This is a genomic window from Micrococcus sp. KRD077, from assembly GCF_017168505.1.
GTDB classification, from domain to species: domain Bacteria; phylum Actinomycetota; class Actinomycetes; order Actinomycetales; family Micrococcaceae; genus Micrococcus; species Micrococcus luteus.
Genome location: NZ_JABFAZ010000037.1, coordinates 15828 through 72250 on the forward strand (window position 1 = coordinate 15828; position 56423 = coordinate 72250).

The 56423-nt window shown below is 74.3% G+C and carries 51 protein-coding genes, 1 tRNA gene, 1 pseudogene and 2 riboswitches (1 of these 55 only partly in view); of the genes and pseudogenes, 20 read left to right on the top strand and 33 right to left on the bottom strand.

The annotated features are described in order from the left end of the window. Positions 1-165: 165 nt before the first annotated feature. The 13 genes from J1M39_RS09335 to J1M39_RS09395 form a co-directional block, all read right to left on the bottom strand. Positions 166-645, bottom strand: a complete 480-nt coding sequence (locus J1M39_RS09335) for a flavodoxin domain-containing protein (RefSeq protein WP_010080203.1) — start codon at positions 643-645, stop codon at positions 166-168. A gap of 40 nt (positions 646-685) precedes the next feature. Continuing rightward, positions 686-2785 (bottom strand): NHL domain-containing thioredoxin family protein, encoded by a 2100-nt coding sequence (locus tag J1M39_RS09340; RefSeq protein WP_206496711.1) that lies wholly within the window; start codon positions 2783-2785, stop codon positions 686-688. A gap of 94 nt (positions 2786-2879) precedes the next feature. Further along, positions 2880-3734 carry a hypothetical protein gene (locus tag J1M39_RS09345; RefSeq protein ID WP_002858351.1) on the bottom strand — a complete coding sequence of 285 codons (855 nt, stop codon included), beginning with the start codon at positions 3732-3734 and terminating at the stop codon, positions 2880-2882. Continuing rightward, positions 3724-5982 (bottom strand): cytochrome c oxidase assembly protein, encoded by a 2259-nt coding sequence (locus J1M39_RS09350; protein ID WP_002858349.1) that lies wholly within the window; start codon positions 5980-5982, stop codon positions 3724-3726. Before J1M39_RS09350 ends, J1M39_RS09345 begins: the two co-directional genes overlap by 11 nt. Before the next feature lie 72 nt (positions 5983-6054). Next, a complete protein-coding gene (locus J1M39_RS09355; RefSeq protein ID WP_060774882.1) occupies positions 6055-7467 on the bottom strand; it encodes a Dyp-type peroxidase in 1413 nt (470 codons plus the stop codon). Further along, the gene (locus tag J1M39_RS09360; RefSeq protein ID WP_065572506.1) at positions 7454-8065 is read right to left on the bottom strand and encodes a copper chaperone PCu(A)C; all 612 of its coding nucleotides are present in this window, start codon (positions 8063-8065) and stop codon (positions 7454-7456) included. Before J1M39_RS09360 ends, J1M39_RS09355 begins: the two co-directional genes overlap by 14 nt. A gap of 104 nt (positions 8066-8169) precedes the next feature. Continuing rightward, the gene (locus J1M39_RS09365) at positions 8170-8853 is read right to left on the bottom strand and encodes a copper resistance CopC family protein (protein WP_129866954.1); all 684 of its coding nucleotides are present in this window, start codon (positions 8851-8853) and stop codon (positions 8170-8172) included. 110 nt (positions 8854-8963) lie between these two features. Next, a complete protein-coding gene (locus J1M39_RS12485; protein WP_065572508.1) occupies positions 8964-9659 on the bottom strand; it encodes a hypothetical protein in 696 nt (231 codons plus the stop codon). Between the two features lie 157 nt (positions 9660-9816). Further along, positions 9817-10098, bottom strand: a complete 282-nt coding sequence (locus J1M39_RS09375; RefSeq protein ID WP_002858339.1) for an HU family DNA-binding protein — start codon at positions 10096-10098, stop codon at positions 9817-9819. A 229-nt stretch (positions 10099-10327) separates the two neighbouring features. Then, entirely contained in the window at positions 10328-10633 is a 306-nt protein-coding gene (rpsN, locus tag J1M39_RS09380; RefSeq protein WP_002858338.1) for a 30S ribosomal protein S14, read from the bottom strand. 1 nt (position 10634) lies between these two features. Beyond that, the gene (rpmG, locus tag J1M39_RS09385) at positions 10635-10802 is read right to left on the bottom strand and encodes a 50S ribosomal protein L33 (protein ID WP_002858336.1); all 168 of its coding nucleotides are present in this window, start codon (positions 10800-10802) and stop codon (positions 10635-10637) included. A gap of 1 nt (position 10803) precedes the next feature. Continuing rightward, positions 10804-11040: a 50S ribosomal protein L28 gene (rpmB, locus tag J1M39_RS09390; protein WP_002858335.1), complete on the bottom strand. Its 237-nt coding sequence runs from the start codon at positions 11038-11040 to the stop codon at positions 10804-10806. Between the two features lie 468 nt (positions 11041-11508). After that, positions 11509-12264 (bottom strand): VIT1/CCC1 transporter family protein, encoded by a 756-nt coding sequence (locus J1M39_RS09395; RefSeq protein ID WP_129866955.1) that lies wholly within the window; start codon positions 12262-12264, stop codon positions 11509-11511. Between the two features lie 167 nt (positions 12265-12431). Here J1M39_RS09395 and J1M39_RS09400 point away from each other — a divergent pair, with 167 nt between their 5' ends. Beyond that, positions 12432-13715 carry a divalent metal cation transporter gene (locus J1M39_RS09400; RefSeq protein ID WP_170748175.1) on the top strand — a complete coding sequence of 428 codons (1284 nt, stop codon included), beginning with the start codon at positions 12432-12434 and terminating at the stop codon, positions 13713-13715. Next, entirely contained in the window at positions 13708-14520 is an 813-nt protein-coding gene (locus tag J1M39_RS09405; RefSeq protein WP_049146155.1) for a putative hydro-lyase, read from the top strand. The genes J1M39_RS09400 and J1M39_RS09405 overlap by 8 nt, the downstream gene beginning before the upstream one ends. Positions 14521-14542: 22 nt before the next feature. On the opposite strand, the gene J1M39_RS09410 is transcribed toward J1M39_RS09405, so the two are convergent. Further along, positions 14543-15250 carry a GntR family transcriptional regulator gene (locus tag J1M39_RS09410; RefSeq protein WP_002858329.1) on the bottom strand — a complete coding sequence of 236 codons (708 nt, stop codon included), beginning with the start codon at positions 15248-15250 and terminating at the stop codon, positions 14543-14545. Then, complete coding sequence (locus J1M39_RS09415; protein WP_342356401.1) at positions 15247-16986, bottom strand: acetyl/propionyl/methylcrotonyl-CoA carboxylase subunit alpha; 1740 nt, start codon at positions 16984-16986, stop codon at positions 15247-15249. The genes J1M39_RS09410 and J1M39_RS09415 overlap by 4 nt, the downstream gene beginning before the upstream one ends. Positions 16987-17169: 183 nt before the next feature. On the opposite strand from J1M39_RS09415, the gene J1M39_RS09420 reads away from it, so the two are divergent. Beyond that, a complete protein-coding gene (locus J1M39_RS09420; RefSeq protein ID WP_241254049.1) occupies positions 17170-17745 on the top strand; it encodes an AMP-binding enzyme in 576 nt (191 codons plus the stop codon). Positions 17746-17882: 137 nt separating this feature from the next. Here the strand turns inward: J1M39_RS09420 and J1M39_RS09425 are convergent, their stop codons facing one another. Beyond that, a complete protein-coding gene (locus tag J1M39_RS09425) occupies positions 17883-19034 on the bottom strand; it encodes a glutathione S-transferase family protein (RefSeq protein WP_206496714.1) in 1152 nt (383 codons plus the stop codon). Between the two features lie 12 nt (positions 19035-19046). Here J1M39_RS09425 and J1M39_RS09430 point away from each other — a divergent pair, with 12 nt between their 5' ends. Both J1M39_RS09430 and J1M39_RS09435 read left to right on the top strand, forming a co-directional pair. After that, the gene (locus J1M39_RS09430) at positions 19047-19862 is read left to right on the top strand and encodes an MBL fold metallo-hydrolase (protein WP_101967503.1); all 816 of its coding nucleotides are present in this window, start codon (positions 19047-19049) and stop codon (positions 19860-19862) included. 73 nt (positions 19863-19935) lie between these two features. Beyond that, positions 19936-20472: a universal stress protein gene (locus J1M39_RS09435; protein WP_020628186.1), complete on the top strand. Its 537-nt coding sequence runs from the start codon at positions 19936-19938 to the stop codon at positions 20470-20472. 16 nt (positions 20473-20488) lie between these two features. Here J1M39_RS09435 and J1M39_RS09440 read toward each other — a convergent pair whose 3' ends face one another. Then, on the bottom strand, positions 20489-21988 hold the full coding sequence (locus J1M39_RS09440; protein ID WP_342356402.1) for a mechanosensitive ion channel family protein: 1500 nt from the start codon (positions 21986-21988) through the stop codon (positions 20489-20491). A gap of 55 nt (positions 21989-22043) precedes the next feature. On the opposite strand from J1M39_RS09440, the gene hisD reads away from it, so the two are divergent. Both hisD and J1M39_RS09450 read left to right on the top strand, forming a co-directional pair. Continuing rightward, a complete protein-coding gene (gene hisD / locus J1M39_RS09445) occupies positions 22044-23360 on the top strand; it encodes a histidinol dehydrogenase (protein WP_144818532.1) in 1317 nt (438 codons plus the stop codon). A 10-nt stretch (positions 23361-23370) separates the two neighbouring features. Beyond that, positions 23371-23739, top strand: a complete 369-nt coding sequence (locus J1M39_RS09450; protein ID WP_095354083.1) for an RNA-binding S4 domain-containing protein — start codon at positions 23371-23373, stop codon at positions 23737-23739. 47 nt (positions 23740-23786) lie between these two features. On the opposite strand, the gene J1M39_RS09455 is transcribed toward J1M39_RS09450, so the two are convergent. Beyond that, positions 23787-24143 (bottom strand): hypothetical protein, encoded by a 357-nt coding sequence (locus J1M39_RS09455; RefSeq protein ID WP_236601302.1) that lies wholly within the window; start codon positions 24141-24143, stop codon positions 23787-23789. Here J1M39_RS09455 and J1M39_RS09460 point away from each other — a divergent pair. The 3 genes from J1M39_RS09460 to J1M39_RS09470 all read left to right on the top strand — a co-directional run bounded on the left by J1M39_RS09460 (position 24124) and on the right by J1M39_RS09470 (position 25755). Further along, positions 24124-24414, top strand: a complete 291-nt coding sequence (locus tag J1M39_RS09460; RefSeq protein ID WP_236601304.1) for a hypothetical protein — start codon at positions 24124-24126, stop codon at positions 24412-24414. The two genes, J1M39_RS09455 and J1M39_RS09460, sit on opposite strands and share 20 nt — an antisense overlap. A 181-nt stretch (positions 24415-24595) precedes the next feature. Continuing rightward, positions 24596-24715: riboswitch (SAM riboswitch) on the top strand. 73 nt (positions 24716-24788) lie between these two features. Next, positions 24789-25313: a flavin reductase family protein gene (locus J1M39_RS09465; protein WP_020628180.1), complete on the top strand. Its 525-nt coding sequence runs from the start codon at positions 24789-24791 to the stop codon at positions 25311-25313. Between the two features lie 238 nt (positions 25314-25551). Continuing rightward, entirely contained in the window at positions 25552-25755 is a 204-nt protein-coding gene (locus J1M39_RS09470) for a cold-shock protein (RefSeq protein ID WP_020628179.1), read from the top strand. A gap of 210 nt (positions 25756-25965) precedes the next feature. Here the strand turns inward: J1M39_RS09470 and J1M39_RS09475 are convergent, their stop codons facing one another. From J1M39_RS09475 to J1M39_RS09490, 4 genes are all read right to left on the bottom strand, one after another. Next, on the bottom strand, positions 25966-27186 hold the full coding sequence (locus J1M39_RS09475; protein WP_206496715.1) for an MFS transporter: 1221 nt from the start codon (positions 27184-27186) through the stop codon (positions 25966-25968). A 116-nt stretch (positions 27187-27302) separates the two neighbouring features. Then, the gene (locus tag J1M39_RS09480) at positions 27303-29297 is read right to left on the bottom strand and encodes an FMN-binding glutamate synthase family protein (protein WP_169577814.1); all 1995 of its coding nucleotides are present in this window, start codon (positions 29295-29297) and stop codon (positions 27303-27305) included. Positions 29298-29328: 31 nt separating this feature from the next. Next, positions 29329-29910: an acyl-CoA thioesterase gene (locus tag J1M39_RS09485; RefSeq protein WP_060973503.1), complete on the bottom strand. Its 582-nt coding sequence runs from the start codon at positions 29908-29910 to the stop codon at positions 29329-29331. A gap of 19 nt (positions 29911-29929) precedes the next feature. Then, positions 29930-33574 carry a bifunctional proline dehydrogenase/L-glutamate gamma-semialdehyde dehydrogenase gene (locus J1M39_RS09490; RefSeq protein WP_206496716.1) on the bottom strand — a complete coding sequence of 1215 codons (3645 nt, stop codon included), beginning with the start codon at positions 33572-33574 and terminating at the stop codon, positions 29930-29932. A 131-nt stretch (positions 33575-33705) separates the two neighbouring features. On the opposite strand from J1M39_RS09490, the gene J1M39_RS09495 reads away from it, so the two are divergent. Then, positions 33706-34755, top strand: a complete 1050-nt coding sequence (locus J1M39_RS09495; protein ID WP_206496717.1) for an agmatine deiminase family protein — start codon at positions 33706-33708, stop codon at positions 34753-34755. Here J1M39_RS09495 and J1M39_RS09500 read toward each other — a convergent pair. Then, positions 34721-36007, bottom strand: a complete 1287-nt coding sequence (locus J1M39_RS09500; RefSeq protein WP_101967499.1) for an AI-2E family transporter — start codon at positions 36005-36007, stop codon at positions 34721-34723. The genes J1M39_RS09495 and J1M39_RS09500 overlap by 35 nt on opposite strands. Before the next feature lie 46 nt (positions 36008-36053). Then, a riboswitch (TPP riboswitch) is annotated at positions 36054-36159 on the top strand. A gap of 66 nt (positions 36160-36225) precedes the next feature. On the opposite strand from J1M39_RS09500, the gene J1M39_RS09505 reads away from it, so the two are divergent. From J1M39_RS09505 to J1M39_RS09525, 5 genes are all read left to right on the top strand, one after another. Beyond that, a complete protein-coding gene (locus J1M39_RS09505; RefSeq protein WP_206496718.1) occupies positions 36226-37290 on the top strand; it encodes a thiamine ABC transporter substrate-binding protein in 1065 nt (354 codons plus the stop codon). Beyond that, positions 37290-39020, top strand: coding sequence for an ABC transporter permease (locus J1M39_RS09510; protein WP_101967497.1), 1731 nt, complete (start codon positions 37290-37292; stop codon positions 39018-39020). Before J1M39_RS09505 ends, J1M39_RS09510 begins: the two co-directional genes overlap by 1 nt. Beyond that, a complete protein-coding gene (locus tag J1M39_RS09515) occupies positions 39020-39721 on the top strand; it encodes an ABC transporter ATP-binding protein (RefSeq protein ID WP_036316162.1) in 702 nt (233 codons plus the stop codon). The genes J1M39_RS09510 and J1M39_RS09515 overlap by 1 nt, the downstream gene beginning before the upstream one ends. Then, positions 39718-40224 carry a TetR family transcriptional regulator gene (locus tag J1M39_RS09520; protein WP_036316161.1) on the top strand — a complete coding sequence of 169 codons (507 nt, stop codon included), beginning with the start codon at positions 39718-39720 and terminating at the stop codon, positions 40222-40224. The genes J1M39_RS09515 and J1M39_RS09520 overlap by 4 nt, the downstream gene beginning before the upstream one ends. A gap of 682 nt (positions 40225-40906) precedes the next feature. Further along, entirely contained in the window at positions 40907-41668 is a 762-nt protein-coding gene (locus tag J1M39_RS09525; protein WP_148408524.1) for an OBAP family protein, read from the top strand. 170 nt (positions 41669-41838) lie between these two features. Here J1M39_RS09525 and J1M39_RS09530 read toward each other — a convergent pair whose 3' ends face one another. The 4 genes from J1M39_RS09530 to J1M39_RS09545 all read right to left on the bottom strand — a co-directional run bounded on the left by J1M39_RS09530 (position 41839) and on the right by J1M39_RS09545 (position 46752). Next, positions 41839-43020 carry an NAD(P)/FAD-dependent oxidoreductase gene (locus J1M39_RS09530; RefSeq protein ID WP_148408523.1) on the bottom strand — a complete coding sequence of 394 codons (1182 nt, stop codon included), beginning with the start codon at positions 43018-43020 and terminating at the stop codon, positions 41839-41841. Positions 43021-43131: 111 nt separating this feature from the next. Beyond that, complete coding sequence (locus tag J1M39_RS09535) at positions 43132-44085, bottom strand: WcbI family polysaccharide biosynthesis putative acetyltransferase (protein ID WP_113914318.1); 954 nt, start codon at positions 44083-44085, stop codon at positions 43132-43134. 178 nt (positions 44086-44263) lie between these two features. Continuing rightward, positions 44264-45643 (bottom strand): glycosyltransferase, encoded by a 1380-nt coding sequence (locus tag J1M39_RS09540; RefSeq protein ID WP_342356403.1) that lies wholly within the window; start codon positions 45641-45643, stop codon positions 44264-44266. After that, positions 45640-46752 carry a glycosyltransferase family 4 protein gene (locus tag J1M39_RS09545; RefSeq protein ID WP_144825180.1) on the bottom strand — a complete coding sequence of 371 codons (1113 nt, stop codon included), beginning with the start codon at positions 46750-46752 and terminating at the stop codon, positions 45640-45642. Before J1M39_RS09545 ends, J1M39_RS09540 begins: the two co-directional genes overlap by 4 nt. A 165-nt stretch (positions 46753-46917) precedes the next feature. Between J1M39_RS09545 and J1M39_RS09550 the strand changes: the two genes are divergently transcribed. Then, positions 46918-48924: a glycosyltransferase gene (locus J1M39_RS09550; protein ID WP_206496720.1), complete on the top strand. Its 2007-nt coding sequence runs from the start codon at positions 46918-46920 to the stop codon at positions 48922-48924. 28 nt (positions 48925-48952) lie between these two features. Here the strand turns inward: J1M39_RS09550 and J1M39_RS09555 are convergent, their stop codons facing one another. From J1M39_RS09555 to J1M39_RS09570, 4 genes are all read right to left on the bottom strand, one after another. Then, a complete protein-coding gene (locus J1M39_RS09555; RefSeq protein ID WP_206496721.1) occupies positions 48953-50044 on the bottom strand; it encodes a glycosyl transferase in 1092 nt (363 codons plus the stop codon). Next, on the bottom strand, positions 50044-51171 hold the full coding sequence (locus tag J1M39_RS09560) for a glycosyltransferase (protein WP_206496722.1): 1128 nt from the start codon (positions 51169-51171) through the stop codon (positions 50044-50046). Before J1M39_RS09560 ends, J1M39_RS09555 begins: the two co-directional genes overlap by 1 nt. Positions 51172-51417: 246 nt before the next feature. After that, a tRNA-Ala gene (locus J1M39_RS09565) sits at positions 51418-51490 on the bottom strand. Between the two features lie 34 nt (positions 51491-51524). Beyond that, positions 51525-51935 carry a VanZ family protein gene (locus J1M39_RS09570; RefSeq protein WP_206496723.1) on the bottom strand — a complete coding sequence of 137 codons (411 nt, stop codon included), beginning with the start codon at positions 51933-51935 and terminating at the stop codon, positions 51525-51527. Positions 51936-52286: 351 nt separating this feature from the next. On the opposite strand from J1M39_RS09570, the pseudogene J1M39_RS09575 reads away from it, so the two are divergent. The 3 genes and pseudogenes from J1M39_RS09575 (at position 52287) to J1M39_RS09580 (ending at position 54219) form a co-directional block, all read left to right on the top strand. Continuing rightward, a pseudogene (locus J1M39_RS09575) lies at positions 52287-53826 on the top strand (sodium:solute symporter family transporter). A gap of 33 nt (positions 53827-53859) precedes the next feature. After that, a complete protein-coding gene (locus J1M39_RS12340) occupies positions 53860-53988 on the top strand; it encodes a putative transporter small subunit (RefSeq protein ID WP_036339645.1) in 129 nt (42 codons plus the stop codon). A gap of 21 nt (positions 53989-54009) precedes the next feature. Beyond that, positions 54010-54219, top strand: a complete 210-nt coding sequence (locus J1M39_RS09580) for a hypothetical protein (protein ID WP_020624127.1) — start codon at positions 54010-54012, stop codon at positions 54217-54219. A gap of 32 nt (positions 54220-54251) precedes the next feature. Here J1M39_RS09580 and J1M39_RS09585 read toward each other — a convergent pair whose 3' ends face one another. Together J1M39_RS09585 and J1M39_RS09590 are read right to left on the bottom strand one after the other, a co-directional pair. Further along, entirely contained in the window at positions 54252-54947 is a 696-nt protein-coding gene (locus tag J1M39_RS09585) for a LutC/YkgG family protein (protein ID WP_206496724.1), read from the bottom strand. Further along, positions 54944-56423: the 3' portion of a LutB/LldF family L-lactate oxidation iron-sulfur protein gene (locus J1M39_RS09590; protein ID WP_078026225.1), read on the bottom strand. The gene runs 161 nt beyond the window's last position; only the last 1480 of its 1641 coding nucleotides appear in the window; the start codon falls outside the window, past its right edge; the stop codon is at positions 54944-54946. Before J1M39_RS09590 ends, J1M39_RS09585 begins: the two co-directional genes overlap by 4 nt.

Consider the following 56423-nt stretch of genomic DNA (forward strand, 5'->3'; position numbering starts at 1 on the left):
GGACGGGAGGACGCGGCGGGGCGACGGGCGGCATGGGACATGCGGCCAGGCTAACCGCTCGCCTCCGCCGCGGGCACGAGCGCCTCCGGCGCCGTTTCGTCAACGAAAGCGTCTGTGGAGGCTCCTGCGCCCCCGCCGTCTCGTCGACGACAGCGGCGGGTGAGGTCAGCGCACGCCGGCGCCGGAGAGGGTCTTGGCCCAGGCCTCGATGGCGTCCCAGTCGCGGAAGTCGCCGTAGTGCTCGTTGCGGGAGAGCTTGAGCTTGAGCTTCTCCAGCCGGCCCAGGCGCTCCTCGACGAGCGCCCCGCGGAAGTACGCCACCTCGCGCGGGCCGTAGGACTCGAGCTTCTCCCGCACCGGCCGGGCCAGCTCGGGCGCGCCGCCCGAGGCCAGGATCACGAGCGGCAGGTCCGCCAGCTCGGCCCGACGGGTGTTGAGGAACGTCCGCGCGTCGGTGGCGAGCGAACCCGTGTAGACCGGGGCCGCGACGATCACCGCGTCCGCCGTGGCCAGCCACGCGGCGGCGCCCTCGACGTCCTCCACCACGGTCGGGACGGCCTGCGACGTGCGCAGCACCTCCGCGACACGCTCGGCGATCTCGCGCGTGGATCCGTGGGCGGACGAGGTGACGATGAGCGTGGTCATGGTGGGGCGCAGCCTTCGGGGTCGGGGGCGGACGACGCGCTCAGTGTATCCCGCGCAGATCCAGGTCCAGGCGGGTCTCGGAGCCCTCCGGGGCCCGGTCCGGGGTGTGCACCGTGACCGGGATGCCCCAGTCCTGCTGGTACAGGTGGCAGGCGGCGTGGTCGGGGATCGGCTGCCCCTTCTCCCCGTCGCATGCGGCGGCCCGGGCGGTGATGTGCAGGACGCCCTCCTCGACCTCGGGGTTCAGCCGCAGCGTCCGGTGCAGCCCCGTGGATGTGCCGGCGCCCTCGAGCAGCAGCTCCTCCGGGGAGGAGGAGATCTTCAGCTGCGTGGGGTCGCCCCAGCGGTCGTCCAGCTTCTGCCCCGTGGGCGCGGCGAAGTCGATCGTCAGGTCCAGGTCCCCGGCCACCACCGGGGTGCGGGGACGCTGCGTCTGCCGCGCGCCCTCGTCCACGGTGAGGAACTCCTCCGGCACCGCCAGCCGCGTGAGCCGGTGGGCGTTGGACTCGACCACCACGATCGCGGTGTCGTTCCCGTCCGCGTCGTGCTCCACGAGCACGTCCGAGGGCTCGAGCAGCCCGCGTGCCACCGTGCTCACCGTGGCCGGGACCGCCCGGCCCGCGGCGTCCTCGCCGGCCGGGGCGTACCGGCGGATCGCGCCGTTGTACGTGTCGGCGATCAGCACGGAGCCGTCCGGCAGGGCTGTGACGCCCAGCGCGTGCTGCAGGCGCGCGCGGTCCGCCTCCCCGTCCACGTGGCCGAAGTCGAACAGGCCCGCCCCGACGGCGGTCCCGACCTCGCGGCGCCCGTCCTCCCCGGTCCGCACCCAGCGCACCGCGGAGGTCTCCGAGTCCGCGACCCACAGCGTGCCGTCCGCGCCCACGGACAGCCCCGAGGGCTGCGCGAACCAGGCCCGTCCGGCGTCGCCGTCCAGCAGGCCCTCGAGCGCCGTGCCCGCGTGCACCGCGAGCGCGTCTGTGACGGGGTCGAAGTCGAAGAGCTGGTGCGTGCCGGCCATCGCGATCACCACACGCCCCAGGGCGGGGTGCCACACGACGTCCCACGGGGAGGACAGCGAGATCGCGGTCGGCTCCCCGGGCAGGTCCGCGAGGTCGACGGCGACGTCCTCCTCGTCCTCGACGGCGGCGGCCTCCTTGGCGCGCTCGGAGTCGATGAGCTTCTGCACGCCGTTGCCGGCGAGGGTGCTGACGTGCCCGTCCGACAGGCGCAGGCCCCGCAGCCGGTGGTTGACGGAGTCCGCCACGACCACGTCGTAGCCGACGCGCTCCGCGACGTCCTCGGGCAGCAGCGCCAGGCCCTGGGGCTCGTTGAACAGCGCCTCGTCCGGCCCGCCGTCCGCGTGGCCCTTCTCCCCGGGCGTGGGGAATGCGAGCTCGGCCTGGCCCGCGTCCGCCGTGGCGGGGTCCCCGCCGCCGAACGCGCGGAGCACCGTGGTCAGGTCCTCGGCGACCTCCAGGAGGCGGTGGTGGCCGGTGTCCGAGACGAGGAACGAGCCCGGGCGGGAGCCGCGGCCGCCGAGGGACACGGCCTTGCCGGGGAACGACAGGTCCCGGGCCACGGGCGCGGGCGGGACGTAGGGGCCGGAGCCGCGGTGCAGCGTGCCCTTGGCCTCGTGCTCGGCCACGAGCTCGCGCACGAGGCCGTAGAGCCCGGCCACGTGCCCCTCGCCGGACAGGTGCGCGGCGATGTAGCCCTCCGGGTCCACCACCACGAGGGTGGGCCACGCGCGCGCCGAGTACGCCTGCCACGTGGTCAGCTCGGGGTCGTCCAGCACGGGGTGCTCGATGGCGTAGCGCTCGACGGCGGCCGCGAGCGCGTCCGGGTCCGCCTCGTGCTCGAACTTGGGCGAGTGCACGCCCACCGTGACGAGCACGTCCGCGAACTCCTCCTCGAGCGGGTGCAGCTCGTCCAGGACGTGCAGGCAGTTGATGCAGCAGAACGTCCAGAAGTCGAGGAGGACGACCTTGCCGCGCAGGTCCTCGAGTGTCACCTGCTCGCCGCCGGTGTTCAGCCAGCCGCGGCCCACGAGCTCGGACGCGCGCACCCGGGTGGCCGCGCGCGGCACGGCGGCGGGGGCGTCAGCGGACGGGGCGGGGTTCGGGGTCTGCGGTGCGGTCATGCCCACCATCATGGCGCACGTCCCGGACGCGTCAGCCGTGAGCGGACGCCGGGGCGTCACAGGGGGAAAGACGACGCCGCCGGGCGGGTCCGGCTCAGTCGGCTGCCAGGGCGGCGGCCAGCATCTCCTCGGCGATGAGGGTGAACTCCTTGCGCCCGGCCTCGGGTCGGCCCACGAAGGAGACCATCACCACGGCGTCGGAGGTGACGGCGGTGAGCACCTGGGCCGTGAGCTGGGGCTCGGACTCCGAGGCCAGGGTCCGCTCCCACACGAGGGCGGACTGCGCGGGGGTGCCGTCGGACAGCGGCGCGTCGGAGACCTCGAGGCGGTAGTCGACGGTCGCGTCCCCCTCCTGCACGGTCATGGTCATCTCGCGGCAGTCGGCGCGCAGGGCGTTGACGGTCTGGATGTGCCGCTCGACGTCCTGGCGGCCCTGGCCCGTGAGCCGGGCGACCTCCACGGTGCCCGTGCCCGTGAAGGTGTCGGCGCCGACGTCCACGCGCGTGGCCTCGGCCCCGTCGAGGGCGATCGGCGAGAAGTCCAGGGCGGTCAGCGGCGCCTTGCACTGCGCCGGCTGCACGGTGGTCCGGTCCGCGTCCGCGCGCCGGTCCCGGGAGTCCTCGCGGGCCGCGTCGATCTCCTCTGCCGTGGCGGCCCGCTGCCGGACGAAGCCGAACGTGGCCGCACGCTCGGCCGCGGCCTCCGCCATGCGCTCGTCCTGACGGTCGCCCAGGCCGAGCCCCTCCGGGGCCGCCGACTCCGTGGGCGCCGCGGTGCCGGCGTCGTCGTGGACTCCGTCCGCGGGCGCGGACGCGGCGGCCGGATCGTTGTCCCCGGCCGCGCAGCCCGTCAGGGCCAGCAGGCCGGCGGCGACGGCGGCCACGAGGCGTGGCCGACCACGCCGGGGCGCGGCCGGGCGAGCGAGGGGACGTACACGGTCAGCGGACATCACGGGCCTCCTCGGGGCCGGTGGAGGAGTCACGGGCCACGGGCTCGGCGTCGCTCGGGGCGTCGGTGACCGGGGTGCCGCGCATGTGGGCGTACATCTCGTTCCAACGGCGCAGCTCCGCGTCGCCGTCGCGGTCGGCCTGCCGGTCCAGCCGGTCCGCGTTCTTGCGGTCGCTGCGATACCAGAGCACGGCCACCATCACCGCCATCATCACGGTGGGGAACTCGCCGATGCCCCACATCACCGCGCCGCCGATGCGCTGGTCCTCCAGGGCGGTGGGGCCCCAGTCGCGGCCCATGTTGCCGAACCAGGACGCCTGCATCAGGCCGGTGGAGGTGGTCATGGCGACGCCGATGAAGGCGTGGAAGACCATCGTGGCCATCAGCAGCACGAGCCGCAGGGCGTACGGGGGCCGGCGCGGCAGCGGATCCGAGCCGATCATGACCAGGGCGAACAGGAACCCGGTCAGCAGGAAGTGGACGTTCATGAACTCGTGGCCCACGTGGGTCTGCAGCGAGAACCGGAAGAAGTCCGTGTAGTAGAACACCAGGATCGAGCCTGCGAAGTTGACCCCCGCCACGATCGGGTTCGTGATGAACCGACCCCACGGGGAGTGCACGATCCACAGGATCCACTCGCGGGGGCCGCGCGTCCCGTCCGTGCGGGCCGGCAGGGCCCGCAGCGCCAGGGTGATGGGTGCGCCCAGGACGAGGAAGACGGGGCTGAGCATCGTCAGCGTCATGTGGCCCACCATGTGCGCGCTGAACAGGACGCGGCCGTACACGGCCGGGGACCCGGAGGTCGCCCACAGCAGCACGGCCAGCCCCACGCACCACGCGACGGTGCGCAGCACGGGCCAGCGGTCGCCGCGGCGGCGCAGCTGCCACACGGAGCGCAGGTACCAGAGGGACAGGAACGCGATGATCGCGACCCACAGCCAGTCGAACCGCCACATCGTGATCCACCGGGCGCCCTCGAGGGCCGGCGGCAGCTCGTAGCCGGTGAGGATGCGGGCCGGGGTGGCGTCCGGCGCGATCTCCTCCGGCACGGGCGGGGCCGTCCGGGAGAGCACGGAGGAGACACCCATGACGGCGCCCATGATCACGGCCTCCACGGCGATGAGCTGCCACAGCAGGCGACGCGCGGGGGCGGGGCTGGGACGGTCCGGGCCGGCGTCGAGGCGGGGGATCACCCACCGGCGGTGCAGCAGACCGATCAGGCCGAGGCCCAGGGCCGCCAGGAACTTGGCCGACACGAGGATGCCGTAGGGGCTCAGCAGCTGGGCCGGATCGTCCATGCGGATCGACGCGTTGACCACGCCGGACAGCGCCACCGTGACCAGGCCCAGCCCGGCGAGCACGGAGTAGCGGGTCAGGACCGTGTGCAGCAGGGGCGCCGGGCCCTGCCGGCGCAGGCTGCGGCCCCGCCCCTGCGCCCCGTTGGGCCCCACGAGGGTGTCCGAGATCGCGACGAGCACGAGCAGTCCGCCCACCCACACGACGACGCCGAGCAGGTGCAGGCCGATCGAGTTCACGGCGCCGGTGTGGTCGTCACCGCCCGCCGCGTGCCCGATCAGGGCCAGGGGCACGAGGGCGAGCATCGCCAGGATGCCGGTCCAGAACAGGCCGTTGTGGGAGCGGACGGCGATCGCCAACGTGGTCACGACGGCGGCGATCACGGTGACCCAGAACCACGCCTGGCCCACGGAGATGCCGACCACGTAGGCCGCCAGGCCGTCCGTGAAGCCCTGCCCCGCCGTGACGGGGATGCCGGCCAGATCCGAGTAGGACAGCACGCCGACGGACAGCGCGGCCACCGTCCACACGCCGGCGCTGAGGGCGGCGATCCGCATCACGCGGGTGAACGCGGGGTGCTCGGGCAGCGGTGCGGCGTCCGTGTCCTCGCGCCGCTGCCGGGCGGAGCGGTGCCACCGTTCCGTGCCCGCCGCGTGCGGCGGCAGGACCCCGGCCGCGAAGATCAGCGCGGCGATGGTCAGGGACATCGCCAGGTTGGAGACGAGCTCCCCCACGGGCACGCCCCAGCGGGTGATCCACCCCGGGTCGGAGAGCTGGCGCGCGGCCGTCACGCCAGTCAGCCAGCCGGCGGCGGCGAGGCCGGCGGCTCCCGCGGCGGCCACGAGCACCCAGATCCACCGGGGCACACCGACCGGCCCCGACGGACCGGAGCGGGCGGCGTCGTCGTTCTCAGCGGGGTGGCTGCCCCGGGCGGGGGCGGTGGCGGCGGACATGGGGTCCATCCTCTCAAAGCGTGCGGACGCCCGACGACGACGGGAGCGGCCCGCCGTCGTCGGGCCCCTGGGTCAGGCGAACAGGGCGTCGCCCACGAAGCCGCCCTCGGCGCAGCCGGGCGGGATCGCGAAGACCGCCGAACCGACGGGCACGGTCCACAGGTTCAGGTGGTCCGACTCGGCGAGCCGGGCCTGGACGGGGACGAACTGTCGGTCCACGTCCGCCTGGTAGGCGGCGAAGATCAGGCCGGAGCCCGCCTCCAGCGCCCCGCGCGGGTCGTCGTAGTTGTAGCCGCGACGCAGCATCCCGTACTCGGGCTCCTCCCCGCGGGCCCGCCGCAGGTGCGCGATGTCCGAGATGACCGGGAAGCCCGTGGGGCCGACGGCGTCGAAGTCCGGCTCGTCGTGCTCCTGCTCCCCCGTGAGGGGGGCGCCGGTGCCGAGGCGACGGCCGATGACCTTCTCCTTGGCCGGGCGGTCGAGCTCGTCCCACGTGTCCATGAGCATCTCGATGCGCCGGATCACCACGGACGTGCCGTCCGGGATCCACGGGGTGACGCCCACCTGCTCGGCGCCCACGCCCCACACCACGCGGTCCAGATGCGGGGTGCCCGCGGCCGGGTTGCCGGTGCCGTCCACCTGCCCGAAGAGGTTGCGCATCGTGGTGCCGGTGGGGTGGGCGCCGCGGGCGGAGCGGAAGCCCTCCTGCACCCAGCGCTCGGTGGCGAACGGCCGGGCCGCCTTGAGGAGCATGCGCCGGGCGTGGGCCACGGACATCCGGTCGTCGCCGCAGATCTGCAGCAGCAGGTCGCCGTCGCTGAACGCGGGGTCCAGGCGGTCGATCTGCTCGAACGCCGGCAGCGGGCGCAGCCAGGCCGGGGCCCGGTCCGGGGCCACGCGGCGGACGAGCTCCGGGCCGAAGCCGAACGTCACGGTGAGCCGCGCGGGGGCGGCGGCGAGCTCCGGCTCGGTGTCGGCGATCGTGGCGCGGCCCTGGGTCAGGCGTGACGCGTCGTCGGTGAGCAGGCGCAGCATCCGCTCGATGCGCACCCGGTCCGCGTCCTCGCGCAGGTCGAGGGCGAGGAAGACGGCGTGGGCCTGGGCGGGGGTGTCGACGCCGGCCTGGCGCGGCCCGTGGAACGGCACGGTGTCCGTGCCCACGGGCGAGCTGACGGCCACCCGGGCGGCCTGGCCGCCGGGCTCGGCCCAGCCGGCCCGGCCGACGTCGCCCTCGATGCCGGTGTCGCCCATGACCTCGGGGGGCGAGACCCCCGCCCCGGGCGCGGCGGACGCGCCCGGGGCGGCGGAGGCCGACGTGTGGCCGGCGCCGTAGCCGAGTGCCGTGCCCAGCAGGCCGCCGCCCACCGCGCCCGCCCCGAGGAGCAGGCCGCGGCGGGAGGGGCCCCCCGGGGCCGGGCGGGCGTCCTCGCGCCCGTCCGGCCCGTGGTGGTCGTCCGACCGGACGGCGGGGTCAGTGGTCGGCATGGTCCTCCGATTCGTGGGACTCGCCGCCGTGGTACGACTCGTTGGCGCCGGTGAAGGGCCGGACCACGGAGGTGACCTCGAGGGTGGAGCCGTCCTCCAGCTCGAGGTCGTAGGTCACGTCCTCGCCCGGCTCGATCGGGTCGGTCAGGCCCATGAACATCACGTGGTTGCCGCCCGGGGCGAGCTCGAAGCTCCCGCCGGCGGGCACGGTGAAGCCGTCGGGGCTCTGCTGCATCACCATCTGGCCGTCCCCGCCGGAGACCATCTCGTGGAGCTCGACCGTCTCACCCAGCTCCGAGCGGACGCCGACGATGTGCAGGTCCTGGTCCGAGGAGTTCTCGAGCATGCCGAAGGAGCCGGTCATGCCCTCCTCGGCGGCCTTCGTCCAGGGGTCGGTGATCGTGAGACCGGCGGCCTGGCCGTCCGCGGTGGACGTGGCCGACGAGGCGTCCGTGGCCGGCGCGACGCTCGAGGCGTCCGACGCGCTCGGGGCGGAGCCGGCGTCGTCTCCGGCGCAGGCCGTCAGGCCGAGGGCGGCGACGGCGAGCACGGCGGCGGCGCCGAGGCGGCGAGGGGCGCGGGGGGAGGTGGTGGTCATGTCTGTGGGGTTCCTTGTCATGCGGGCGCGCGACGACGCGCGGGGCGTGCGGGCGCGCGCGAGGGCGGGGCCGGTCCCCTCAGGGGCCGGCCGGGGATCAGAGGTCAGCGGCCGTCGTCGAGGTGGCCGAGCGCGCGGGCGCGGCGGCCCATCAGGAGGAAGGCCACCACGAGCACGGCCAGGCCGGCGATGCCGGCGACCCACACCCAGGCGGGCAGCGCGTCGGAGTCCGCGGGCTGCGCGGCGTCGGAGCCGTCCGCCTGCGCGGACGCATCGGCCGAGGCGGCGTCGCCCTGGCCTGTCGTGGCCTCCGGGGAGGCGGCGGTCGAGGCCCCGGCGACGGCGGTGCCGCAGCCCTGGGGCGCGGTGCCGGCGGCCGGTGCGGCCGGGTCGTCCACCGCGAAGTCGAACGAGCGCTCCTCGGAGTGTCCGTCCGAGTAGACGACGCGGTAGGCGACCTCGTAGTCGCCGTTGGGCAGGCCCTCGCACAGCGGCGCGGAGAAGGTGGAGCCGTCCACGGTGCCGGCGGCGGACTGCCACTGGTTGCCGTCGGCGTCGCGGACCTGCACGAGGTTCTGGATGCCCTCGCCGTCGATCAGCTCGCCACTGAAGGTCAGTGAGACCTCCGACGGCGCCGTCGTGGCCGTCTCGCCGACCGCGGGGGCGGTGCGGATGAGCTCGTCGTGCGCAGCCGCGGGGGCAGCTCCGGCGACGACGAGGGCGGGCAGCAGGGTGAGTCCGATGGCGGCGCGAGCGGCGCGGCGGACAGGGGTGGTCTGGTGATGCATGGTGGTGTCCTCACGGGTCTGCCGCGGTCCCGGACGGGAGTCGCGGGCGGACCGTTCCGAAGGGTCGTCGGGCGCGGTCGGGCCTCGAGACGCGGACGGAGCCGGCGTCCTCAGGCCGCGAGGGCGAACGGCGGGCCGCGCCGCCCCGGAGAGCTGAGGAGGGCGAGGGACGTCGCCGGCCGGAGCACCGGCGGGACGGGGACACGGAGGCGGGCCGGCGCCGGCAGGGGGCCGTGCGCGGTCGGCGGCGGGCAGACGGCGGCCACCACGCGTTCGGCGATGGTGAGCACGAGGGCCTCACCGCGCCGCAGCACCAGCACGGTGAGGACCGCGGCGATCACGTGGGCCGCGAGCATGCGCAGGTCGGTCAGGTGGCCGGCGGGGGCGCCGGACAGGGCCTCCCCCGGCGCCAGGAGGGCCCCGGCGCCGGGACGGGCGTGGCCGAGGTGGGCGGGGTCGACGCCGGCGACCGGCGCCACGGCGTGGCCGCCGGCGGCGAGCCCGTAGAGCAGGTGGAACAGCCCCTGGGCGATCGCGACGGCGGCGGCGGTGCGCCACAGCGAGAGGGCGCGGCCCGCCAGGGCGGTGCAGAGCGGGGCGGCGAGGACGGCCGCGAAGGCGACCACGCCGGCCTCGGGGAACCCGTGGCCGGGCTCGGCGGCGGTGTGGAACAGCGCGGCCAGGGCGGTCATCGCCAGGGCCCCGGCCCAGCCCCGGGCCAGACGGGCCGGCCCACGCACGACGCGCGGAGGGGCGTCCTCGAGGCCGGACGGGGCCCACGGAGCGGCGGCGACGGCGCTGCGCATGCCACGACTCCTCTCCTGACGGCCCCGGTCCTCGTCGGCCGGACGACCGTCCGCCCATCCTACGCGGCCGGGGACGACGACGGGCGCCCCACCCGAGGGTGGGGCGCCCGTCCTGCGGCGTACGGCGTGGGTCCGGGGACCCGCGCCGCGGCCGGGATCACTCGGAGGCGGCGGCCTTGAGCTTGGAGCCGGCGGTCACCTTCACGGAGTGGCCGGCCGGGATGGTGATCTCCTCGCCGGTGCGCGGGTTGCGGCCGGTGCGCTCCTTGCGCTCGGTGCGCTCCACGGCCAGCCAGCCCGGGATCGAGACCTTCTCGCCCTTCTTGACCTGGGCGGTGAACACCTCGAAGAGGGCGTCCAGCACATCGCTGACGGCGGCCTGGGTGTTGCCGGAGCGCTCGGCGACGGCGGCGACGAGTTCCTTGCGGTTCATGGCCATGGGTCCTCCCTATGGGACGTCGGTTACGGTTCCCGGGCCGTTCGGACCGGGCTGCCAGTTGTGAACGTACCATCTCTCCGCGGGCGAATCGCCCCCTGAACCGCGAGAATCCGCGATTTCCCGTGACCTGGGCGGCCCTGATCCCCGAGGCACGACGACGGCGGCGCCCCTCCTCAGGAGGGACGCCGCCGTCGCGGTGGTGCCGAGCGCCCGGAGACCGGGCCTCAGGTCACCAGGAGGACTTGGTCACGCCGGGCAGCTCGCCACGGTGCGCCATGTCGCGGAAGCGCACACGGGAGATGCCGAAGCGCTGGAAGGTGCCGCGGGGGCGACCGTCGATGGCGTCGCGGTTGCGCACGCGGACCGGGGAGGCGTCGCGGGGCAGCTTCTGCAGGCCCAGGCGGGCGGCCTCGCGGGCCTCGTCCGACGCGTTCGGGTCCACGAGGGTCTTGCGCAGCTCGAGACGCTTCTCGGCGTAACGGGCCACGATGGCCTTGCGCTGCTCGTTCTTGGCGATCTTGGACTTCTTGGCCATCTCAGCGCTCCTCTCGGAAGTCGACGTGCTTGCGGACCACCGGGTCGTACTTCTTCAGGGTGATGCGGTCCGGGTTGTTCCGGCGGTTCTTGCGGGTCACGTAGGTGAACCCGGTGCCGGCGGTGGACTTCAGCTTGATGATCGGACGAACGTCCTTGTCCTTGGCCATGTCAGAGCTTCACTCCCTTCGCGATCAGGTCCGCCACGACGGCGTCGATACCGCGCACGTCGATGGTCTTGATGCCCTTGGCGGACAGCGTCAGGGTGACGTTGCGGCGCAGGGAGGGGACCCAGTAGGTCTTCTTCTGGATGTTCGGGTCGAACCGGCGCTTGGTGCGACGGTGCGAGTGGGAGATGCTGTGGCCGAATCCCGGCCCAGCCCCGGTTACCTGGCAGTGAGCTGCCATGATCACTCCTCGTGGCAAGTAGTAGTAAAAGGACGGGCGGAACCCGCATGGCGGCGAGCCGCGGACCTGTCCGCGGACACCTGTTGTGAGCCCCGCCCCGGGTGTGGACACCGCACTCTTACTGCGACTTCTCGAAAAGGGGGACCAGGCTGGGTGAGAGCCAACCGAAGTTCCTTATGGGATCGCTGGTGTGGACGGTGAGCCCCGGTCCGTCCTGAGGACGTCCCGGGATCCGGTCTGCGGGAGCGCGTTGCTTTTCCGACCCGCCGTCCGCCCGGTCACCTGACCGATGGAACGACGAGAACAACGCGGCGTGCGCCGTCCCACCTTACGCGAACCGTGGGCGTCGCTTCAACTCGGCGGGGGGCACCTGTGGTATGCGCACGGTCCTCGGCCCCCAGGGCCGCTCCGCTCGTCACGGCTCGGCGCGGCCACGGGCGCTGGGCAGGCCCACCCCTCCGGCGTGGATCAGGCGACCGACGCCCCCAGCAGCGAGCCCACCGCGAAGGTCAGGCCGAGCGCCAGGGCGCCGCCGAGGACGACGCGCACGGCCGCCCGCAGCGCGGGCGCGTCGCCGAGCCGGGCCCCGACCCAGCCGGTGACGGCGAGGGCCAGGAGGGTGACGCCGAACGTGAACGGGACGCGGAGGCCCACCGGCGCCAGGACGACCGTCAGGAAGGGCAGCAGCGCGCCCACGAGGAACGCGAGGAAGGACGCTCCGGCGGCGGCCCACGGGCTGACGACGTCCTCCTCCGCCATGCCCAGCTCCATGCGCAGATGCGCGGCGAGCGCGTCCTTCTCGGTGAGCTCCCGCGCGGCGGCCTCGGCCGTGGCCCGGCTCAGGCCGTCCGCCTCGTAGAGCTGCACGAGCTCCTCCAGCTCGCCCTCGGGATCCTCCTCGAGCTCACGGCGCTCCTTGGCGATCAGCGACTTCTGCGAGTCGGAGGACGAGGAGACGGACACGTACTCGCCCAGCGCCATGGAGAAGGCGCCGCCGACCACGGCGGCGGCGCCGGCCAGCAGGATCGGGGTGAGCGCCGTCGTCGCGCCGGCGACACCGACGACGGTGGCGGCGACGGACACGATGCCGTCGTTGGCGCCGAGCACACCCGCGCGGAGCCAGTTGAGGCGGGCATGCACGCCGCCGGAGGCGTGCGGCTCGTCGGGACCGCCCGGCGGGAGCTGATCGGCCAGGGGCGAGGACTGTTCAGACGTGTGCGACATGTCTCCATGGTCGCGGCGCGGGGCGGGGCGCGCCAGGCAGGTGAGGCGTTCCTTCGGACGGGGTGCCACGACACTCGCTCTTCCTGTTGCCAGGATTGTTCAACAACAGCTACCGTCTCCCCAGCGCCTCGTGACGCCCGTCACCTCGCCTGGCGCCCTCGACGAAGGTGACCACCGTGTCCCACGCAGACATCCCCCACGCCGGACCGGACGGCTCGACCCCCTCGGGCACCGCACCGAAGACCGACTCCCGCGCCGCGAGCGCCACCCGGCGCACCGCCCTGCTCGGCGCCATGTTCCTCATGGCCACCTCGGCCATCGGCCCCGGCTTCATCACGCAGACCGCCACGTTCACCGTCCAGATGGGCGCCGCGTTCGCGTTCGCCATCCTGGTCTCCATCCTCATCGACATCGCCGTCCAGATGAACGTGTGGCGCGTCATCGGCGTCTCCGGCATGCGCGCCCAGGAGCTGGCGAACCGCGTCCTGCCCGGCCTCGGCTGGGTCCTCGCCGCGCTCGTGTTCCTCGGCGGCATGGTCTTCAACATCGGCAACATCGCCGGCACCGGCCTCGGCGCGAACGCCATGCTCGGCGTCGACCCCCTGATCGGTGGCGGCGTCTCCGCGCTCATCGCGCTGTTGATCTTCCTCTCCAAGCGCGCCGGCGTGGCCCTGGACCGGATCGTGGTGGCGCTCGGCGCCGTCATGATCCTGCTGATGCTGTACGTGGCCATCACCTCCGCCCCGCCCGTGGGCGAGGCCCTGCGCCAGTCCGTGATGCCGGAGGAGGTCGACTTCTTCGTGATCGTCACCCTCGTGGGCGGCACCATCGGCGGCTACATCACCTACGCGGGCGCCCACCGCATGATCGACTCCGGAGTGAAGGGCGTGGACGACGTCCAGGACATCACCCGCAGCTCCGTGGCCTCGATCCTCGTGACCGGCCTGATGCGCGCCCTCCTGTTCCTGGCGATCCTCGGCGTCGTCGCCTCGGGGGCGGTGCTGTCCAAGGACAACCTGGCCGCCTCCGCCTTCCAGGCCGCCGCCGGCGACATCGGCCTGCGCATGTTCGGCATCGTCCTGTGGGCCGCCGCCGTCACCTCCGTGATCGGTGCGTCGTACACCTCGATCAGCTTCGTCACCCGCTCCACCACCAGCGCCCGCACCCGCAACCTGCTGACGGTCGCCTTCATCGTGGTCTGCACTGCCCTCTACCTGGCGCTGCGCCAGGCACCGCAGACGCTGCTCGTGTTCGCCGGCGCGTTCAACGGCATGATCCTGCCGGTCGGCTTCGCCGCCCTCCTGTACGTGGCCTGGCGCCGCCGCGACCTGCTGCACGGCTACCGCTACCCCGGGTGGCTGCTCGTGATCGGCGCGCTCGCGTGGATCGTCTCCGTGTTCATCGCGGTGCGCGGGTTCATCCCCATGGTCGAGATGATCACCGGTGCCTGAGATGACCACGACGAAACCGCTGCCGCCGCTGGACGGCGCCACGACCCCCGCGCAGGCCCGCGAGCGCTTCCGCGCGGGGCTCGTGCGGCCGACCTCGGGGATCGCCGACGGCTACGCGCAGGCGAACCTCGTCTCGATCCCGCAGGACCACGCCTACGACGTCCTGCTCTTCGCCCAGCGCAACCCCCAGGCCCTGCCGCTGCTCGGCGTGTTCGAGGCCGGCGAGGTCAACGGCCCCGCACTGGACGGCGACGTCCGCACGGACGTGCCGCAGTACGTGGTGTACCGCGACGGCGTCGAGACGGACCGCCCCACGGATCTGCTCGACGTGTGGCGGGACGACCTCGTGACGTTCGTGATCGGCTGCTCGTTCACCTTCGAGTCCGCCCTGGTGGCCGAGGGCATCCGGATGGCCCACCAGGACGCCGGCGTGAACGTGCCGATGTACCGCACCACGCGGCGCTGCGCCTCGGCGGGCCGCCTCTCGGGCCCGCTCGTGGTCTCGATGCGCCCCCTCCCCGCCGACCGCGTGGCCGACGCCGTGCGCATCACCTCCCGCTACCCCGCGGTGCACGGCGCGCCCGTGCACGTGGGCGACCCGGCCGGCCTCGGGATCACGGACCTGTCGGCACCGGACTTCGGCGACGCCGTCGAGGTCCCGCAGGGCCACCTGCCCGTGTTCTGGGCGTGCGGGGTGACGCCGCAGGCGGCGATCATGGAGTCCCGCCCGCCGCTGGCCATCACGCACGCGCCCGGGCACATGCTCATCACGGACCTGCCGGACCGGATGTTCCAGGTCCCGTGACCGTCGGGGCCCGGGGAGGCGGTCAGTCCCCCACGGCGGCGAGGTGCGCCAGGACGAACTGCTCCGCCTCGTCCAGGTAGTCGCCGAACATGGCGTGCACCGCGGGGAGGTCGCCGGCCAGCAGCCGCTCCACGATCCACCGGTTGCGGTCCGCGAACTGCACGTGCAGGCGCGTCTGCTCGTCCATGGGATGGAACGCCAGGCGCACGCGGGCCTGCACCGATGCCATGAGCCGCGTGAGCTCGGGGGCGCCGGCCAGGTCCACGATGCCGACGTGGACGCGATGGTTGGCGTCGCCCAGGACCCGCGCGGGGGTGTCCGGGCCGCCCGAGAGCAGGTCCTGGGCACAGCGCAGCTGGCGGGCCGCGCCGGGGGTGAGCTCGCCGTGTTCGAGGGCGCCGAGCTGGATCACCCGACGCGTGCGGTACAGCCCGCGCACGTCCTCCGGACCGGGCGCCGCCACGAACACCCCGCGGTGCGGCCGGCGCTCCACGAGGCCCTCCGAGGCCAGCATGGTGAACGCCTCGCGCAGGCTGTTGCGGCTGACCTGGAGCTCGGCGGCCAGCGCCACCTCTCCCAGCCGCTCCCCCGGCACGAGCCCGGCCGCCGCGATCCGCTGCCGCAGCTGTGCGGCCGCGGCCACGGGGGCCGGAGCCGGGGCGGACTCCCCGCCGCCGACGCCGGGCGCGAGGCCTTCCCCGGTGACACCGCCGCGCGCCGGCACCGTCACGCCCCCAGCCGGGCGATCGCCTGGCCGCGCGTCACCGAGGCCGGGGTCTCGGCCACGAGGAGCTGGATCCGGCCCGCACGCGGGGCACGGATCGGCGTCTCCATCTTCATCGCCTCCACGATCGCGACCGTGTCGCCCTCGGCGACCTCGGCGCCGTCCTCGACCTTCCACGAGGCCAGGGTGCCGGTGACCGGCGAGGCCACGGCGCCGTCGTCGACGGACTTCCCGGCGCCCGCGGCGTCGGCCGGGGCCGCGGCACCCGCACCGCCGCCTCCGAGGAGGGCCGCGTAGAGATCGGCGGGCAGGCCCAGGCGCACGGCGCGGCCGTCCAGCTCCACGGTGACGGCGGTGCGGCCGCCCGCGGGAACCTCGGCGCCCAGGTACGGGGACTCGGCCAGCGGCTCGGCGAACTCGGACTCGATCCACGTGGTGAAGACGCCGAGGCGGTCCCCCGAGGTGAAGGCGTCCTGCTCGAGCACGGCGCGGTGGAACGGCACCACGGTGGGCACGCCGTCGATACGCAGCTCGGCCAGGGCGTCGCGGGCGCGGGCGATGGCCTGGGCGCGGTCCTCGCCCCACACGATGAGCTTGGCGAGCAGGGAGTCGTACTCGCCCGGCACCACGGAGCCGGTGCGGACGCCGGAGTCCATGCGGACCCCGGGGCCGGTGGGGGCCTCGAACGCGTCGATCGGGCCGGGCACGGGCAGGAAGCCGTACGCCGGGTCCTCGGCGTTGAGGCGGAACTCGAGGGCGTGGCCGCGCGGCGTCGGGTCCTCGGGGATGCTCAGCGGCTCGCCGGCGGCGACGCGGAACTGCTCGCGCACCAGGTCCACGCCGAAGACCTCCTCGGTGACCGGATGCTCCACCTGCAGGCGGGTGTTCACCTCCAGGAAGCTGATGAGGCCGTCCGGGGCCACGAGGTACTCGACCGTGCCGGCCCCGGTGTACCCGGCGGCGCGGCAGATCTCGCGGGCGGAGGTGTGGATGCGCTCGCGCTGCTCGTCCGTGAGGAACGGCGCCGGGGCCTCCTCCACGAGCTTCTGGTTGCGGCGCTGCAGGGAGCAGTCGCGGGTGCCGAGCACGGCCACGTGGCCGTGCTCGTCGGCGAGGACCTGGGCCTCCACGTGGCGGGGGCGGTCCAGGAAGCGCTCCACGAAGCACTCGCCGCGGCCGAACGCGGCGACGGCCTCGCGGACGGTCGCCTCGAACGCGTCCTCGACGTCGCCGAGCTCGCGCACCACGCGGATGCCGCGGCCGCCGCCGCCGAAGGCCGCCTTGATGGCGATCGGCAGGCCGTGCTCCTCGGCGAACGCGCGCGCGGCGGCGGCGTCCGGCACGGGGCCGTCCGAACCCGGCACGAGCGGGGCGCCCGCCTGCTGGGCGAGGGAGCGGGCGGTGATCTTGTCGCCGAGGGCGCGGATGGCGTCCGGCGACGGGCCGATCCAGGTCATCCCGGCGTCGATCACGGCCTGCGCGAAGTCGGCGTTCTCGGAGAGGAAGCCGTAGCCCGGGTGCACGGCGTCGGCGCCGGCGCGGCGGGCGACGTCGAGGACCGCGTCGATCTTCAGGTAGGTGTCCGCCGAGGACGCGCCCGGCAGGTGGAAGGCCTCGTCCGCGACGGCCACGTGCAGGGCGTCGGCGTCCGGATCCGAGTAGACGGCGATCGAGGCGATGCCGTGGTCGCGGGCGGCGCGGGCCACGCGCACGGCGATCTCGCCGCGGTTGGCGATGAGCACCCGCGTGACGGGGCGGGCGGCGGGGGTGGTGGTGCGCGGCCGGTCCGGGTCGGGAGCATCGGGGCGATCAACTCCCATTGGGCGTCGGAGAGCATCTGGAACCGGGACATGTCCCCAGGGTCTCAGCTGACTCGTGCATCTATTCTCAGACACGCCCTAGTCGTCCGGGAGCCAATGCCTTCGATGCCTGTCCGATTCTGGGCCGATGACGACGGCAGCCGCCTGCATGACGCCTACTTCGCCGATATCCCGGGAATGTGGCGGCAGGGCGATTGGGCGACCAAGATCCCGGGCGGCGGATTCGTCATCCACGGACGGTCGGACTCGACGATCAACCGCGGTGGCATCCGGATGGGGTCCTCTGATATTACGCAGATCGTCGACTCTGTGCCGGGTGTTGCCGCCTCCATGGTCATCGGCGCTGAGTTGGGCCAAGGCGGGTACTACATGCCACTCTTCGTGGTTCCGGGAGAGGGGGCACCTGGGGATGAAGAGCTCAGAGCCGAGATTATTCGCAAGATTCGAACAGATTTGTCTCCACGGTACGTCCCGGACGAGGTGATCCTGGCCCCCGACGTCCCTCGTACTCGCACGGGCAAACTCATGGAAGTGCCGATCAAACGCGTCGTACAGGGTGGTTCCCCAGAATCCGTTAACCGGGCGGCGGCCGAGTCGGTGGACGTGCTCGACTGGTATCTGGGGTGGGCCTCGAACGTAGCGCGAGAACAGGGCATCCACACGTCCCCCTACCGCCGCTGAACTCCGGGGACGCCGACGTCGTCGCGCACCCCCAGCCAGAATTATCGAGTTCTGGCAACGCGGGTTGAGTTATCGCGGGTGTTCAGCCGCGCCACCCTCGATAACTCAACCCGCGTTGCGGACCGGGCCGAGCGGCCTCACCGCAGCGGCGTGTGCTCCGGGTCCACGCGCTCGCCCTCGCGCACGGGCCCGGGCGCGGTGCCGCCACCCCACGGGTCCCCGCCGAACGCCTCACGCCCGTGCTCGCTCAGCCAGCTCGCCAGCTCCGGGCCCGCGGACACGATGCCCGTCGGGTTGATGTCCTCGTGCACCACGTAGTAGTGCTCCTTGATCTGCGCGAAGTCGATCGTGTCGCCGAAGCCCGGGGTCTGGAACAGGTCGCGCGCGTAGCCCCACAGCGCCGGCATCTCGGTCAACCTGTTCCGGTTGCACTTGAAGTGCCCGTGGTACACGGGGTCGAACCGCACCAGCGTGGTGAACAGCCGCACGTCGGCCTCGGTGATCCGCTCCCCCATCAGGAAGCGGCGCGTCGTCAGGCGCTCCTCGAGCCAGTCCATCGCGGTCCACAGCCGCTCGTACGCAGCGTCGTACGCCTCCTGCGAGCCCGCGAAGCCACACCGGTACACGCCGTTGTTCACCTCGGTGAACACGCGCTCGATCACCTCGAACATCTCGTCCCGCTCCGGCCCGGCGTCGGGGATCAGCTGCGGGGCGCCGTCGCGGTGGAACGCGGTCCACTCCGTCGAGAGGTCGAGGGTGATCTGCGGGTAGTCGTTGGTCACGACGCCGCCCGTCGGCACGTCCACGATCGCCGGCACCGTGATGCCCCGCGGGTAGTCGGGGAACCGCGTGAAGTAGTTCTCCTGGAGCCGCTCGGTGCCGAGCACGGGGTCCTTCCCGCCCTCGTCGAGGTCGAAGGTCCAGGAGCGCTCGTCGTGGGTCGGCCCCGGGGTGCCCAGCGAGATCGCGTCCTCCAGGCCGAGCAGGCGCCGCACGATGATCGTCCGGTTCGCCCACGGGCACGCCCGCGCCGCCACGAGCCGGTAGCGGCCCGCCTCGACGGGCCACGCCTCGGCCCCCTCGGTGAGCCCGCCGCCCACGCGGCCGACCGTGGACGGCTCGGCCACGGGCAGGGCCCGCACGGCCTCCGGGTCCGCCACGATCCGGTCCGCGATGTAGTTCGTGTCCCGCGTGAACTCCGCCCCGGACTGCACGTAGTTGCCCGTGAGTCCCTCGCGCGTGTCGATGGTGCCGCGGTCCGCGGCCTGGCCGGTCTGCTGGTTCTCCATACACTCGAGCCTATGACGACGACCACCGCCACACCCGGCCCCACGCCCGCCCCGCTGGTGCGCTGCGTGACCGCCCAGAACCCCTCCCCGATGACCCTCGCGGGCACCAACACGTACGTGGTCGCCGCACCGGACTCGGATGCGGCCGTCGTGGTGGACCCGGGCCCGGAGGACGACGTCGCCGCCCACCTCGAGCGCGTCCGTGCGGCGGCCGAGGGGCGCCGGATCGCGCTCATCCTGGTGACGCACCGGCACGCCGACCACACCGGCGGGGTGGACGCGTTCCACGCGGCCACGGGCGCCCCCGTGCGCGCCGCGGACCCGGACTGGTGCCGCGGCGGGGCCGCCGTCCTGACGCCGGACGAACGGATCGACGTCGCCGGCACCCCGGTGCTGGCGTGGCACACCCCGGGCCACACCTCGGACTCCTACTCGTTCGCCGTCCCGGACGCGGGCGCGCACGGCGCGGTCATCACGGGCGACACCATCCTCGGCTCGGGCACCACCATGCTCGACCACCCGGACGGCACCCTCACCGACTACCTGGCCAGCCTGCGCCGCCTCGAGGCGGCGGGCCCGCTCACGGTGCTGCCTGCGCACGGGCCCGTGCCGGAGCCGCTGGACGTCGTCGCCCGCGACTACCGGCACCACCGCGAGGGCCGCCTGGAGCAGATCCGCGCCGCCCTGGCCGCGCTGCCCGAGACCGAGGCGGCGACGATCACACCCGAGGACCTGGCCCCGCGCATCTACCCCGGCCTCACCGGCACCGTGGCCCGCGTGGCCGTCCAGACGGTGGCCGCGCACCTGCGCCACCTGCGCGAGGGCTGAGCCCCTCCGCCGCGGGCCCGGTCCGCACTACGCTGACCTCAGACCCGTCCCCTCGACCCCGCGGAGGCACCCCATGACCATCCTCGTCGGCTACGCCCCCTCGAAGGCCGCGGACGCCGCTCTGGACACTGCCCTGGACATCGCCCGCTCCACCGGCGAGCACGTGGTGGTGGTCAATGCGGGCCCCGGCGGCGAGCACCGCACCAAGTCCCTCGTCACGGAGGAGCAGCAGCGCGGCGTGCAGGCCCGGTTGGACGCCTCCGGCGTGACGGCCGAGTTCCGTCAGTACGCGCGTGGCCGGTCCACGGTGGAGGAGATGAAGGACGTGGCCGCGGAGCTGGACCCGTCCATCGTGGTCATCGGCGTGCGCCGCCGCGGCGGCTTCGGCCGGTTCGTCATGGGTTCGGTCTCGGACGAGCTGCTGCAGGAGATCGATCAGCCCGTGCTGTGCGTGAAGGAGTACCGGCAGTACGGGGACCATACGCCCGAGGCCGTGAGCCACGTCGCCGAGACGGACCCGGGCACCCACGGCCTGCCCGCGTCCGAGCCGATGGCCGAGCGGCGTCGGCTCACGCCCGTCGATCCCGGGGACCCGACGCTCGAGCGCTGAGCGCTCCCGCCGGGCCTCAGTCCTCGTCGTCCTGACGGCGGCGCGTGACGGCGTCGTCGAGGGGGCCGGCCGCCTGGGAGCCGGTGCCGCTGCGCCGCCCGGCCTCGTCCGCCGCCGCGGCCTCCGCCGCCTGCTTGGCCTGCTGCGCGCGCCGCTCGGCGAACGCCTCCTCGCCCGGGCCGGCGAGTTCGCGGTTGCGCTGCACCGCCGTCATCGAGCCGGTGTACAGGCCGGAGTGGTCGCCCACGCGGGTCAGCGGTGTGGTGAGGGTGTCCGGGCGCGGATCGGCGCCGTCGACGCGCGGCAGCGGCGCGGTGCGCGGGCGCGGCTCGCGGGCCGCCACCCCGGAGCCGTCCGGGCCCGGCTCGCCCGTCCGGTCGCCACCGCGGGCCGCCGCGTCGGAGCCCTCGGAGGCGGGCGCCGCGTCGTCGTGGGCGGGGTGCCGGTCCACCATGCGCTGCACCACGATGCCCTCGGGGTGCTCGTGGCGCAGGAAGGCCACGAGGTCCTCGCGCACGAGGCAGCGCAGGTCCCAGAGGTCGCCGGAGTTGCGGGCGGAGACCACGGCGCGGATGCGCACGACGCCGCCGGTCGCGTCGGTCACCTGCAGCGCGTGCTCGCGTCCGTCCCACAGGTCCGTGGACTCGAGCAGCTGGGTGAGTCGTGCGCGCAGCGCGTCCATGGGCACGCGCCAGTCCACGTCCAGCTCCACGACGCCGGAGACCTCGGCGCCCACCCGCGTCCAGTTCTCGAACGGCTGGGTGGTGAAGTGCGAGGACGGGTAGACCATGCGGCGGCCGTCCCAGAGCTTGAGCACCACGTTGGACAGGGTGATCTCCTCGACGGTGCCGAACACGCCCTCCATGTCCACCACGTCGCCCACCCGGATCGCGTCCGTGAAGGCGAGCTGGAATCCGGCGAACACGTTGGTCAGCGTGGACTGCACGGCCAGGCCGGCGATCACCGAGATCACGCCGGCGGAGGCGAGCAGGCCGGCCCCGAGCGAGCGCACCTCGGGCACCCCCAGCAGGACCACGGCGACGGCCACCACCACGATCACCGCGTTGAGGATGCGCCGGATCAGGATGGTCTGCGTGCGGATGCGTCGCTCGCGGCGGTGCTCGACGCGGGTCTCCTGGTAGCGGCCGAGGATCCCCGCCTCGATCACGCCGACCAGGCGCCACGCGGCCCACGCGCCCGCCGCGGCCACGGCGATGAGCATCAGGAACGACGCCGGCCGGTACCAGGTCTGCTCCTCGGCCATGACCCCGAGCCAGATCCGGGAGGCCAGCAGGCCGGCGGCGACGGCGGCCGGCAGGCTCAGCCGCGCGGCGCCGTGCTGGAACGCGGGGCGGCGCACGAGCACGACGCGTGCCACCTGCAGGGCCAGGTACACGACCGCCGCGCCGATCGCGAACGCCATCAGCACGGTCAGCAGCGTCCCCCATTCCACGCCGAAGGCCCGGGTGGTGGCGGCCGCCCCGTCCTGGATGTCCCCCTCCACCCCGGACGGCACGGTCTCGCCCGCCAGGAGGCGGTCCAGGGCCCGCCGCCCCCCCCTGGAGGAATCCGTGCTCTCCGTCACCGACCTGCGCCCGCTCGACACCGCCACCGCGGACCTGTCCCGCATCATCCCGCGGGCGAACGTGGACGTGTCCTCCGTGGTGCCGGTGGTCGCCCCGATCATCGAGCAGGTCCGCCACGGCGGCGAGCAGACCCTGTTGGACCTGGCCGAGCGGTTCGACGGTGTCCGTCCGCCGGCCCTGCGCGTGCCCGCGGAGGCGCTCGAGGCCGCCCTGGCCGGGCTCGACCCGCGGGTGCGCGCCGCCCTGGAGGAGTCGATCCGCCGGGCCCGGCTCGTGCACGACGCCCAGCACCCCCAGGACTCCACGGTCGAGCTCGGCGAGGGCGCCGTCGTCGAGAACCACTGGACCCCCGTGGGCCGCGTGGGCCTGTACGTGCCCGGCGGCCGCGCCGTGTACCCCTCCTCGGTGGTGATGAACGTGGTGCCCGCGCAGGCGGCCGGCGTGGGGAGCCTCGCGGTGACCTCGCCCCCGCAGCGGGACCACGGCGGCCTGCCCCACCCCACCGTGCTCGCCGCGTGCGCGCTGCTGGGCGTGGACGAGGTCTACGCGGCCGGCGGCGCCCAGGCCGTCGCCATGCTGGCGCACGGCATCCAGGACGACGACGGCGGGTGGCTCTGCGCGCCCGTCGACCTGGTGACGGGGCCCGGCAACGTGTACGTGGCCGCCGCGAAGCGCGCCCTGCAGGGCGTGATCGGCGTGGACGCCGAGGCCGGGCCGAGCGAGATCGCCGTGATCGCGGACGGCACCGCCCGCGCCGACTGGGTGGCCGCGGACCTGATCAGCCAGTCCGAGCACGACCCGCTGGCCGCCTCCGTGCTCATCACGGACTCCGAGGACCTGCTCCGGGACGTGCTGGCGGCGATCGAGGCGCAGGTGCCCGGGGCGTTCCACGAGGACCAGATCCGCGAGGCCCTCACCGGCCCCCAGTCCGGCGTGCTGCTGGTGCGGGACATGGACCAGGCCGTGGAGGTCTCCGACCGCTACGCCACCGAGCACCTCGAGATCCAGACGCGCGACCCCGAGGACCTCGTGGGGCGCATCCGCAACGCCGGCGCCGTGTTCGTGGGCCCGCACGCCCCCGTGCCGCTGGGCGACTACTCGGCCGGGTCCAACCATGTGCTCCCCACCTCGGGGACGGCCCGGCACTCCTCCGGTCTGAACACGGTGACGTTCCTGCGCCTGCAGCAGCGCATCCGCTACACGGAGACCGGGCTCAAGGAGGTCGCGGACGGGATCGGCGTGCTGGCCGAGGACGAGCGCCTGCCCGCGCACGGCGCCGCGATCCGCGCCCGCTTCGCGTGAGGGGGCGGGCGTGAGCGGCGTCCGCATCGACGCGTGGCTGTGGGCCGTGCGGCTGTACAAGACCCGGTCCGCGGCCACGGCGGCCGTGCGCGCAGGCCACGTGCGCATCGACGGCGAGCCCGTGAAGGCGGCGACGCCCGTCGTCGTCGGGAACCGGGTGCGGGTGCGCCAGGACGGAGGTGAGCGGATCCTCGAGGTCACGGGGCTGATCGCCAAGCGGGTGGGCGCCCCCGTGGCCCGGCAGCAGTACGTGGACCACTCCCCGCCGCCCATGCCGCGTGAGCTGCTCGCGGTGCCGTACCGCGAGCGGGGCGCGGGCCGGCCCACCAAACGGGACCGCCGGCAGCTGGACGCGCTGCGCGGCCGCGACCGACGCTGAGCGTCTCCGTCCTCCCCGCGCCGTCATCCGCCGTCGTGATGGCGGCCTCATGCGGAGGGTGCGGTCAGCACCATCCGGAACGACTTGTCGTTGTCCACCGTGACGGTGAACGTCATCGGCCCCGCCTCATCCACGGGGGGAGTCGCCGCCGACCAGCCGCCGCACAGCGCCTCCGATCCGGCCATCCAGGTCTTCGTTCCCCCGCCACCCCGTGAGGTCAGGATCTCCGTCTCACCGGTGGCATCCGAAGGACACAGCACGATGACCCGAAGGACCGCACCCTGTTGAGCGTCCACGGTGATCTGCTGTGTGCCCGTCCCGACCGCCTCCTCCAGGACGGACTCCTTCTCCGGGTCGAGATAGCCCGCATCCGGATGCCGGCGCGTGTACTCGACCAACGTCATCCCGTCCTCCTCGAACAGCGCGGCGGGGAGTGCTTCTTCACCGGCGGGTGACGACGCGGACGAACCGGTGGCGGAGGCCGACCGGGTTGCCGAGGGGGCCGCTGACGTCACGGTGACGGAGGACGCCGCAGCGGTGGATGCCTTCGCGGTGGAGGAGACGCTGCCCGGGGAAGCGGAGCATCCCGAGATGGCGGTACCGAGGAGAGCCGCGACGACCACGGCGGCCGACAATGCCGCACGGTTCTTCTCGATGTCCATCCGCATGATCTGATCCCTCTCAGAGAACCGTCTGCGGGGGCCGGAGGCCGCGGTCTCGAGCTCCCCCCTCTCGAGTGGCTTGATCCTGGCCGGCGATGCGCGGTGTGTCAAGCATCACATCGGGCAGCTCGGATGACGCCGCGCGACCGCCGCGCTTTGACCACCCCACGGACCCCTCCGTAGGCTGACCCCAGAATCACGAGTTCCCGTCATTCACGGCCCTGGCCGGCGGGACGGCAACCCTCTCACGCAGTAGTGGGGTGCTCCAGGTGATGATTCGGCCCCTCGGACACCCCGACGGGCAAGTACCGCGCCTCCGCGGATCCGGGCGATCCGCGTTCCCGCCTTCTGCGGAGCCGCGCCAGTCATCGGAAGAGGACGCGCGCCATGACCCTGACCCACGAACCCCACACCGCCACGTGGGACACCGACCTGTCCCTCGGCAACCTCCGCTCCGGCCTCTCGGCCTTCCCCACCGGGGTCGTCGCGCTGGCAGGCCTCGCCGACGGCGTCCCCGAGGTGATGGTCTCCTCCTCCTTCGGCGTGGGCATCTCCTGGGAGCCGGCCCTCGTGTCCTTCTCCGCGCAGAACAGCTCCCGCACCTGGCCGCGCCTGCGCCGGGCCGGGGCGATCGGCGTCTCCCTGCTCGCGGCGGACCAGACGCCGCTGTGCCGCCAGCTGGCCTCCCGCGAGGGCGACCGCTTCGCCGGTCTCGACGTGCACCGCAGCCCGCACGACGCCCTGCTGATCGGGGGCTCCTCGCTCTGGCTCGAGACGCGGGTGCACGCCGAGGTCCCGGCGGGCGACCACACGGTGGTGCTGCTGGAGGTGACGGCCTTCGCGGATCACACGGACGCCGCTCCCCCGGCCGCCCTGCACCGCAATCTCTTCCACGGCCTGCGCGCGCTCTGAGCGAACTCCAGGTGAACAATCGGGCCCCTGGTTCCCGGTCGGCGAGATCCGTGCAATGATGGAGCCTGAAGTTGATCAAGCTGTATCCCGCCATCTTCACTGCTCGTCAGCCCGGCATCGCCGGCGTCGATGAGTGTTGGGCAAGCGGTTCAGTCTCGCCGCTTCACCCGCGTCCCACATCCGGGCCGCGGTCCAACACCGCCACCGCACCGCGGGGGCACATCGAAAGGACACCATCATGGCTGTCGGTACTGTCAAGTGGTTCAACGCTGAGAAGGGCTACGGCTTCATCGCCCCCGAGGACAACTCCGCGGACGTGTTCGTGCACTTCTCCGCCATCCAGGGCGGGGGCTTCAAGGAGCTCCAGGAGAACGACCGCGTCGAGTTCGAGACCCAGGACGGCCCCAAGGGCCTCCAGGCCGCCAACGTGACGAAGCTCTGATCTTCGCCTGACGCACGGCTTCCGACGCCCCCGGTCCGCACGGACCGGGGGCGTCGTCGTGTGTCAGGCGTCCACGCCCCGCCGCGCACTGCGCCGCACTCCGCCGTACGCCCGTTCGACCGCGGCGCTGCGACATCACCGCAGGGCTGCACTGCGGTGATGTCGCTGAGGCGCGGTCCTCCGGGGTGGGCCTCGTCCTGGCCCTGCGCGTCAGGCCACGCCCCGCCGGCCCACGTGGCGACGCAGCAGCAGCACCACGCCCAGGGCCAGCAGATACCCGGCCGCGACGACCGCGAAGCCGGCCCGGTAGTCGCCCGTGACGTCGCGCAGCAGGCCCATCAGCAGCGGGCCCAGGGCGAAGCCGGCGTACATGCCCATCGAGTTCGCCCCGGTCGCACGGCCCAGCCGCTCGGCCGGCACCTCGCTCAACAGGCCCGCGTTGATCACCACGTTGGCGCCCAGCACCGTCAGGCCGTGCACCGCGGCGCCCACCCACAGCAGGGCCGGCAGGTCCAGCAGGTCCGCGGCGAGGAACACCGCGACGCCGGCCACCGCACCCAGGCAGATCACGGCCAGCAGGGTGGTGGGCCGGTCTCCGGAGCTCATCCGCCGGCTCCACCCGATCCGGGAGAGCACCCCCACCACCCCGGACACGGCCGCCGCGGCGCCGCCGGCCACGAGCGTCATTCCCAGCGTCTCGACCGCGAAAAGCGGCAGGTACGTGTTCGTGGCCTGCATGCCCAGGCCGGTGAGGAACGCGATCGCCGCGAAGAACCAGACCGTGGCCGGCAGGGGCGAGGTGTCCCGCCGTCGTCGCCCGCCGACGGGGCCGGTGGCCGGCGGCGGCGCCCCGGGCAGCGGCGGGGCGACGACCAGGGCGAGCACCCAGAGCGCCCCGATGAGCACCGCGGCCCCCAGCGCGGCGCCCGTCCAGCCGAGGGCGAGGGACGCGGCCGGGAAGAACAGGCCGCCGACCAGCTGGGCCGCCTGCACGCCGGACTGCTTCACCCCGACCCACCCGATGCGCCTCTCCGGCGGCACCACGGTGCGGATGATCCGGTTCGTGGTGGGGTTGGAGATGGCCTGCGTGACGCCCGCGACGGCGGCCGCCGCGTACAGCACGGGCAGGGACGGGGCGACGGCGCCGAGCACGAGCGCCGCGGCGGTGCCGCCGAAGATGATGCTCAGCTGCGCGCGGGCGGACAGGCGGTCGGCGACCCGGCCGAGGCCGAGGGAGGTGACGGCGGCCGCCGCGAACACGACCGTCATCACGGTGCCGAGCTGGCCCGAGGTGACGTCGAGCCGCTCCATCACGACCGTGGAGGAGGCGGAGACGCCGTAGTTGAACAGGGGGCCGGCGCCCATGGCCGCCAGCAGCACCCACAGCAGGGCCGCGGAGGGGCGGCGAGCGGCGGGGGCGGGCGGGGTCACGGCCCCAGGCTACGACCCCTCACGCGACGAGGCGGGAAATCTATTTCATGGGCGCCCGGGGGCGTCGTGTGAGGTGGATTTCCCGCCTCGAAAGCGGGGGTGACTGCGGGGACAGGTCAGCCGACGCGGCCCTCGCCGCGGTGCTCACCCTCCACGCGGCCGGTGGTCCCGCGCTGGGTGACCTCCTCGCCGTCCTGGCGCTCGGGCCGCTCGCCGGCCTCCGCCGGCAGGCCCTCGTTCTCGTCGGTGGGCGTCTCGCCGGCGGTGGCGGCGGGTGCCGGATCCTGCGGGGCCCGACGACGGCCGCCGGGCGTGCACAGCGACTCGCCCTCACCCAGCGAGCTGACGCGCGGCATCGGCGACGTCGTCAGCGGCACGGACTCGGTCTGCCGGGCGTCGACCAGCGTGGAGCCCGTCCCGGAGATGGGGGAGCCCTGCACGGGGGCGCCGCCCGCCTCGCGGCCCGGGATCAGCAGCTCGGAGCGCCACTCGGGGTCGCGCTCGGTGAGGTAGTCCACGCGGGCGTGCTCGCCGAAGTGGTCCGCGTCCGCCTCCTCCCAGTCCATGGCCCAGCCGGCAGGCGGGTCGTTGAGCAGCTCGTCCGTGCGCAGCCAGTGGTAGATGGACGCGTACGAGCGGGTGCTCAGGTGGTCCACGCGTCGGCGCAGCATGCGGGTGTTCAGCTGGGACGGATGCGTCAGACCCATGGACGCCATGATCTGCACGGCCTCGCGCACGGTCAGGCGGTGGTAGTTGAAGACGCGGTTGCCCTTGTCCTCCACGTCGAGGGCGCGCATCAGACGCGGGTCCTGCGTGGCCACCCCCACGGGGCACTCGTTCGTGTGGCACTTCTGCGCCTGGATGCACCCGGTGGCCATCATCATCGCGCGGGCGGACATGGTGAAGTCCGCGCCCTGGATCAGACGCCTGACGATGTCCGAACCGGTGGCGACCTTGCCGGCCGCGCCGAGCTTGATCATGTGGCGCAGGCCGGTGCCCACGAGCGCGTTGTGCACGAGCATGAGGCCCTCGGTCAGCGGGGTGCCCACGCGGTCCGAGTACTCGAGCGGGGCGGCGCCGGTGCCGCCCTCGGAGCCGTCCACGATGATGAAGTCGGGGGCGATCCGCTCCTCCCAGATGGCCTTGGTCATGGCCAGCACGTCCACGCGGGAGCCCACGCAGAACTTGATGCCGATCGGCTTGCCGTCCGAGAGCTCACGGAGCTGCTCGATGAACTTGACCATCTCGCGCGGGGTGCGGAACGCGGAGTGGGACGCCGGGGACAGGCAGTCCTTGTCCATCGGGATCTCGCGGGCCTCGGCGATCTCGGGGGAGATCTTCTCCTTGGGCAGCATGCCGCCCAGGCCAGGCTTCGCGCCCTGGGAGATCTTGATGGTGATGCCCTTGACCTCGGGCAGCACCGCCTTCTCGGCGAACTTCTCCGGGCTGAAGGTGCCGTCCTCGTTGCGGCAGCCGAAGTAGCCGGAGCCGATCTCCCAGAACAGGTCCGCGCCGTTGCCGCGGTGGTACTTGGTGAGGCCGCCCTCGCCGGTCTCGTGGATGAACCCCCCCAGGCCGGCGCCCTTGTTCATGGCGACCACGGCGTTGGCGGAGAGGGAGCCGAAGGACATGGACGAGATGTTCATCAGCGAGATGTCCACGGGCTGGCGGCAGTCCGGGCCGCCGATCCGCACCGTGGGGGGCTCCTCCGGCGGGTTGACCGGGGCGGTGGAGTGCAACAGGAACTCGTAGCCGATCTCCGAGGTGTCCCGCTCGGTGCCGAACGCCTTGTGGCTGTCCAGTCCCTTCGCACGGGCGTAGACGATCGAGCGGGTGTCCCGGTCGAACGGCTTGCCGTCGAAGTTGCGCTCGATGAAGTACTGCTGGATCTCGGGGCGGATCGACTCCAGCAGGTACCGCATGTGGCCGAGCACGGGGTAGTTGCGGAGGATCGCGTGCCGCTTCTGGGTCATGTCCCACACGGCGAGCACGAGCAGCGCCACCAGGAGCACCGCCAGCACCCACCACGCGCCGCCGCCGATGGCGGCCACCAGCACGACGACGAGCGCGGCCAGCGAGAGGGTCGCGACGATCAGGAGTCTGTTGTTCACCCGACCATCGTGCCCTATATCACTCGAACGTTCATCCTCGCCGCACTGTGTCGAGGTCCCACGTGTGGGGCAGGGGCGTCCGGGCCGACGGCAGGGCCACGCTGCGCCGCCACTCGTGCAGCCACTCCGGCAGCGTCGGCTCCCCCGCGAGGTCGTGGCCGGCCGCCGCCGCGATCGCCCGGACCTCGTCGTTCTCCACGGGGCGGCCGTCCTTCTTGCGCAGGCGCGTGCAGATGTACGCGCGCACCGCGACGTCGCCGTCGACCACCACGCGCTGCTCGAACCACACCGCGCGCTCATCCAGGCCGATCATCCGCGTCTCCACGTCGAACCGCTGCCCCAGGGTCACCGAGCGGCGGAACGCAATCTGCTCGGCCTGCACCACGGGCGTCCAGCCGCGACGGCGGATCTCGTCCCACAGGCCGGTGCGGACCATCGCGTCGAAGCGGCCGAGGTCGAACAGCCCGAAGTACTGGCCGTTGTTGACGTGCAGGGCCAGGTCCACGTCCGTGGGCAGGGCGCGCATCGGCAGCGTCGTCGGCTCCCAGAGTCCGGCGCGCGGGCGGCGGCGGGCGCGGGCGACGACCCAGATCGTGCGGGGGATCAGATGCATCGGAGGTTCCTCCTCGGGGTCACAGGACCCCCTCGGTCAGATGGTCCGGCGTGCCGAACCGGTGGGCGGTCACGGACACGGCCTGTTCGTGCAGGAACGGCAGCAGCTCCACCTCGCCGGCGCTCACCACGGGGCCAGCGTAGACCGCCACGTCGGGGGTGTCGCCGAGCGCCGCGTGCAGCGCGCTCCGCGCCGCCTCGGCCGCCTCCCGGTCGCCGGTCCAGTCGGCGACGAGCCGGATCCGCGCGTCGCCGCCGCCCTCCGTCGCGGGCGGGATGAGGGCCAGCCGCCGGGCGCGGTCGTGGAACGCGGCGTCATCCTCGACGACGACGTCCACCGGCGCGGCCGTGCCGGCACCCTCCGTGCGGGCGGACCGGACCAGCTCCTCCACCCGGCCGCGCACGGCCTCGGCCGAGAGCCCGTCCGCGTCGGGCCCCTCCGCGGTGGGGGTCGGGCGCAGGCTCACGGTCATGGGCGCCCCGGCGCGCAGGCCGGCGGAGACGATGCGCAGCAGGTGGTCGGCGGGCCCCGAGTGCCGGCGCACGAGGACCGGGGTGGGGACGTGACGCAGCACGTTCCGCTCGGCCTCGAGCGCGGAGACGTCCGTGGCCACCCCGAACACGGTGGTCCACGCGTGGGTGTCGAGGGCGCGGGCGGTCTCGAGCCAGGATGCGCCCGCACCGTCGGCCTCGGACCCGGGCCGCCCCTCTCCCCCGGCCCACGTGGGCGCGTCCTCCCAGTCCACGAGGCCGTGCAGGTAGTGCGGCCCGCCGGCCTTCGTGGTGGGGCCGACGACGGAACGCTTCCAGCCGCCGAAGGGCTGGCGGCGCACGATGGCCCCGGTGATGCCGCGGTTCACGTAGAGGTTGCCGGCGCGCACGCCGCGCAGCCACACGTCGATCTCCTCCCGGTCCAGCGAGTGCAGCCCGGAGGTGAGGCCGTAGTCCACGGCGTTCACGATCCCGATGGCCTCCTCGAGCGTCTCGGCCGTCATCACGGCCAGCACGGGGCCGAAGTACTCGGTGAGGTGGGCGTCGGCGCCGGGACGCACGCCGGAGCGGATGCCCGGGCTCCACAGGCGACCCGTCTCGTCCAGCTGCCGCGGACGCAGGGCCCACCGCTCCCCCGGGCCGAGCTCGGTGAGCCCGCGGCGCAGCTTCTCGCCGGGGGCCTCGATCACGGGGCCCATCTCGGCGCGCGGGTCCGCGGGGTGCGCCACGTGCAGGGACGAGGCGGCGTCCAGCAGCTGCCGGTGGAAGCGCTCGGAGGTGGCCACGGAGCCGACGAGCACCACGAGGGAGGACGCCGAGCACTTCTGGCCGGCGTGACCGAACGCGGACTGGACCACGTCCTTCGTGGCCAGGTCCAGATCCGCGGACGGGGTCACGATCACGGCGTTCTTGCCGGAGGTCTCGGCGAGCAGGTGCAGGTCGGGGCGCATCCCCTTGAACAGCCGTGCGGTGTCCCAGCTGCCGGTGAGGATGAGCCGCTCGACGGCCGGGTCGGTCACGAGCGCCGCGCCGACCTCCGCCTCGTCCTCGTCCGCCAGCGTCACCAGGCGCACGAGGTCCGCGGGGTCGTGCCCGGCCAGCGGGCCGCCGTCGTCGAACAGCCCCGAGTCCCGCAGCCCGGCCACGATCAGCTCCCACGCGACCGCGCCCGTCCGCTCGGACTGCGGGGCCGGCTTGAACACCACGGGCGAGCCGGCGCCGAGCGCGGCGAGGACGCCCCCGACCGGGATGGCCACGGGGAAGTTCCACGGCGGGATCACCAGGGTCAGGCGGACGGGCACGGCGCGAGCGCCCTCCACCGCGTCCAGACCGCGGGCCAGGCGCGCGTAGTAGTGCGCGAAGTCCACGGCCTCGGAGACCTCGGGGTCGCCCTGGTCCAGGGTCTTGCCGGTCTCGGCGGCGGCCACCTCCAGCAGGCGGGCCCGGCCGGCGTGCAGGGCCCGTCCGACGGCGTCCAGCGCGTCGGCGCGCTCGTGGCCGGTGAGCGCGCCCCAGCGGGCGCCGGGGTGGGCGGTGGCGGCGATGGCGGCGCGGGCGTCGTCGGCCGTGGTGGCGCGGTGGGCGCGGACGGTGTCCGTCCCGAGGTCCGAGCCCGGGACGGCCGCGAGGATCCGGCGGGCCCACTCCCGGTTGCCGGGCAGCGCGGGGTCCGTGTCCGGGGTGTTGGCGAAGCCGTCCACGGGGGCGGGGGTCGGCCCGTCCTCCCCGCGGGACCGGTCCTGGAGGCGGTTCGGACGGGGCACGGCCGCGTCCAGGTGGCGCAGCGAGGCGCGGAAGCGCTCCTCCTCGCGGGCGAACAGGTCCGCGTCCGCGTCCAGGTCGAACACGGCGGACATGAAGTTCTCCGGGGAGGCGCCCTCCTCGAGGCGGCGCACGAGGTAGGAGATCGCCACGTCGAACTCCTCGGGCCGCACCACGGGCGTGTAGAGCAGCAGGGCGCCGACGTCGGCCCGGACGGCGGCGGCCTGGCCGGTGGCCATGCCGAGCAGCATCTCGAACTCCACCGCGGCCGGGTCGAGCCCGCGGCGCTCGATCAGCCGGTGGGCCAGGGCGACGTCGAAGAGGTTGTGCCCGGCCACGCCGATGCGCACGTGGGCCAGATGCTCCGGGGTGAGCGCGTAGTTGAGCACGCGCTTGTAGTTGGTGTCCGCCTCCTGCTTCGAGCCCACCGTGGCCAGCGGCCAGCCCGTCAGGGAGGCCTGCATCCGCTCCATGGGCAGGTTGGCGCCCTTGACCACGCGCACCTTGACCGGGGCGCCGCCGGCGGCGACGCGGCGCGCGGCCCACTCCTGCAGGCGCACCATGGCCGCGAGCGCGTCCGGCAGGTAGGCCTGCAGCACGATGCCGGCCTCGTAGTCGCGCAGGCCCGGCTGCTCGAGCAGGGCGGTGAACACGTTGAGCGTGAGGTCGAGGTCGCGGTACTCCTCCATATCCAGGTTGATGAAGGTGTCCCGATCCCGGGCGAGCTCGAACAGCGGGGTGAGCCGCTCGGTGATGTCCGCGACGGCCTCGTCGAACGCGTAGGGCGCGTGCGGGGCGGTGGCGGCGGAGACCTTCACGGACACGTAGTCGACGTCGTCGCGGCGGATCAGCGCGGCGATGCCCTCGAGCCGGCGATCCGCCTCGCCCTGGCCGAGGATCGCCTCGCCCAGCAGGTTGATGTTCAGCCGGGTGCCCTCGTCGCGCAGGGCCGCGATGGCCTTGCCGAGCTGTCGGTCCCGCGCGTCGACGATCAGGTGGGAGACCATGTGCCGCAGCACGCCGCGGGCCGTGGGGACGGCGATGCGCGGCACGAGCGGGGCGGCGCGGCCGCCGACGCCGAGGACGGCGCGCAGGGCCGGGGGCAGGAAGCCGGGGGCGCGGCCGGCGAGCTCCCGCAGCGCCCGGGCGGCGATCGCGGGGTCCTCGGGGCGGACCACGTGGTCCACGAAGCGCACGATGAAGTCGAGGCCGCCCGGCTCCTTCAGGGCGCCCGCCAGCTGGCGGGCCGCGAAGTCGGCCTCGTGGTCCCGGGACTCGGCGAGCCAGCGCCGCACCTGCGCGACGGCATCGTCGGCGAGGGCGTGCAGGTCGGCGGGGTCGGGGATCCCGCCGGTCGCGCCGAGGACCCGGTCGAGATCGTCATGGTCCTGGGCGGAGAACATCGCGGTCATGGCCGCACTCTGCACGTGTTCCGGGTCACAGGTCAAACCGCCGCGGCTTCCTGTCAGACGCCTATGCTCGATGGACATCCCCTCGCCGCGCGCCCGCGCGTCGCCGCCGTCTTCCCAGGAGCCCGTCCGCCATGGCCGCCGCCGACCCCGCCCCCACCGACGCGCGGGAGCGCCGGGACGTCGTCGTGCCCGTGCCCGGACCCGAGGACCCGCCCGAGCGGGCCTGGCTCGTCCTGCCCCACCGCCACCCGGTGCCGACGCTGCTGGAGGAGACGCGGGACGCCGTCGTGGGCCTGGCCGAGACGCTCGCCGCCGTGCTGCCGGTCACCGTGCTCGCCCACCCGCGCGACGCCGGGGCGGCGCGGCTGGTGCCCCCGGAGGTGGACCTGCTGCGCGCGCCCGTGGGCTCACCGCTGCTGGGCCGCACCGGGCCGAGCTTCATCCGCCGCCCCGAGGGCCTGGCCGCCGTCGCCTGGCGCAGCGCCGCGGGACTGACCGGGACCGGGCCGCTCGACGGCGCGGCCGCGACGGCCGTGGCGGAGGCGGCGGGACTGCCGCTGCTCACCCCCCTGCTGTGCGCCCCGCGCGGGGCCTGGGTGAGCGACGGCGAGGGGACGGCCGTGGTGGCCGCGGACCCCGTGCTGGACGGGCGGATCAACGGCGCGTGGACCCCCGGCCAGGTGGCCGCCGAGTTCGCCGCCCTGCTGGGGATCACCCGGGTGCTGTGGGTGCCGCCGGCACCGCGGCCGGACACCGGGCCGTGGGGCGGGCCCGGCCACCTGGCCTCGTGGGTGCGGCTGGGGGGCGACGGCGAGGCCGCCGTGCACTGGCGCGGCGACCGGTTCCACCCCGAGCACCCCTACGCGGCGGCGGCGCTGCGCTTCCTGCAGGGCGCCGACGACGCCGCCGGCCGGCCCCTGCGCGTGCGCACGGTGACCGGGGCGGCGCAGCCCGCCGCGTACGACCCGGCCGAGCGGGGCCCCCGCTCCCTCCTGGACACGCTGCCGCTGGGCGCTGCGGTGCTGCGGCCGGCGTTCGAGGACGCCGCGGGCGAGGAGGCCGCGGCCGCCGCGTGCGCGGCACTGCACCCGGGGCTGCCCCAGCTGTCGTTCCCCGCCCCGCCGCTGCTGCGGCTGGCCGGCGCGCTCAACGACCTGGTGCTGCTCCAGCCCCGCCCGTGACCTCGTCCGTCGCGGGACCGTCGTCGTCCCCGCCGTCCGCCGAGGCGCAGTCCTCATCTCCCCCGTGCGCGTCGGATCGCCAGGCCGCCGGGCGCAGCCGTTCCAGGAGCGAGGACTGACGGCGCTCCATCCCCTTCAGGTCCGAGGCGATGAGCGCGTTGATCCAGCGGGCGTTCGGGTCGGCGTCGATCAGCACGGCCTTGGCCAGCAGCGTGCAGGGCAGCGCGAGGATCGCGCCGAGCGGGCCGAGGACCCAGGCCCAGAAGAGCAGGGAGAGGAAGCTGACGGTGGGGATCACGCCGATCGCGTCGCCGGCCACCTTGGGCTGGATCACGGACTGCAGCACGAAGTTCAGCACCGAGTAGCTGACCACCACCCACAGGAAGTCGGACCAGCCGCCCGCCGCCAGGCCCAGGACGGCCGGCGGCAGCAGGCCGATGATGAAGCCGATGTTCGGGATGTAGTTGGTGAGGAAGCTGAGCACGCCCCACACGAGCGCGAGCGGCACGCCGATCAGCATGAGGGCGATCACGTCCAGCACCGCCACGATCAGGCCGAACACCGTGGTGACCACCCAGTAGCGGCGCACGCCCTGGGCGAACTCGACCAGGGCGTGGCCGAACTCGTGGCGGGCGGTGCTGAGCAGGCGGACGCGGCGTTCGACATCCATCGAGTCCATCGCCAGGAAGAACATGCCCATGATCACGGTGACGAGCAGGCCGAAGACCGCGTAGACGTTCGTGGCGATCTTCGTGATGGCGCTGACGGCCGTCCCGGTCACGGTGCTCATGTCGATCGAGGCCAGCTGCTGGGACACCATGTCCGGGGTCACGCCGCGCTCGTTGAGCCAGTGCGAGACGTCCAGGACGATCTGCTGGAAGCGGTCCGCGTACTTCGGCAGCTCCGCCACCAGCTCGAGGCCGGACCACACCATCATGCCCCCGAACACGGCCATCACCGCGACGACCAGCAGGACGGTGGTGGCGGCCCCGAGCACGGGGTGCAGGCCCCGGCGGATGAGCCAGGCCTGCAGGGGGTAGGCCACGATCACGAGGTTCAGCCCCAGGAAGACGGGCGCCGCGATGGAGGCGATCCCCTGGAAGAACTGCACCACCAGCACCAGGCCCGCGAGCGTCAGGACGATCACCAGCATGCGCGGCCACATGCGGTGGGGGCGGCGGATGTCCCAGTCGGAGGCGGGGCTGGACGAGGCGGGCGGCGGGGTCACCCCCGCGGGCTGTGCGGCGCTCACGCGGGCAGTCTATGCGCGGGCCGGACGGGGTAGGGTCGGGACCAGTCCACATCGACAGGGGAGCGCCCGCGCGGCGCTGAGAGTGCGGTCCGCCGCAGACCCTCGAACCTGCTCCGGTCCGCACCGGCGAAGGAAGTCGAGTCTCCCGGTCGACGTCGTCCCGGGATTCCGGTGGCGGCCTCGTCCCGGCCCCTCTGCCGTCCCAGAGGAGAACCGCCATGTCCCGCACCCCGCACCGCGCCCTCGCCGCCCTCTCGGTGGCCGCCCTCGTCCTCACCGGCTGTTCGGTGTCCGGCTCGTCCGGCGACGGGGCGTCGTCGTCCGCCGCCGGCGCCGGCGGCGAGCCGACGACCGTGACGATCATGACGCACGACTCGTTCAACCTGCCCCAGGAGCTCGTCCAGAAGTTCGAGCAGGAGTCCGGCTACACCCTGAAGACCACGGCCCCCGGCGACGCCGGCAGCGTGGTGAACCAGCTCCTGCTGGCCAAGGACGAGCCCACCGTGGACGGCGTCTACGGCGTGGAGGACCACTCGGCGCACCGCCTCGTCCGCGAGGGCGTCGTCGCCGAATACACCCCGCAGGACCTGCCCGCCTCCGCACAGGACCGGATGGTGGAGGACCGCATGACCCCGGTGGACCAGGGCCAGGTGTGCTTCAACACGGATCCGGCATGGTTCGAGGCCCACGACGTCGAGGCCCCCACCTCGATCGACCAGCTCGACGACCCCGAGTACGCGAAGCTGACGGTCGCCACCTCCCCCGTGGCCTCCTCCCCCGGCCTGGCGCTGCTCGCGGCCACCACGGAGAAGTACGGCGACGACGGCTGGCAGGACTGGTGGCAGGGCCTGATGGAGAACGGCGGCAAGATCGCCGACAGCTGGTCCGACGCCTACAACTCGGACTTCTCCGGCGGCGAGGGCAAGGGCCAGTTCCCGGTGGTGCTCTCCTACTCCTCCTCCCCCGCGTTCGCCCCCGAGACCGAGGTGATCGAGGACTCCTGCACCCCGCAGGTCGAGTACGCCGGCGTGCTCGAGGGCGCGAAGAACCCCGAGGGCGCGCAGGCGTTCGTGGACTTCATGCTCACCGAGGAGGTCCAGTCCGCCCTGCCCGAGTCGATGTACATGTACCCGATCGACGAGTCGGTGCAGCTGCCCGAGGAGTGGGCGCAGAACGCGCCGCTCGTCGAGGACACCGTCACCCCGGACCCCGCCCGCATCGACGAGCGCCGCGAGGACCTGCTGAAGGAGTGGACCGCCCTGTCCGAGGCCTCCCGGCGCTGATGTCCGCGCTCACCGAGGTCGCGGCCCCCGGCACGGACCTGCCGCGCCGGCGGGCCCGCGGCCGGGGGGACGGGCTCGGCCCGTGGTGGCTGGTGGCCGCCGTCCTGCCGGTCGCCTTCCTGCTCGTCTTCTTCGCGTGGCCCGTGGCGGCCATGCTCTGGCGCGGGATCGGCGGCGACGCCGAGACGTTCACCGGCGCCGTGGACCTCACCGCCTTCGGGGAGACCCTCGCCCGCGAGCGCACGTGGCGCATCCTCGGCCAGACGCTCGGCATGGCCGCCGCCGGCACGGTGGTCTCGGTGGCGCTCGGCCTGCCGACCGCGTTCGTGCTGCACCGGCGTCGCATCCCGGGGCGGGCCGTGCTCCGCGCCCTCGTGCTCGTGCCGTTCGTGCTGCCCACGGTGGTGGTCGGCGTCGCGTTCCGCGCCCTGCTCGCCCCCGGCGGACCGCTGGGCTTCACCGGGCTGGACCAGACGACCACCGCCGTCGTGCTGGCCATGGTCTTCTTCAACGTGTCCGTGGTGGTGCGCCAGGTGGGCGCGCTGTGGAACGCGCTGGACCCCCGCCAGACCGAGGCCGCCCGCACCCTGGGCGCCTCGCCGTGGCGGGCGTTCCGCACCGTGACGCTGCCCCAGCTCGCCCCGGCGATCGCCGCGAGCGCGGCCCTGGTGTTCCTGTTCTGCGCGTCCGCGTTCGGCATCGTCCAGACGCTCGGCCGGCCCGGCTACGGCACGCTCGAGTCGGAGATCTGGGTGCAGACCTCCGTCTACCTGGACCTGCGGACCGCGGCGGTGTTCTCCGTGCTGCAGTTCGCGGTGGTGCTGGCCGCCGTCGTGGTCTCCGGCGTGACGGCGGCGCGCACCCAGCGGGCGCTGCGCCTGCGGGAGACGCCGCCGGCCCGGCTCACGCGCGCGGACGCGGTCCCGGTGGCCGTGATGCTCGCGGTGGTGGCGCTCGTGGTGGCCCCGATCCTCACGCTCGTGGTGCGCTCCTTCCACACCCGCCACGGCTGGGGGCTGGGCAACTACCGGCTGCTGTCCACGAGCGCGGGCAGCGGGTTCGTGGGCGGGTCGACGCCGGCGCAGGCGCTCGAACAGTCCCTGCGGGTGGCCGTGGACGCCACGCTCGTGACGCTCGTGGTGGCCGTGCCGCTGGCCCTGCTGCTGACCCGGCCCTTCCGCTCACGCGCGGCGCTGGCGGCCCAGCGGGCCCTCGACGGCGCCCTGCTCCTGCCGCTCGGGGTGTCCGCGGTGACCGTGGGCTTCGGCTTCGTCGTGTCCCTGCGGGCCACGTTCCCGGAGCTGGCGGCCTCGGGCGTGCTCGTGCCGCTGGCCCAGGCGGTGGTGGCGCTGCCGCTCGCGGTGCGGGCGCTCGTGCCCGTGCTCGCAGCGGTGGACCCCCGGCTGCGAGAGGCCGCGCGCACCCTCGGGGCGGGCCCGTGGCGGGTGCTGGCCACGGTGGACGGCCCGTTCCTCGCCCGCGGCGTGGGCGTGGCCGCGGGCTTCGCGTTCGCGGTGTCCCTGGGCGAGTTCGGGGCCACGAGCTTCCTGGCGAGCCCGTCCGCGCCCACCCTGCCGGTGCTGATCGCCCGGCTGCTGGGCCGGCCGGGCGCGGACAACTACGGGATGGCGCTCGCGGCGGCCACGGTGCTGGCCGTGCTGAGCGCCGGGATCATGCTGGTGTGCGAGCGGCTGCGCCCCCGGGGCCCGGCCGGGGCGGGAGGTCTGTGATGACGCCGACGACGACGGGGGCCTCCCTCCGGCTGCGGGATGTGGCGATCCGCTATCCGGACGGCTCCACCCCCGTGCGGGGGACGGACCTGGACGTGGCCGCCGGGGAGATCGTGGCGCTCGTGGGCGCCTCCGGCTCGGGCAAGTCCACGATCCTGCGCGGGATCGCCGGGCTCGAGGACGTCGTGGCGGGCACGGTGGAGCTCGACGGGCGGGACGTGGCGGCGGTGCCGACGCACCGCCGGGGCGTGGGGATGGTGTTCCAGGACGGGCAGCTGTTCCCGCACCGGACCGTGGGCCGGAACGTGGCGTACGGCCTCGAGTCCGCCGGCTGGGACCGGGCCCGGCGGCGGGCACGCGTGGCCGAGCTGCTGGACCTGGTGGGCCTGACCGAGCTCACGGACCGGCCTGTGCAGCGGCTCTCCGGCGGGCAGGCCCAGCGCGTGGCGCTGGCCCGGTCGCTGGCCCCGGCCCCGCGGGTGCTCCTGCTGGACGAGCCGCTGTCCGCGCTCGACGCGGACCTGCGCCGGCGCCTGGCCGAGGACATCCGGGCGGTGCTGCGGGCGGCGGGGACGACCGGCGTCGTCGTCACCCACGACCTCGCGGAGGCCGCCGTGATGGCCGACCGCACCGTGCGCCTCGGCGCGGGGGGACGCATCGCGGCGGAGGAGGACGGCCCGGCGGTAGCCTCTCAGGCATGACCCCGCCCGCACCCCGCCCCCGGCTGACCGCCCAGGACGTGGTGGACGCCGCCGTCGGGATCCTGCAGGACTTCGGCATGGGCGACCTGTCCATGCGGCGCGTGGCCGGGGTGCTGGGCGTGCAGGCCTCCGCGCTGTACTGGCACGTGCCGGACAAGCAGTCACTGCTGGCGCGGGTGGCGGACCGGATCGTCGCCGAGGCGGAGGAGACCGTGCGCGCCCGCCGCGTCACGGACCTGGCGGGCCGCGCCGAGGCCGCGGAGGCCGCCCTGCTGCGGCACCGGGACGGGGCGGACGTGGTGCTCTCCGCCCTCGCGCTCGGGCTGGGCGGCCTCGGCCTGCACCGTCTGCTCACCGAGGCGGCGGACACCCCGGAGGACGGGGAGCGGGCCCTGGCGCTGCTGCTGGGCACCGTGTCCCTGCGGCAGCAGCGCGCACAGGCGCAAGCGCTCGGCGTGGCGACCGGCCCGGACGTGCAGCGGCACCGCACGGACCCGCTCTGACCCCTCGTCCGACGCCGCCGCGCGGGAGGCCGAGGAGAGGAGACCTGCCTCCTCACAGGTGCGCTCGGTAAGGTCGCCCAGAGCAGAACAGGTCGGGACGGGTCGTCCCCTTCGTCCACGGCGATCCCGCCCGACCGCCGCAGTACCAGCATGGCCCGCCGGACCCGGCTCACAGTTCCGGCGCGGTCCCCTTCGACACAGCCGGCGAAGCCATGGGAGCACGGATCAACCACCCGCGGACGGTCGTGGACCGGACGCTGCATCACGACGTCGAGCCCGCACACCCCGCGGCGCTCGTCGACGTGGGCTGGGACTTCCGTGGCCCGGGCGCCAAGGCGGAGGAGCAGCACCGCCCGCTGCGCGTGGTCCGTGCCCGCCGGCCTCGGGGCACCCCGCGGGACCGGAACGGCGTCGACCTCACGCGCACCGGCCCCGTCGTCCGATGCAGGTCCAGGCGGAGGGCGGGGCCGTGGTCCACGCGATCCCGTCGTGCAGGTGGCGGTGGACCATCCTGAGACGGCCAGTGGGGGTCAGGGGTGCGTTAGCGTGAGTCATGAGTGGGTCTTTTCGGGCAGGTGGGTTGTTGAGGAACTTCCATCCTGCGGGGCGGGGCCCACTCGTCTCATCTCAGCCGGCGCCTCGTGGCAAGAACCTCATGACCCACAACACCTAGCGTGGGGCCATGAGCACCCATCGCCTGTCCTCCACCGCCCTCGGGTTCGCCGCCGGACTGGGCACCGCGGCCGCTGTCACCGCAGCCCGCAAGATCGCCCTCATGGGCGCCGTGGGGAAGGGCCACCCGCTCAAGCACCGCCTCCTGGACGCGGCATCTGGCCTGGTCCAGCCGAAGTACCCCATGGGCGCGATGAGCACCTATCTCAACGGACTGCACTTCTACGCCGACGACCTCGGCCGACAGGTCGAAGCCAGCCACTTCTGCATCCACCTGCGCCACGACCTGCACCAGTGCGTGATCTTCGACCGCAACGCGCCGGACGCACGGCTGATCGGCATCGAGTACATCATCAGCGAGGAGCGGTTCCGCAGCCTCCCCGACGAGGAGCGGCGCCTGTGGCACAGCCACCACTACGAGGTGAGCTCCGGCGCCCTCACGGCCCCCGGGGTGCCCGAGCTGGCCGAGCACAGTTACTTCGAAGACCTCATCCACACCTACGGGAAGACGTTCCACACCTGGCAGTACGACCGGGACGACTTCCCGTACGGCATCCCCCAGCTGATGATGGGCCTCACCGGCGACGGCCAGGTGGACGAGGCCCTCCTGCGCGCCCGGGACGAGCGCGTGGGCGTGGACACCGCGGCCAAGCGGCGCCACCGCGCGGACATCCCGGTCCCGGACGTGGTGCCGGGCGCGAACAGCTGGGAGCGCGGGCGGGTCGTGCAGACCACGCTCGAGGAGCGCCCGGTGCGGGGCCGCGACGACTGAGGCCGGCGTCGTCGGCAGGGCGCCGTTTCCCGAACGACAGCGGTGCGACACGCCGCCGTTTCCCGAACGAAAACGCTCGGCGGGCCGGCGCCGTCATCCGGATCGGGCGGGGGCGCCCCGCGAACGAAAGCACTTCCGCCGCACGGGTCGCGGCAGCGAGAACGCTGGGCTCAGACCTTGCCCTTGAGCAGTCGGTGCCAGTAGATCCGGGGCTGGCCGAACCGGTCGAAGGCCGCCGTGCTCTTCCGCGGCTTCGTCAGGTCCACGCCGGGGATCGACCGGTCCTCGGAGCCGTCGCGGACGTGCTCGTCCAGGACCAGCTCGTCCCGGCTGACCATCACGGGGATCACGGTGTAGCCGTCGTACTTCTGGAGCGGCTTCCCCGCGTCCGCGGCCTGGATGTTCTGGGTCAGGATCTTGACCTGCCGGCGCAGGGCTCCGCCGGAGGGCCGTGTGCCCAGGGCGGCGGCGTCGCCCAGCGCCCACACGTGCGGGTGCACGGGATGCCGCAGGGTCGCGGGATCCACGGCCGCCAGGCCGGCCTCGCCGTCGTCCGCCAGGCCCGCCTCGGCGATGAACTCCGGGGCCCGCACCACGGGCGTGATGTACGCGGCCGCGACGTCGGTGATCCGCTCACCGGTGTTGAGCACCACCTCGCGGGCCTCGTGGTCCACGGCGTTCACCTCTGCGTCGGCGTGCACACGGATGCCGTACCTCGCCACGGCCTCGGCCAGAGCGGGGTCGATGGTCTGCCGGTCCAGGATCCGGCCGTACGGGGTCACCAGGCGGACGTCCACGTCCGGCAGGATCCCCGTGCGCTCCCACGCCGCGCAGGCCAGGAACAGCGCCTTGAGCACGGTGCCGCCGCACGAGGAGGGCTCAGCCGGCACATTCGCCACCACACGGTCCCCCGCGGCCACACGCGACAGCAGCGCCCGGGCGGCGTCCACGTGCTCGGGCACGTGCGCACTCGCCGCCCATCCGGCGGCGTAGGCCTCACGCAGCCCGTCGATCGCACCCCACCACGGGGTCAGCCCCGGGCAGAGCACCAGGTGGCGGAAGCCGACGGTCAGCCCGGTGCTCGTCACCGCGGTCCGTTCCTCGGCGTCCACGGCCACGACGTGGTCCGGGATCCATTCGACCCCGTCCGGGATGACGGCCCGCATCGGCCGTTCGAACCGGGCCATGTCCGCCTGCCCGCCCGCCGCGTAGTTCAGCATGGGCCGGTAGCGGTGCAGCTGTTGGCCGTCGACGATGGCGACCCGCCCCTGCCGCTTCCGCCGCAGTGCGGCGGCCAGGGACACGCCGGCGTTGCCGCCACCGACGATCAGGATGTCGTACTGCTCTGTCACGTGGTCCTCCGTGGGGTGACGGGGTCAAGGAACGGTACGTCCGCCCCCGCAGACGTGCTCCGCGGCAGACGGGACGTGCTGCCCATCCTCCACTGGGGGCCGGAGCCGGCGCTAGCCCGTAAGGCCCAGCAGCCGCAGCTGGTCGGCGTACTTGCGCATCCCGACCTCCACGGCCTGCGGGTTCTGCGTGTACCAGTCCAGGTGGGTCTGCCGCAGCTGCTCGGCCGGGACGGTCTGTCCGGCCACGGTCCAGTCCTCGGTCGGCTCGGCGTCGAGGTCGAGGGCCTCCACCACGACCGCCTCGAGGGGCGCGCGCACCCCGCCGAGGAGCACGCGGGAGGCGGGCACGGGCTGGACGGCGACGTCGCCCGGCAGGTGCCCGGCCACGCGCTCGGCCACGCGGGTCAGCAGCGTGTTGGTCGGGTGGTTCACGGTGTAGAAGCCGACGCCCCGCTCCGCCGCCACCAGATCCGCCATGGACAGCGTCCCCTTCGCCTCCTCCCTCGCCCGCAGCGCCTGCACGGACGCGGCCGCGGCCTCGCGGATCGCCGCCGGCGCCACCTCCCGACGACGGCCCGTCGCCGCCTCGGCCAGCACGCGCAGGTCGTGGTACGGCACCACGGGCGGGTCCTCCCCCGGCCGCTCGGCCGCCCCGGGCGCGAACTTCCAGTTGCGGAGGGTGACCTGCCAGGGGAAGCGCGAGACGTCGTACACCACGGGGATCCGCACCACGGCGGCGTCCTCGGGCAGCCGGGCCACGAGCTGGTCCGTGCCGATGGGCATGCCCCGGTAGTCGTGGGGGATCGGCTGGGTGACGAGCGCCTTCACGCGCGGCAGCAGCCGCTCCAGGTGCTCGACCTCGTCCGGCTGGACCTCGAAGGCGGGCGGCACGCGCACGCTCACCAGGTCCGCCCCGTGCAGCGGTGTGCCGGGCTCCCCGCCGAGCAGCCGCCGGTAGGACTCGCCCTGGCAGTTGCCCCACACCAGCAGCAGGTCGCCCTCGGGCAGGTCTTCGAGCCCATAGAAGTGGCCGTAGTGCCGGCGTCGTCCCTCGTCCTCGTGCACGCCTGCGTCCTCTCTCCTCAGCCGTCCTCGCGCCGGATCCAGTCGACGCCCGTCTTCCCGAACCACCAGGCCAGGAACGCGGAGAGCGCCGCGAAGTCCAGTTCGTCCAGCTCGCTCATCGGCCCTCCCGTGCTCCGTCCTGCCCGCGATTGTGCCAGCCCCGCGGACACCGGCCCGCTCAGCCCCAGCCGCCCCACCACGCCTCGAGGACCGGCACGGCGGCCACGGGCGCCCAGCCCAGCCGGGAGGCGGGCACCCGCCACACCCGCGCCGTCCCGCCCCGCCGACGCCGCCACCGCGCCCGGGCGCACGTCAGCACGGCGAGCACGTCGCGCTCGGCCCGCTCGCCCGGCTCGCCCAGCACCTCCACGCGCTCGACGCCGGCCCGTTCCAGGCGCAGCAGCCACGCGGCGACGGCGTCCGCGTCAGGCCGGGCTCCGGCCGCGGCGGGCCGCAGCGGCATGCGCACGTCCACGGACCAGTCGGGCACCGACCGCACGGCGTCGAGGTCGCCGCGCGCCGGCGTCGGCGGCAGGTCCTCGGCCGCCGCCGCGCCGCCGTCGGGCTCGCCCAGCAGCCGCACGCGGGGGTCGCCGAGCGCCCGCGTCGCCGCCTCGTCGAGGCCGCCCACGACGCCGACCCGCGCCCCCGGTGCCGCGCGCAGCACGGCGTCCACCGCCACCACGGCCGCCGCCGCGCCGTCCGCGCCCTCCGGCACCCGCACGCGCGCCTCGACCCGCAGCGGGCCGGCCAGGGACAGGCCGTGGCCGCGGGCCGTCGTCGCGGGGATGCGGGAGGCGAGCACGAGCGCCTCGCGGGCCTTCACCCGGGCGGCCTCGGCGGTGTCGCCGCGTCCGCCGAAGTCGGCGCCGGCCTGCCACGCCACGGCGTCCGGCGCGTGGCGCAGGGCCGCCCCCACGCGCCACAGCCGGTGCGCCAGCTCCCAGTCCTCCCCGCCGTAGCCCACGAACGCGGGGTCGAAGCCGCCGGCGTCCTCGTAGACCTCGCGCGCCATCGTGAGCACGGCCGAGATGACGTACCGGTAGCCGGTGGAGTCGGCGCGGCGCAGGTCGTCCGTCGCGCGGTACCCGTCACCCAGCCACGCCGGCTCAGCCAGGCGGGAGCTCTCCGGCACCTCGTCCCCGGGCCGCCAGCCGTCCGCCCAGGCCCGCTCCAGCCAGGCCTCGGCCAGGTGCCGCCGCCGACCCACCACCGCGGCGTCCCGGGGCGCCGTGGCCACCGCCGCCAGCGCCGCGGCGAGGTACCCGGGCTCGGGGAGCATGTCCCCGTCGAGGAAGGCGAGCACGTCGCCGTCGGCCGCCTCCGCCCCGAGCGCCCGGGCCGCCGAGGCGCGGAACCCGCGGTCCCGCTGGCGCACGGTCACCACGTCGAACGGCAGGCCCGGGTCCACCCGGGGCGGGACGGGCGAGCCGTCGTCGGCCACCACGAGCTGCAGCCCGCCGGTCAGGCCGCGCTGGGCCGCGAGCGCGGCCGTGAGCCGGTCGAGGTCCGCCTGGGCCCGGTAGTAGGGCACCACCACGGAGACGGCAGCGCTCACGTCCACCTGTGCACGCGGCGGAGCACGTCGAAGAGCATCCGCGCGCAGTCCTCGGCCCCGGGCGAGAGGTCCACGGCGGGGTCGAGCCACGTGCGCTCGGGGTCCTCGACCGCCTCGGCGATCGCCTCGGCCAGCGCGAAGGCCGGCGACCCGTTCGGGTGCACGAGCCGCAGGGTGCCCGGGCGCAGGCGCTCCATCTCCTCCGTGTAGCGGCCCGCGGAGGCGATCGCCCGCCGCCCCACCGAGGTCCACGCCGCCAGGGACCCGGACGCGGACACGTTGCGGTGCGCCGCGAACGGGATGCCCGCCGAGAGCAGGGCCGCGTCCGCGAACTCGTCCGGCACGAACCCGGTGACGCGGAACTCCAGGCCGCGCGCCTCGGCGTCGCGGGTCAGCTCCGCCACGAGGTCGTCATGCCCGATGCTGACGGGTCCGAGCGCCGTCAGCCGGCGCGGCGCCCCGGAGTCCGGGCCCCACTGGCGGTGCAGCTCGGTGAGGGCCTCCAGGGCGAGGGCGTGCCCCTTGCCCGGGTAGACGAAGCCGAAGAGCACGAGGTCCCGGTCGAGGCCGGCCATGCTCTCCGGCACCACCGGCTCGGCGCGGGCGGCCGCGGCCCGGCGGTCCTCCACGGGCAGCGGGACCACGTCCGCGGCCACGTCCACCAGGTCCGCCAGCAGCGCCCGCTCGTGCTGCGAGGAGACCACGACGCCGTCCACCGCCTGGGCGAGCCGCGCGTATGCCTCGCCGCGGCGGCGGTAGCGGCCGTCGCCCTCGGCGGGCTGCGGGATGTCGTGCAGGGTGAGCGTGGTGCCCTCGGGCAGGACGTCGACGAGCAGGTCCGCAGCGGCGGTCGCGGTGGGGCCGAACAGCGCGTCCGTGACGTCCAGGTGCACGGCGGCGCCCAGCGCGCGCGCCTCCTCCAGCACGGGCACGAGGCCCCGGAACGCCGCGACGTCCTCCGCCGTGAGCAGCTCCACCTCGGCGCCCACCCGACGGAGGGCGGCGGCGGTCTGCCGGCCATGGCGCACCACGCCGTGCTCCGGCGCGCCCACGGTCACGTACAGCACACGCCCCTGCGGCTGCGAGTCCACGTCCACGATCCCCTTCACCTGCGGCGGCGCTCCTCGACGCGGCGGCGCGCCGGAACGGACAGGATGCCGCTGCTCCGATTCTCCGATCCTGCCCTGACAGACTAGATTTCGCGACCCCCGACCCGGGACGGGGACACGCCGCCCGCGCGGCATCGCATCCCCCAGGTCAGGAGGCCCTCCCCCGTGAGCATCACCGTCCAGCACGTGCCCGCGCAGCACCCGTACACCCGCGCGATCCGCCCCCTCGACCCGGGCGCCGCGCCGGACGTGGAGTTCCTGCCGGACCCGCCGGTGCCGGGCGCGCCCGCACACCAGTGGTGGCCGCCCCGGGCCCTGCACGCGGAGTGGCTGGCCGAGCACCGCCCGGACGTGCTGCACGTGCACTTCGGCTTCGAGCACTTCAGCCCCGCCCAGCTGGCCGCCGCCCTGGACGCGCAGCACGCGCACGGGGGCGCCGTCGTCGTGACCGTGCACGACCTCGAGAACCCGCACCTGACAGACCAGGGCCCCCACCGGGACCGCCTGGCCGTGCTGCTGGGCCGCGCGGACGCCGTGCTCACGCTCACCCCCGGCGCCGCGGCGACCCTCGCCCGCGACTACGGCGTGCGCGCCCTCGTGGTCCCCCACCCGCACATCGTCCCGCTCGAGGACCTCGTGGCGCAGGGCGACGACGACGCCCCCGGCGCGGAGCCCGGCCTGCTGCCCCCCGACGCGTCCGACGACGGCGACGGCGCGGCCGCCCCCGCCCGCCTGCTGGTGCACGCCAAGGACCTGCGGGCCCAGGTGGCCCCGGTGGCGCTGCTGCCGGTGCTCGCCGCCGCCGTCGCGACGCTGGCCGACCGCGGCCTCGACGCGCGGGTGACCGTGGAGGTCCAGGACACCGTGCAGGACGAGGACGCCCTGGCCGCGCTGCGCGCGGGCTGCGCCCACCACGGCTTCGAGCTGTGGCAGCACGACCGGCTCGACGACCCCGCCCTGCACGCGCTGCTGCGCGACGTGGACGTGTCCGTGCTGCCGTACCGCATCGGCACCCACTCGGGCTGGGTGGAGATGTGCCGGGACCTGGGGGTGCCGGTGGCCGTCGCGGACATCGGGCACATCGCGGACCAGTCCGGCGCCTGGTTGACCCCCGACTCGCTCGCCGCGTTCGACCCGGAGGATCCCGACTCCCTCGCCGACGCGCTCGAGACGCTGGTGCGCGCCCGCGCGCGCACGGCCCCCGCCGATCCCGCCGCCCGGGCCCGGCAGCGCCGTCGCGTGGCGGCCGCCCACGTGGCGGTCTACCGCGAGGCCCTCGCCCGGGCGCGCGGGGCGCTGCCGAGCGTGTCCGTGCTGGTCATCACGGGGCACCGGGACGAGCACCTGTCCCGCGTGATCGCCGGGCTGGAACGCTCCCACCGCCGCCCGGACCAGGTGGTCGTGGTGTTCATGGGCCAGCCGGACGGGCGCGTCCCGGCCACGGACCTGCCCGTCACCGTGGGGCACGTGGCCGCCGACGCCGGGCTGCCCCTGGCGCAGGCCCGCAACCGCGCGGCCGAGCTCGCCACCGGCGAGATCCTCGTCTTCCTCGACGTGGACTGCATCCCAGCCGCCGAGACCGTCGGCGTGCTGGCCACCGAGGTCGCGGCCCACCCCGGGTCCGTGGTGATGGGCCGGCCCCGCTACCTGCGGCCGGGCTGGACCCGCGACGTCGGGGAGGCCGACCTGACCTCGCATCGCGCCGACGCCCTGCTGCGCCGCCTCTCCGTGCCCCACCGGGCGCGCGCGCACCTGACCGCCGGGCCCTCGGACGAGTGGCACCTCGTGTGGACGCTGATCCTGGCGCTGCGGCGCGCGGACCTGGCCCGCATCGGCGGTTTCGACGCGGGCTTCACCGGCTACGGCGCCGAGGACACGGACCTGGCCTTCCGCGCCCGCGACGCCGGCCTGACGCTGCGGTTCAGCCCCGCCGAGGCGTTCCACCAGCACCACGGCGTGATGACCCCGCCGCTGCACCACCTCGAGGACATCCTGGTCAACGCCCGCCGCTTCCGGCAGGTGCACGGCCGATGGGCCATGGAGGGGTGGCTGCGCGCGTTCGCGGACGCGGGGCTGATCGCGTGGGACCCCGAGGGCGAGCGGCTCGAGCTGCTGCGTCACCCCACGGAGGCGGAGCTGACGGCCGCCCGCCGCGACGACGCCGCGTACTGAGGGGCGAGGCGCCGGGGGCGTGCCGGACTCAGCCCAGGGCACCCTCGATCGCCGCCTCCCAGCGCCGCCGGTACTCGCCCGGCGCCACGAGCAGCAGGCCCGCGAGCCGGTCGGCGGCGGCCGGGTCCGCGAGGGCGCCGCGCACCGCGCCGGCCCAGTCCGCGTCCGGGTCCTCCCACGCGCACCACGGCACACCCGCGGCCCGGTGGATCTCGCGGACGAACACGCGCTGCTCGTCGAACGGCCGCGGCTCGGGGGCGAGCACCACGGGACGGCCGGAGCGGGCGGCGTCCACCACGGCGTTGTGCCCGGCCGAGACCACCACGACGTCGGCGTCCGCGGCCCGGCGGGCCGGCGCCTGGACCCAGCCGTGCAGCGTCACAGTGGCGGGCATCGCCTCCGCCGCGAGCCCGCCCGGCGCCTCCGGCTCGCCCACCCCGGCGATCGGGCCGTACACCTCCCACGTCGCCTCCGGCACGGCGGACGCCGCCCGGGCCAGGTCCGCGGCCCGCACCCCGCCGCCGCCCGTCCCGGCGATCACGGCGACGCGCGGGGCGGTGCCGGCGGACGCCGTCGTCGTGGCGCGGGTGCCGAGCCGGCCGGTGACGTCCGCGACCCCGAGGTAGGTGACCCGGCCGACGTGGGCGGCGCGCCAGGCGGGGACCTCGAGCTCGGCGGCGTAGTGGGCGAAGAGGCCGTCGGCCTCGGCGTAGACGAGGGCGTGCGCGGGGTCGGTGCGCTCGCCGTGCATGCGGCGGTGCAGCACGGGCCAGCCCGCCAGGCGCAGGAACAGGGCCGCCTCCACGGACACGTCCACCACGCACACGTCCGGGTCCACCCGTTGCGCCGCCGCGTGGAGGGCGTCGAAGCGCGCCCGGATCTCGGTCCCCACCGGGGACCAGTGCAGGGGTGAGCGGGCCGGCTGCTGGTGGCCGGGCACGAGGTCCGAGGGCAGCGGGATGACGGGGACGTCCGCGGGCAGCAGTTCGGCCGCCCGGGGGTGGGCGGTCACGACCGTCACGTCGAACGCCCCGGTCGACGCCAGGCCGGCGGCGTGCCGCAGGTGCCCCGCCCCGTGCTGGTGGGCGTAGTAGAGGACCCGCCTGCGGGCCGGAGCCATCAGAGGGACTCCAGGTCCGCCGCATCGGCGGACGGGCGCGGGACCCCCTGCGGGTCGAACCCGTACGCGTCCTCGGCGGCGGCGAGGTCACGGGCGTCCTCGGCGGCCTGCTCGAGCAGGTCCACGTAGCCCTCCACCATGGTCTCCGCGCTGAACCGGCAGGCCCACGCGCGCACGCGTCCCCGGTCCTTGCGGCGGGCGTGACGGATCGAGACCGCGAGCTCCTGCGCCGTGTGGTGCACGGCCAGTGCGCCGGCCTGCGGGGCGACGATCTCCCCCATCGCGCCGCTGAGCAGCGCGGCCACCGGCACGCCGAGCGCCATGGCCTCCACCACGGCGAGCCCGAACGGCTCGGCCCACAGGGGCGTGGCCAGGAAGACCTCGCCCGTGGCGAGCATGTGCGGCAGCGCGTGGTGGTCGAGGTGGCCGTGGTAGACGGTGTCCGGGCCGAGCCGCGGCACGACCTCGCGGGCGTGGTACTCCTCGTCCGAGATCGGCCCGGCGAAGTGCAGCTCCATGCCCGCGATCCGGGCGGCGTCGATCGCCACGTGCAGGCCCTTCTCCGCCGTGATCCGGCCCGACCACACGGCGCGGCCACGCACGGGGACGGCGTCGGAGACCCAGTGGTGCAGCTCGATCCCGTTGGGCACCACGTCCACCCGGGGCAGCCGGTGCTGCCAGGCCAGCGCGTTCGACGCGGACACCGAGGCCCACCGGTGGTGGTGGGGGGCCGTCCAGTCCGGGGCGTCGACGACGGCCAGCACCTCCGCCAGCGTGGCCGGCGTGTGCAGGACGGTGACCATGGGGCGGGCGCGCAGCAGCTCGAGCGGCGCCGGGGAGAGGGAGTTGTTCAGGACGGCGTCGGAGTCGTCATCGAGGATCAACGCGCAGGCCCGGCGGGCGGCCGCCTCGCGCACGCGGGCGCCCGCGCGGCCCGGGCCGGCGCCCTCGGCGGGCAGCACGGCGACGACGTCACCCGGCAGCCGGGTGCCCTCCCGTGCGTAGACCGTGACGTCGTGGCCCCGGCGCACGAGGTGCTCCACAGTCATGGCCGTGTGCATCTCCAGCCCGCCCTCGTAGGGCGAACGGATGGGGTGGAGCATGTGGGTGAGCACGCTGATGCGCATCGGCGTCCCCTTCCCGGCCCGGGCCGGGCCGAACGGCCCCGTGCGGGGCGGCAGAAGCGCGACTGACCTGCGGTGAGACGACCGCGTCACGTCCGCGCTGACGTACCCCGGCACTGTAGACACCCGGGGGGTCCCCCCGGAAGCGCCGACCCCCCTCCCGGGGGTGAGGGCAGGGCAGGCGCACACCCCCCCGTCACGAGAAAGTCCCGGCCCGCGATCTCAGGGATCGCGGACCGGGACGGCCCGTGGAGCTAAGGGGAATTGAACCCCTGACCTTTTCATTGCGAACGAAACGCTCTACCAACTGAGCTATAGCCCCAGGTCATGCCCTCCCGCAGGAGTGCACCGGACCATCATACGCCCGACGCCCCCGATCCTCCAATCCGGCGGCGCCCCGCGGCGACCACGCCGAGCACCACACCCGCCAGATCCGCGACGACATCCACCGGGTCCCCCGTCCGCAGCGGCACCCACGCGTGCTGCACGAGCTCGCTCACCGGCGCGTGCACCGCGAACGGCAGCGCCCACCACGCGCTCCGCCCCCGCCACACGGCGAGGAACGCGGGCAGCGCGAACACGGCCACGTGGATCGCCTTGTCCAGTCCGGGCACGGTGAACCCGGCCTCCGGCACCTGCTCGCCCGGCAGGTACAGCACCACCAGCTGCACCACGACGGCGACGGCCAGCGCCGCCGCCAGGGCGCGGCGCCGTCGTCGGGAAGCGGGGGCGGAGGGGGCGGCCGGGGAGCCGGAGGGAACGGTCATCCGCCCATTCTGTCCGGCTTCCGTGCCGGGCGCTCCTGATCCCGACCCCGCTGAAAAGGCTCTATGTTTTTGCCATTTCTGCGCCGACCATGTGAGGATCAGCCCATCCGGGCGGGCTCGTCCCGCCGGGATGCCGGTGTTGACAGCGCCGCCCAGGGCCGAGGGACCGCGATGGCTTGAGCAGAGAGCTCGCCGTTCGTGGACTCGGGACCCGGCGGGATGCCCTCCACCTCCCCGGCCCCTGGCCGCGACGTGATCGGTACGCCACCCTCCGCCCTGCGGAGCCATGCCCGGACCGGACCGCGCCGGGAGATCGGGACGTCCGTAGTCACTCGCGCGAAAGGAAGTTCGATGCCGCCCTCCCAGGACGCAGCATCCCTGACCCAGCTCGGCGTGATCGGGGTGATCCTGCTCGTCGCGCTGTTCTACGGCGGGACCATGATCATGTCCGTGGCCATCTCCAAGAAGAAGGAGAACGCCGACGCCTACATGACGGCCGGCAATCGGATCGGCTTCGGCGTGTCCGCCGCCTCCATGACGGCCACCTGGATCTGGGCCGCCTCCATGTACGCCTCCGTGACCGCCGGCTACACGTACGGCGTCTCCCGTGCTCGGCTCCGTCATCTCCCTGACCTCCAACTTCATCGCCGGCGGCGCCCTGATCTCCCTGCTGTCCCCGCTGTCCTTCGGCGCGGGCATCCTGATCGTGGCCGCGGGCGTGCTGCTGTACACCCTGTGGTCCGGCTTCCGCGCCTCCGTGCTCACCGACTTCGCCCAGGTGATGGCCATGCTCGGCGCGACCGTCATCATCATCCCCGCCGTGTTCTTCGCCGCGGGCGGCCCGGGCATGTTCCAGGCCGGCGTCGAGGCCGGCCACGTCACGGCCCAGCAGCAAAGCTTCTTCTCCTCCGAGTCGTTCATGAACCAGGGGGCGCCGTACATCGCCGCCGTGCTGGCCTACGCGATCGGCAACCAGACCATCGCCCAGCGCCTCTTCGCCGTGCGTGAGGACCTCATCAAGCCCACCTTCATCACGGCCACCCTCGGCTACGGCGGCACCGTGATCGGCGTCGGCATGCTCGGCGTCATGGCGCTCTACCTGGGCGTCGAGCCGCTCGACGGCGACGTCAACAACCTCCTGCCGCAGATGGTCGCCGACCACCTGCCGCTGGCGCTCGTGGCCCTGGCGTTCCTGATGATCATCGGCTCGCTGTCCTCCACCGCCGACTCGGACCTGTCCGCCCTCTCGTCGATCGTGATGACGGACGTCTACGGCCAGTCGGTCGGCCGCAAGAACGCCGACCCGAAGACCATGCTGCTGATCGGCCGCATCACCATGATCGTGGCGACGGCGGCGGCCCTGTACTTCGCCACCGCCAAGTTCGACATCCTCGACCTGCTGGTCTTCGTGGGCGCCCTGTGGGGCTGCCTCGTGTTCCCCGTGATCGCGTCCTTCTACTGGGGCAGGATCACCAACGTCGCGTTCACGGTGTCCGTGCTCGCCGCGCTGGCCGTGTTCCTGCCCGTGCGCTTCGAGTGGATCCCGATCGAGGGAGCCTGGGCGTTCGTGGTGGAGACCCTCGCGATCCTCGGCGTGGGCGTCGTGCTGGGCATCATGTGCTTCGGCTTCTTCGGCCTGCGTCCGGCGGTCGTGGTCGGCGCGATCGCCTCGGTCGTGATGCTGTTCCTCGGCTACGGCTTCCTGCGGGACTACGCCACCCTCACGGGCTCGCTCGTGGCCTACGCCGTGTCCTTCCTCGTGTGCTGGGGGCTGTCCGTCCGCTCCGGGCAGGACTTCGACTTCGACCGGATCGCGCGCGTGACCGGCGACTTCGACCCCGCGACCGAGGACCTGCCGCAGGTCGAGCGCGCCTCGGCCCCCGTGTCCTGATCCCCCGTCCACCGACTCACAAGGAGCATCCGCATGACCGTCGGTCTCACCCTGTACGTCCTGATGTGGCCCGTCCTCGTGCTGGCCGTCCTCGTCGCGATCGCCCGCGGCTTCGTCGCCGACTGGGCCGCGGCCCGCCGCGAGGGCCGCTCGATCATCTGAGGCCTCCGCCGGGGGCGGCCCGTGACCCTGGTGGTCCTCGCCCTCGACACGGTCTTCCGCCTGACGCCCGCCGAGACCTCGGCCGCCATCCCGGGCATCGCCGGGCTCGAACACTTGCTCGTGACCGCCGGTCTCGCGCTGCTGTTCGTCGCCCTGTACGGCGGCGTGCGGGAGCGTCAGGCCCACCTCGAGACGGGCCGCGCCGGCGGCGCCGTCGTCGAGGGGGCCTGACCCGCTCGATCCCCTGCTATACCGCGCCCGCGTCAGCGAGCGCGGTCGAGCAGGATCACGTCCAGGCGGCGCGGCCCGTGCACGCCTTCGACGCGCTCGAGCTCGATGTCGCTCGTGGCCGAGGGACCGGAGATCATGGTGATCGGCGCCGTCGCCTCCACGCGGGCCAGCGCCTCCGGGAAGAGCTCCACCACGGAGTCCAGCGGCACGATGCACACGTGGTGGTCCGGGACCAGGGTGATCGCCCGGCGGCCCTCGTCCGGGCGGCCGCTGAGGAAGATCGTCCCGGTCTCCGCGCAGGAGACCGTCGAGGACGTCACCACCGCGTCCACCTCGTTCAGCGCGTCCACGCTGAGGGGCTCGCGCTCGCCGTCGTGGGCGCCGCGGACCGCGGCCCGCTCCCCCGTGTGGCCCACCGCGGGCTCCGTGATGCGCTCCCGGCCTGCCCCGCGGGAGTCCGTGGGGAGCCAGTCCGGCTCCAGGCCGGCCGGCACCACGTACCGGGCGTCCGGGCCGAGCAGCTCGGCGATGGCCGCGGCCACCGTCTCCTCGGTCTCGTCCCGCACGGAGGCCCGGTAGTCGATCAGCCGATCGCGCAGCATCTCCACCACCTCGGACCGGTCCCGGGAGGAGGTCCGCCGGTAGGTGCGCTGCACCGGGTCCGCGACCGGCCCGTCCGCCGTCGCCTCGCGGATGCGCCGCAGGATCTCGGCCTTCGCCTCGCTCATCGTCCGTCCTCCTCGACGTGCTCGTCCTCCTGGCGGTCCAGCCCGGCGACGCCGTCCAGGGCGGTCCGGTGCTCGGTCTCATCCTTGTGGCGGGCCCACCAGTTGCGGAAGGACTCCCGCGGGGGCGCCGGCACGTCACGCTCGTCGGTCCACCCGCCGGCGATGCCCGGCAGCCAGCCGAGCACCCGGTCCGGCCCGGCCGCGACCCGGCCCAACCCCAGGCCCCGCTCGGCCAGCGACATGCGCCGACCCGAGGACATCACCACGGAGGCGCCCTTCATCGCCACGTCCATCTGCGAGGGCGTGACGGACTCCACAGCCGCCTTGGCGCGGGCCAGGGGGCCGGCAGCGGCGTCCTTCTCCGTGCGCAGGGCCTTCCGGGCGGCGTGGGTGGCCTGCACGTCCTCGTCCCGGAGGTGGATGAGGATCGAGGGGATGTCGATGGCCACGGGGCAGACGTCGTAGCACGCGCCGCACAGCGTGGAGGCGTAGGGCAGGGTGCCGTTCTCCCCCGCGTCCACACCGGTGAGCTGCGGGGAGAGGATCGCGCCGATCGGGCCCGGGTAGACCGAGCCGTAGGCGTGGCCGCCGGTCTGCTCGTACACGGGGCACACGTTCATGCACGCCGAGCAGCGGATGCAGTGCAGCGCGGAACGGCCCTTCGGGTCGGACAGCACCGCGGAGCGGCCGTTGTCCAGCAGGACCAGGTGGAACTCCTGAGGACCGTCGCCCTCGGTGACGCCCGTCCACATGGAGGTGTACGGGTTCATCCGCTCGCCCGTGGACGAGCGCGGCAGCAGCTGCAGGAACACCTCGAGGTCCTCGAAGGTGGGCACGAGCTTCTCGATGCCCATCACGGTGATCAGCGTCTCCGGCAGGGTCAGGCACATGCGGCCGTTGCCCTCCGACTCGACGACGGAGAGCGTGCCCGTCTCGGCGACGCCGAAGTTCGCCCCGGAGATCGCCACCTTCGTGCTCAGGAACTTCTCGCGCAGGTGCCGGCGTGCGGCCTCGGCCAGATCGGCCGGCTCGGAGGTGAGGCTCTCGTCCGTGTCCGGCATCTCCCGGCGGAAGATGTCCCGGATCTCCCGGCGATTGCGATGGATCGCCGGGACGAGGATGTGGCTGGGCCGGTCGTGGCCGAGCTGGACGATGAGCTCGGCCAGGTCCGTCTCGACGGCGGCCACGCCGGCATGCTCGAGCGCGGCGTCCAGGCCGATCTCCTGGGTGGCCATGGACTTGACCTTGATCACCTCGTCCACGCCCTTGGCGGTGACGAGCTCCGTGATGATGCGGTTGGCCTCGGCCGCGTCCCGGGCCCAGTGCACGACGCCGCCGCGCGCGGTGACCTCGGACTCGAGCCGCTCCAGGAGCGCGGGCAGGTCCGCCATGACGGACTGCTTCAGCGCGGAGCCGGCGGCGCGCAGCTCCTGCCAGTCCGGCAGCTCCTCGACGACGCCGGCACGCTTGGCACGG

Excerpts from the sequence above, each read along its gene's own strand:
- J1M39_RS09505 (WP_206496718.1), top strand. The coding sequence starts at position 36,226 with ATGTCCCGCACCCCGCACCGCGCCCTCGCCGCCCTCTCGGTGGCCGCC.
- J1M39_RS09520 (WP_036316161.1), top strand. The coding sequence starts at position 39,718 with ATGACCCCGCCCGCACCCCGCCCCCGGCTGACCGCCCAGGACGTGGTG.
- J1M39_RS09560 (WP_206496722.1), bottom strand. The coding sequence starts at position 51,171 with ATGCGCATCAGCGTGCTCACCCACATGCTCCACCCCATCCGTTCGCCC.
- J1M39_RS09420 (WP_241254049.1), top strand. The coding sequence starts at position 17,170 with ATGCCTGTCCGATTCTGGGCCGATGACGACGGCAGCCGCCTGCATGAC.
- J1M39_RS09470 (WP_020628179.1), top strand. The coding sequence starts at position 25,552 with ATGGCTGTCGGTACTGTCAAGTGGTTCAACGCTGAGAAGGGCTACGGC.
- rpsN (WP_002858338.1), bottom strand. The coding sequence starts at position 10,633 with ATGGCCAAGAAGTCCAAGATCGCCAAGAACGAGCAGCGCAAGGCCATC.
- rpmG (WP_002858336.1), bottom strand. The coding sequence starts at position 10,802 with ATGGCCAAGGACAAGGACGTTCGTCCGATCATCAAGCTGAAGTCCACC.
- J1M39_RS09585 (WP_206496724.1), bottom strand. The coding sequence starts at position 54,947 with ATGAGCGAGGCGAAGGCCGAGATCCTGCGGCGCATCCGCGAGGCGACG.
- J1M39_RS09340 (WP_206496711.1), bottom strand. The coding sequence starts at position 2,785 with ATGACCGCACCGCAGACCCCGAACCCCGCCCCGTCCGCTGACGCCCCC.
- J1M39_RS09510 (WP_101967497.1), top strand. The coding sequence starts at position 37,290 with ATGTCCGCGCTCACCGAGGTCGCGGCCCCCGGCACGGACCTGCCGCGC.
- J1M39_RS09495 (WP_206496717.1), top strand. The coding sequence starts at position 33,706 with ATGGCCGCCGCCGACCCCGCCCCCACCGACGCGCGGGAGCGCCGGGAC.
- J1M39_RS09570 (WP_206496723.1), bottom strand. The coding sequence starts at position 51,935 with ATGACCGTTCCCTCCGGCTCCCCGGCCGCCCCCTCCGCCCCCGCTTCC.
- J1M39_RS09425 (WP_206496714.1), bottom strand. The coding sequence starts at position 19,034 with ATGGAGAACCAGCAGACCGGCCAGGCCGCGGACCGCGGCACCATCGAC.
- J1M39_RS09435 (WP_020628186.1), top strand. The coding sequence starts at position 19,936 with ATGACCATCCTCGTCGGCTACGCCCCCTCGAAGGCCGCGGACGCCGCT.
- J1M39_RS09490 (WP_206496716.1), bottom strand. The coding sequence starts at position 33,574 with ATGACCGCGATGTTCTCCGCCCAGGACCATGACGATCTCGACCGGGTC.
- J1M39_RS09515 (WP_036316162.1), top strand. The coding sequence starts at position 39,020 with ATGACGCCGACGACGACGGGGGCCTCCCTCCGGCTGCGGGATGTGGCG.
- J1M39_RS09465 (WP_020628180.1), top strand. The coding sequence starts at position 24,789 with ATGACCCTGACCCACGAACCCCACACCGCCACGTGGGACACCGACCTG.
- J1M39_RS09455 (WP_236601302.1), bottom strand. The coding sequence starts at position 24,143 with ATGACGTTGGTCGAGTACACGCGCCGGCATCCGGATGCGGGCTATCTC.
- J1M39_RS09345 (WP_002858351.1), bottom strand. The coding sequence starts at position 3,734 with ATGTCCGCTGACCGTGTACGTCCCCTCGCTCGCCCGGCCGCGCCCCGG.
- J1M39_RS09395 (WP_129866955.1), bottom strand. The coding sequence starts at position 12,264 with ATGTCGCACACGTCTGAACAGTCCTCGCCCCTGGCCGATCAGCTCCCG.
- J1M39_RS09430 (WP_101967503.1), top strand. The coding sequence starts at position 19,047 with ATGACGACGACCACCGCCACACCCGGCCCCACGCCCGCCCCGCTGGTG.
- J1M39_RS09360 (WP_065572506.1), bottom strand. The coding sequence starts at position 8,065 with ATGACCACCACCTCCCCCCGCGCCCCTCGCCGCCTCGGCGCCGCCGCC.
- J1M39_RS09355 (WP_060774882.1), bottom strand. The coding sequence starts at position 7,467 with ATGCCGACCACTGACCCCGCCGTCCGGTCGGACGACCACCACGGGCCG.
- J1M39_RS09365 (WP_129866954.1), bottom strand. The coding sequence starts at position 8,853 with ATGCATCACCAGACCACCCCTGTCCGCCGCGCCGCTCGCGCCGCCATC.
- J1M39_RS09350 (WP_002858349.1), bottom strand. The coding sequence starts at position 5,982 with ATGTCCGCCGCCACCGCCCCCGCCCGGGGCAGCCACCCCGCTGAGAAC.
- J1M39_RS09525 (WP_148408524.1), top strand. The coding sequence starts at position 40,907 with ATGAGCACCCATCGCCTGTCCTCCACCGCCCTCGGGTTCGCCGCCGGA.
- J1M39_RS12340 (WP_036339645.1), top strand. The coding sequence starts at position 53,860 with ATGACCGTCGGTCTCACCCTGTACGTCCTGATGTGGCCCGTCCTCGTG.
- J1M39_RS09555 (WP_206496721.1), bottom strand. The coding sequence starts at position 50,044 with ATGGCTCCGGCCCGCAGGCGGGTCCTCTACTACGCCCACCAGCACGGG.
- J1M39_RS09335 (WP_010080203.1), bottom strand. The coding sequence starts at position 645 with ATGACCACGCTCATCGTCACCTCGTCCGCCCACGGATCCACGCGCGAG.
- rpmB (WP_002858335.1), bottom strand. The coding sequence starts at position 11,040 with ATGGCAGCTCACTGCCAGGTAACCGGGGCTGGGCCGGGATTCGGCCAC.
- J1M39_RS12485 (WP_065572508.1), bottom strand. The coding sequence starts at position 9,659 with ATGCGCAGCGCCGTCGCCGCCGCTCCGTGGGCCCCGTCCGGCCTCGAG.
- J1M39_RS09375 (WP_002858339.1), bottom strand. The coding sequence starts at position 10,098 with ATGGCCATGAACCGCAAGGAACTCGTCGCCGCCGTCGCCGAGCGCTCC.
- J1M39_RS09485 (WP_060973503.1), bottom strand. The coding sequence starts at position 29,910 with ATGCATCTGATCCCCCGCACGATCTGGGTCGTCGCCCGCGCCCGCCGC.